The 57,511-nt window shown below is 74.3% G+C and carries 48 protein-coding genes, 1 pseudogene and 1 riboswitch (2 of these 50 only partly in view); of the genes and pseudogenes, 22 read left to right on the forward strand and 27 right to left on the reverse strand.

Annotation, left to right across the window (positions count from 1 at the left end):
* A protein-coding gene (locus ABZU91_RS14000; protein ID WP_355239008.1) for a low temperature requirement protein A crosses the window boundary here: on the forward strand, positions 1-979 show its 3' portion. Its footprint begins 227 nt before the window's first position; only the last 979 of its 1,206 coding nucleotides appear in the window; the start codon falls outside the window, past its left edge; it ends in the stop codon at positions 977-979.
* Positions 980-1,003: 24 nt separating this feature from the next.
* On the opposite strand, the gene ABZU91_RS14005 is transcribed toward ABZU91_RS14000, so the two are convergent.
* Entirely contained in the window at positions 1,004-1,831 is an 828-nt protein-coding gene (locus ABZU91_RS14005; protein WP_355239011.1) for a hypothetical protein, read from the reverse strand.
* A 231-nt stretch (positions 1,832-2,062) separates the two neighbouring features.
* Here ABZU91_RS14005 and ABZU91_RS14010 point away from each other — a divergent pair, with 231 nt between their 5' ends.
* Positions 2,063-2,269, forward strand: a complete 207-nt coding sequence (locus tag ABZU91_RS14010) for a hypothetical protein (protein WP_355239014.1) — start codon at positions 2,063-2,065, stop codon at positions 2,267-2,269.
* Positions 2,270-2,499: 230 nt separating this feature from the next.
* Here ABZU91_RS14010 and ABZU91_RS14015 read toward each other — a convergent pair whose 3' ends face one another.
* The 5 genes from ABZU91_RS14015 to ABZU91_RS14035 all read right to left on the reverse strand — a co-directional run bounded on the left by ABZU91_RS14015 (position 2,500) and on the right by ABZU91_RS14035 (position 10,726).
* The gene (locus ABZU91_RS14015) at positions 2,500-4,017 is read right to left on the reverse strand and encodes a hypothetical protein (protein WP_355239017.1); all 1,518 of its coding nucleotides are present in this window, start codon (positions 4,015-4,017) and stop codon (positions 2,500-2,502) included.
* Between the two features lie 176 nt (positions 4,018-4,193).
* The gene (locus ABZU91_RS14020; RefSeq protein WP_355239347.1) at positions 4,194-6,158 is read right to left on the reverse strand and encodes an amino acid transporter; all 1,965 of its coding nucleotides are present in this window, start codon (positions 6,156-6,158) and stop codon (positions 4,194-4,196) included.
* 219 nt (positions 6,159-6,377) lie between these two features.
* A complete protein-coding gene (locus ABZU91_RS14025) occupies positions 6,378-6,518 on the reverse strand; it encodes a hypothetical protein (protein WP_355239019.1) in 141 nt (46 codons plus the stop codon).
* A gap of 402 nt (positions 6,519-6,920) precedes the next feature.
* Positions 6,921-7,691, reverse strand: a complete 771-nt coding sequence (locus tag ABZU91_RS14030) for a DUF5995 family protein (RefSeq protein ID WP_355032607.1) — start codon at positions 7,689-7,691, stop codon at positions 6,921-6,923.
* 134 nt (positions 7,692-7,825) lie between these two features.
* Positions 7,826-10,726 (reverse strand): AAA family ATPase, encoded by a 2,901-nt coding sequence (locus ABZU91_RS14035; RefSeq protein WP_355239023.1) that lies wholly within the window; start codon positions 10,724-10,726, stop codon positions 7,826-7,828.
* 194 nt (positions 10,727-10,920) lie between these two features.
* Here ABZU91_RS14035 and ABZU91_RS14040 point away from each other — a divergent pair, with 194 nt between their 5' ends.
* From ABZU91_RS14040 to ABZU91_RS14050, 3 genes are all read left to right on the forward strand, one after another.
* On the forward strand, positions 10,921-13,026 hold the full coding sequence (locus ABZU91_RS14040) for an adenylate/guanylate cyclase domain-containing protein (RefSeq protein ID WP_355239026.1): 2,106 nt from the start codon (positions 10,921-10,923) through the stop codon (positions 13,024-13,026).
* Between the two features lie 78 nt (positions 13,027-13,104).
* Positions 13,105-16,386 (forward strand): BTAD domain-containing putative transcriptional regulator, encoded by a 3,282-nt coding sequence (locus ABZU91_RS14045; protein WP_355239029.1) that lies wholly within the window; start codon positions 13,105-13,107, stop codon positions 16,384-16,386.
* Positions 16,387-16,494: 108 nt separating this feature from the next.
* On the forward strand, positions 16,495-17,187 hold the full coding sequence (locus ABZU91_RS14050) for a hemerythrin domain-containing protein (RefSeq protein WP_355239032.1): 693 nt from the start codon (positions 16,495-16,497) through the stop codon (positions 17,185-17,187).
* A 319-nt stretch (positions 17,188-17,506) separates the two neighbouring features.
* Here ABZU91_RS14050 and ABZU91_RS14055 read toward each other — a convergent pair whose 3' ends face one another.
* From ABZU91_RS14055 to paaK, 4 genes and pseudogenes are all read right to left on the reverse strand, one after another.
* A complete protein-coding gene (locus tag ABZU91_RS14055; protein WP_355239035.1) occupies positions 17,507-18,073 on the reverse strand; it encodes a dienelactone hydrolase family protein in 567 nt (188 codons plus the stop codon).
* A gap of 56 nt (positions 18,074-18,129) precedes the next feature.
* On the reverse strand, positions 18,130-18,678 hold the full coding sequence (locus ABZU91_RS14060; protein WP_355239038.1) for a nucleotide disphospho-sugar-binding domain-containing protein: 549 nt from the start codon (positions 18,676-18,678) through the stop codon (positions 18,130-18,132).
* Between the two features lie 197 nt (positions 18,679-18,875).
* Positions 18,876-19,238 (reverse strand): annotated as a pseudogene (locus ABZU91_RS14065) (glycosyltransferase); the annotation flags it as partial.
* A 55-nt stretch (positions 19,239-19,293) separates the two neighbouring features.
* Positions 19,294-20,601 carry a phenylacetate--CoA ligase PaaK gene (gene paaK / locus ABZU91_RS14070; protein ID WP_355239041.1) on the reverse strand — a complete coding sequence of 436 codons (1,308 nt, stop codon included), beginning with the start codon at positions 20,599-20,601 and terminating at the stop codon, positions 19,294-19,296.
* A 290-nt stretch (positions 20,602-20,891) separates the two neighbouring features.
* Between paaK and ABZU91_RS14075 the strand changes: the two genes are divergently transcribed.
* The 6 genes from ABZU91_RS14075 (at position 20,892) to ABZU91_RS14100 (ending at position 26,057) form a co-directional block, all read left to right on the forward strand.
* Positions 20,892-21,650 carry a class I SAM-dependent methyltransferase gene (locus ABZU91_RS14075; protein WP_355239044.1) on the forward strand — a complete coding sequence of 253 codons (759 nt, stop codon included), beginning with the start codon at positions 20,892-20,894 and terminating at the stop codon, positions 21,648-21,650.
* Positions 21,651-21,774: 124 nt separating this feature from the next.
* Positions 21,775-22,251, forward strand: a complete 477-nt coding sequence (locus tag ABZU91_RS14080) for a CrcB family protein (protein ID WP_355239047.1) — start codon at positions 21,775-21,777, stop codon at positions 22,249-22,251.
* On the forward strand, positions 22,248-22,610 hold the full coding sequence (gene crcB, locus ABZU91_RS14085) for a fluoride efflux transporter CrcB (RefSeq protein ID WP_355239050.1): 363 nt from the start codon (positions 22,248-22,250) through the stop codon (positions 22,608-22,610). The genes ABZU91_RS14080 and crcB overlap by 4 nt, the downstream gene beginning before the upstream one ends.
* A 92-nt stretch (positions 22,611-22,702) precedes the next feature.
* Complete coding sequence (locus ABZU91_RS14090; RefSeq protein ID WP_355239052.1) at positions 22,703-23,227, forward strand: PadR family transcriptional regulator; 525 nt, start codon at positions 22,703-22,705, stop codon at positions 23,225-23,227.
* A complete protein-coding gene (locus ABZU91_RS14095; protein WP_355239055.1) occupies positions 23,224-23,904 on the forward strand; it encodes an ABC transporter ATP-binding protein in 681 nt (226 codons plus the stop codon). The genes ABZU91_RS14090 and ABZU91_RS14095 overlap by 4 nt, the downstream gene beginning before the upstream one ends.
* The gene (locus ABZU91_RS14100) at positions 23,901-26,057 is read left to right on the forward strand and encodes an FtsX-like permease family protein (protein ID WP_355239057.1); all 2,157 of its coding nucleotides are present in this window, start codon (positions 23,901-23,903) and stop codon (positions 26,055-26,057) included. The genes ABZU91_RS14095 and ABZU91_RS14100 overlap by 4 nt, the downstream gene beginning before the upstream one ends.
* Before the next feature lie 3 nt (positions 26,058-26,060).
* Here ABZU91_RS14100 and cobA read toward each other — a convergent pair whose 3' ends face one another.
* The 13 genes from cobA to ABZU91_RS14165 form a co-directional block, all read right to left on the reverse strand.
* Positions 26,061-27,689 (reverse strand): uroporphyrinogen-III C-methyltransferase, encoded by a 1,629-nt coding sequence (cobA, locus tag ABZU91_RS14105; protein ID WP_355239060.1) that lies wholly within the window; start codon positions 27,687-27,689, stop codon positions 26,061-26,063.
* The gene (locus ABZU91_RS14110) at positions 27,686-28,282 is read right to left on the reverse strand and encodes a precorrin-8X methylmutase (RefSeq protein ID WP_355239062.1); all 597 of its coding nucleotides are present in this window, start codon (positions 28,280-28,282) and stop codon (positions 27,686-27,688) included. The genes cobA and ABZU91_RS14110 overlap by 4 nt, the downstream gene beginning before the upstream one ends.
* Entirely contained in the window at positions 28,279-28,476 is a 198-nt protein-coding gene (locus ABZU91_RS14115) for a 4Fe-4S binding protein (RefSeq protein ID WP_355239065.1), read from the reverse strand. Before ABZU91_RS14115 ends, ABZU91_RS14110 begins: the two co-directional genes overlap by 4 nt.
* Positions 28,464-30,257: a precorrin-3B C(17)-methyltransferase gene (gene cobJ, locus ABZU91_RS14120; RefSeq protein ID WP_355239068.1), complete on the reverse strand. Its 1,794-nt coding sequence runs from the start codon at positions 30,255-30,257 to the stop codon at positions 28,464-28,466. The genes ABZU91_RS14115 and cobJ overlap by 13 nt, the downstream gene beginning before the upstream one ends.
* Positions 30,254-31,510, reverse strand: coding sequence for a precorrin-6y C5,15-methyltransferase (decarboxylating) subunit CbiE (gene cbiE / locus ABZU91_RS14125; protein WP_355239071.1), 1,257 nt, complete (start codon positions 31,508-31,510; stop codon positions 30,254-30,256). The genes cobJ and cbiE overlap by 4 nt, the downstream gene beginning before the upstream one ends.
* Positions 31,507-32,658: a cobalt-precorrin-5B (C(1))-methyltransferase gene (locus ABZU91_RS14130; RefSeq protein WP_355239074.1), complete on the reverse strand. Its 1,152-nt coding sequence runs from the start codon at positions 32,656-32,658 to the stop codon at positions 31,507-31,509. The genes cbiE and ABZU91_RS14130 overlap by 4 nt, the downstream gene beginning before the upstream one ends.
* Positions 32,655-33,479 carry a precorrin-4 C(11)-methyltransferase gene (gene cobM, locus ABZU91_RS14135; RefSeq protein WP_355239076.1) on the reverse strand — a complete coding sequence of 275 codons (825 nt, stop codon included), beginning with the start codon at positions 33,477-33,479 and terminating at the stop codon, positions 32,655-32,657. Before cobM ends, ABZU91_RS14130 begins: the two co-directional genes overlap by 4 nt.
* Complete coding sequence (gene cobI, locus ABZU91_RS14140; RefSeq protein WP_355239079.1) at positions 33,476-34,216, reverse strand: precorrin-2 C(20)-methyltransferase; 741 nt, start codon at positions 34,214-34,216, stop codon at positions 33,476-33,478. Before cobI ends, cobM begins: the two co-directional genes overlap by 4 nt.
* A complete protein-coding gene (locus tag ABZU91_RS14145) occupies positions 34,213-35,571 on the reverse strand; it encodes a cobyrinate a,c-diamide synthase (RefSeq protein ID WP_355239082.1) in 1,359 nt (452 codons plus the stop codon). Before ABZU91_RS14145 ends, cobI begins: the two co-directional genes overlap by 4 nt.
* Positions 35,565-36,176, reverse strand: a complete 612-nt coding sequence (gene cobO / locus ABZU91_RS14150; RefSeq protein ID WP_355239085.1) for a cob(I)yrinic acid a,c-diamide adenosyltransferase — start codon at positions 36,174-36,176, stop codon at positions 35,565-35,567. Before cobO ends, ABZU91_RS14145 begins: the two co-directional genes overlap by 7 nt.
* Before the next feature lie 82 nt (positions 36,177-36,258).
* Positions 36,259-38,493: a VWA domain-containing protein gene (locus ABZU91_RS14155; protein WP_355239087.1), complete on the reverse strand. Its 2,235-nt coding sequence runs from the start codon at positions 38,491-38,493 to the stop codon at positions 36,259-36,261.
* Entirely contained in the window at positions 38,490-42,158 is a 3,669-nt protein-coding gene (gene cobN, locus ABZU91_RS14160; protein WP_355239089.1) for a cobaltochelatase subunit CobN, read from the reverse strand. The genes ABZU91_RS14155 and cobN overlap by 4 nt, the downstream gene beginning before the upstream one ends.
* Positions 42,159-42,440: 282 nt before the next feature.
* Positions 42,441-42,570: riboswitch (cobalamin riboswitch) on the reverse strand.
* Positions 42,571-42,910: 340 nt separating this feature from the next.
* Positions 42,911-43,246 (reverse strand): hypothetical protein, encoded by a 336-nt coding sequence (locus tag ABZU91_RS14165; RefSeq protein WP_355239092.1) that lies wholly within the window; start codon positions 43,244-43,246, stop codon positions 42,911-42,913.
* Between the two features lie 130 nt (positions 43,247-43,376).
* Here ABZU91_RS14165 and ABZU91_RS14170 point away from each other — a divergent pair, with 130 nt between their 5' ends.
* From ABZU91_RS14170 to ABZU91_RS14190, 5 genes are all read left to right on the forward strand, one after another.
* Positions 43,377-43,952, forward strand: a complete 576-nt coding sequence (locus ABZU91_RS14170) for an RNA polymerase sigma factor (RefSeq protein ID WP_355239095.1) — start codon at positions 43,377-43,379, stop codon at positions 43,950-43,952.
* On the forward strand, positions 43,945-44,706 hold the full coding sequence (locus ABZU91_RS14175; protein WP_355239097.1) for a hypothetical protein: 762 nt from the start codon (positions 43,945-43,947) through the stop codon (positions 44,704-44,706). Before ABZU91_RS14170 ends, ABZU91_RS14175 begins: the two co-directional genes overlap by 8 nt.
* Positions 44,707-44,779: 73 nt before the next feature.
* Positions 44,780-45,313 carry a hypothetical protein gene (locus ABZU91_RS14180; RefSeq protein WP_355239100.1) on the forward strand — a complete coding sequence of 178 codons (534 nt, stop codon included), beginning with the start codon at positions 44,780-44,782 and terminating at the stop codon, positions 45,311-45,313.
* A gap of 124 nt (positions 45,314-45,437) precedes the next feature.
* Positions 45,438-47,597 (forward strand): RNA polymerase recycling motor ATPase HelR, encoded by a 2,160-nt coding sequence (gene helR / locus ABZU91_RS14185; RefSeq protein ID WP_355239103.1) that lies wholly within the window; start codon positions 45,438-45,440, stop codon positions 47,595-47,597.
* Positions 47,598-47,607: 10 nt separating this feature from the next.
* Positions 47,608-48,270 carry a hypothetical protein gene (locus tag ABZU91_RS14190; protein ID WP_355239106.1) on the forward strand — a complete coding sequence of 221 codons (663 nt, stop codon included), beginning with the start codon at positions 47,608-47,610 and terminating at the stop codon, positions 48,268-48,270.
* 129 nt (positions 48,271-48,399) lie between these two features.
* Here ABZU91_RS14190 and ABZU91_RS14195 read toward each other — a convergent pair whose 3' ends face one another.
* Both ABZU91_RS14195 and ABZU91_RS14200 read right to left on the reverse strand, forming a co-directional pair.
* Entirely contained in the window at positions 48,400-49,296 is an 897-nt protein-coding gene (locus ABZU91_RS14195; RefSeq protein WP_355239108.1) for an aldo/keto reductase, read from the reverse strand.
* A gap of 73 nt (positions 49,297-49,369) precedes the next feature.
* Positions 49,370-50,659, reverse strand: a complete 1,290-nt coding sequence (locus tag ABZU91_RS14200; RefSeq protein ID WP_355239111.1) for an MFS transporter — start codon at positions 50,657-50,659, stop codon at positions 49,370-49,372.
* Positions 50,660-50,819: 160 nt separating this feature from the next.
* Here ABZU91_RS14200 and ABZU91_RS14205 point away from each other — a divergent pair, with 160 nt between their 5' ends.
* The gene (locus ABZU91_RS14205) at positions 50,820-51,809 is read left to right on the forward strand and encodes a LacI family DNA-binding transcriptional regulator (protein ID WP_355239114.1); all 990 of its coding nucleotides are present in this window, start codon (positions 50,820-50,822) and stop codon (positions 51,807-51,809) included.
* Between the two features lie 76 nt (positions 51,810-51,885).
* Positions 51,886-52,587 (forward strand): phospholipase, encoded by a 702-nt coding sequence (locus tag ABZU91_RS14210; RefSeq protein WP_355239117.1) that lies wholly within the window; start codon positions 51,886-51,888, stop codon positions 52,585-52,587.
* Between the two features lie 18 nt (positions 52,588-52,605).
* On the opposite strand, the gene ABZU91_RS14215 is transcribed toward ABZU91_RS14210, so the two are convergent.
* On the reverse strand, positions 52,606-53,727 hold the full coding sequence (locus ABZU91_RS14215) for an FUSC family protein (protein WP_355239120.1): 1,122 nt from the start codon (positions 53,725-53,727) through the stop codon (positions 52,606-52,608).
* A 162-nt stretch (positions 53,728-53,889) separates the two neighbouring features.
* On the reverse strand, positions 53,890-54,519 hold the full coding sequence (locus ABZU91_RS14220; protein WP_355239123.1) for a TetR/AcrR family transcriptional regulator: 630 nt from the start codon (positions 54,517-54,519) through the stop codon (positions 53,890-53,892).
* Positions 54,520-54,586: 67 nt separating this feature from the next.
* On the opposite strand from ABZU91_RS14220, the gene ABZU91_RS14225 reads away from it, so the two are divergent.
* From ABZU91_RS14225 to ABZU91_RS14240, 4 genes are all read left to right on the forward strand, one after another.
* Entirely contained in the window at positions 54,587-55,750 is a 1,164-nt protein-coding gene (locus tag ABZU91_RS14225; protein WP_355239126.1) for an FAD-dependent oxidoreductase, read from the forward strand.
* A gap of 158 nt (positions 55,751-55,908) precedes the next feature.
* Complete coding sequence (locus ABZU91_RS14230) at positions 55,909-56,715, forward strand: DUF3153 domain-containing protein (protein ID WP_355239129.1); 807 nt, start codon at positions 55,909-55,911, stop codon at positions 56,713-56,715.
* 147 nt (positions 56,716-56,862) lie between these two features.
* On the forward strand, positions 56,863-57,198 hold the full coding sequence (locus ABZU91_RS14235) for a hypothetical protein (RefSeq protein ID WP_355239132.1): 336 nt from the start codon (positions 56,863-56,865) through the stop codon (positions 57,196-57,198).
* Positions 57,199-57,210: 12 nt separating this feature from the next.
* A protein-coding gene (locus ABZU91_RS14240) for a glycine zipper family protein (RefSeq protein ID WP_355239135.1) crosses the window boundary here: on the forward strand, positions 57,211-57,511 show its 5' portion. It continues 308 nt past the right edge of the window; only the first 301 of its 609 coding nucleotides appear in the window; it begins with the start codon at positions 57,211-57,213; the stop codon falls past the right edge of the window.

A 57,511-nucleotide genomic window follows, 5' to 3' on the forward strand; every position in this document is an offset into this window, starting at 1 on the left:
CGTCACCGACCTGTACGACCCGGAACGAACCGAGATCAAGCTGCTGATCTCCGCCGTCATGTTCGGCGCCCTGCTGATGACCACCGCGATCCCGGAGGCGTTCGGCGCGCGCGGCCTCGTCTTCGCCGGCACGTACGTGGTCATCCACCTCGGCCGCGGGCTGTTCCTGATGCCGGCCGTGCGCCGCCAACCGCAGACCCAGCGCAGGGCGTTACGCATCTTCGCCTGGTTCGCCGTGTCGGCGATCCCCTGGATCATCGGCGGGTTCGTCGCCGGCGACGCCCGGATGGCGTGCTGGGCCATCGCGCTGGCCATCGACTACACGGGCTTCCGGCTCGCGTACCCGGTGCCCGGGCTCGGGGTGGTGCCGGAGCCGCAGCGCAACGTCACGGCCGAGCACCTCTCCGAGCGGTACCAGCAGTTCTTCATCATCGCCCTCGGCGACGCCATCCTGACCATCGGCACGATGTTCAACCTGAACCACACCGAGGCGCAGAACATCGTGTCGTTCGCCGTGGCGTTCGCGACCACCCTGTTGCTGTGGCGGATCTACGTCCACAAGTCCGGCCAACTGCTGCCGTCGGCGATCAAGATGTCCGGCGCGCCGGGGAAGTTCCTGTTCACCGCGCCGTACACCCACCTGCTGATGATCGCCGGAGTGGTGACCACCGCCTCCGGGTTCGACCTGGTGCTGCACGACCACCCCGGCCGTACGCCGCCGGCCTGGGTGGCGGTGATCCTCGGCGGCCCGGCACTGTTCCTGGTGGGTCGGTCCTCGTTCGAGTACGAGGTGTTCAGCAGGGTGTCGCCGTCCCGGGCCGGCGGCCTCCTGGCCCTGTTGACGATCGCGCCCGCGGCGATGTACCTGCCACCGTTGGCCGCCTCGTTCGGCGCGCTGGTGGTGCTGGCCGGGGTCGCGTACGCGGACCACCGCCGCAGTCGAGGCAAGCCGCCGGAGTCCCCCGCACCGCCGCACTGAACCGGCCGCCGGCCGGCGGCCGGTTCACACCAACGCGCCCGCGTACGCCCGGGCCTGTAGCCGCTGCCCGGCGTTGTCGCCGAGGCGGACCTGGAGGCCCAGTGGCACGGCCGCGCGGCGTACGTCGTCGACGTGCAGCGAGCCGTGCCGGTCCACGGTCAGCACCGGCGGCTCCTCCAGCTCGCCGACGGGCGCGTGGAACGAGAGCAGGGTCACCGAGGTGGTGAGGTAACCCGGGTAGGCGGCACGGGCCACCGCCTCGTCCGGGTGGGCGAGCACCACCAGGTCGTCGAGGTGGGCGAAGTCGGCGGTGAGCGCGCCGGCCTTCCAGTGCGCCGGCTCGTCGGCGGCCCCGGTGTGGTGCCGGGACCGGTTCGCCGACGTGATGTAGAGGTGGTCGGTGCCGGTCTCGGCGAGCGCCCGCTCGAAGAACGTGTTGGACGGGCAGGTGAGACCGGGAGCGATGACCTGGGCGGTACGCAGACCGCTGTCGACCTGTGTCAGGTGCTCGGGCAACCGGTCGGCGGCCGGCCCGCGAAAGCCGAACGGGCCGCCCCCGTAGAGGGCGTCCATCAGGGCCCGCACCCGGCCGACCGGCAATCGCGGCGAGATGCGGGACCAGTCGAACATCCCCGGGATCCGCCCGATCGCGGTGGTGATGCTGCCGACCTGGTGAGCCGCGCGGCCCTTGGCCAGGTTGACCCGGCGCACGGTGGCCGGGTCGGGGCGGGTCACGAGGGCGTAGACGTTGGCGAACGCCACCGCGACGATCGCGCCGCCGGCGAGCGCGCGGGCGGCGACCGCGACGTCCTCGGGGCGGTCGATGTGCAGCGACGGTGTCGGGACGTCCATGGGTCCTCCTCGGCGGGCCGTGAGGCAGTTCTACGTCCGCTGCCCGCTGCGACGGCCGGGTGGGTCGGCGATCCGATAGCAGCCGGCCGATACGTGGTGCGGGCGGCTGATGCCGACATCAGCCGGACGGACGATGCCGCCGGGCACGCCTTCCGATCACCGTTAGCCGCGCGACCCGATTGGGTACAACGCCTGCACCTCAGATACACCACATTCCTTCAGGAGGCAGCGATGCGCGGCACCTCGATACTCGGAGTCATCGTCGTGATCTGGCTGGTGATCGGCGCGATCGCCGGCGGTCAGCGCGGGTACTACAGCGGCGACGACACCAACTGCGCCGAGGCGGGGACGATCCTGGTCACGGTCGTGGCCGGACCGCTGAACTACATCGGGGCCAACCCGAAGGTGAAGTGCAAGCTGCCCGAGCCGTCCAAGTAGGACCGACGCCGTCGAACGGCCCGCGCCCGTGCAGGGCGCGGGCCGTTCCGCGTCCGGGGTCGCCGGCTCGATCCCCCGCAGAGCGGGCGCGGGCGGTCGGATTTGCCACACCGCCTGGGCCGTCCTAGGAGGCTGGTTCGGAGGCGTGGCTGCGGCGACGGGACGAGCACGCCCGCCCGGACGCTGTCCGGGCGGGCGGATGTGCTCAGGATGGATGACGCTGTCAGGCCTCAGCGGAAGCAGTGGGCGATCGGTACGGCGCTGCCCTCGCAGTTGGTCGGCTCGTTCTCGACGACGACGCTCTCGTCGTCGATCTTGATCTGGGCGTGCTCGGCGAAGATGCCGCCCGGCTTCACCGTGGCCGCGTTGTGGGTGACCTTGGTCGTGTAGAGCGCCACCGAACCCGCGGAGGCGTAGATGCCACCGCCCTTGGACGTCGCGCCGACCGCCTCGTTACCGGTCACGTCGCTGCCACGGACGAGCAGGTTGGACTTCTCGGCGTAGATGCCGGCGCCGATGCCGTGCGTGGTGTTGCCGGCGACCACGCTGTCGTCGAGGGGCAGCAGACCCTTGACGGTCGAGATACCGCCGCCGTTGACGGTCGAGGTGTTGCCGCGAATGGTCATCTTGCGCATCACGAGCACCGCGTCGGAGTTGGCGGCGCCGCCGCCGACCTGTGCGGTGTTGTTCAGCAACTCGGTGTCGTACACCTTGGTCCGGGCCGAGAAGCTGGCCAGGCCGCCGCCCTGCCCGGCGCTGTTCTCGGCGAGCGTGCTGGTGTCCACGTCCGCCGCGCCCCGGTAGTTGCCGAGCCCGCCGCCGTACCCGTTGGCGCTGTTGTGGCGGAACTCCGAACGCTTGACCGTCAGCACACCGCCGTTGAGCAGGCCCCCGCCCTTGCCCGCGGCGCCCGAGGCGCTGTTGCCGACGAACGTGGAGTCGGTGACCACCATGTTGCCGTCGTTGAAGATCCCACCGCCACCGCCCTCGGGCGACAGCGACGTGCTCTGGGTGACGGTGACCCGTTCCACCACCGCCGTCGCGCCGTGCACGACGTGCACGCTGCCGCCCTCGATGGCCGAGCGGCCGTTGTGCAGCTCGACGTCGCGCAGGGTCAGCTCGCCCCCGTCGCGGACGGTGAAGAAGCGGAACGGCGCGGCCTGGGCGTCGCGGGCGATCGTCGCGCCGGCGCCGTCGATGGTGATGGCCTGGTAGATCACCGGCAGGCCTGACGTGTCGTCGGCCGGGTCGTGCGGCGGGGCGTCGGCGTCACCGGGGGTTTCCGCCGCGTCGGCCTGCTCCCGGGCGTCGCGGATCCCACCGTCGTACTGGTCGGTCTCGTGGAACGCCTCGGTCAGCGTGTACCGGCACCGGGGAGCGAGCCGCAGCTCCCCGCCGCCCTCCGCGTTGGCCGTCACCAGCGCGGCCACCAGCTTCGCCGCGTCGCAGGGCACCTCGACCACGCCCCGCTTGCCGGTCCCCGGAGTGTGCGGCCGGGCCCGCTCGGCGTCGTCCCCGCCGCGCTCCGGGGTGGACCCGTCTCCGGACCGCCGGTCGTCGTCGCGATCGGCCGCGGAGGTCAACCTCCCCAGGACTCCGAGGGAGAGGTCACGGTCGGCGGCGGCGGCGACGCCGGCCACGCCGGCCGCCCCCACCACCAGGCTCCCGGCCAGCAGCCCGCCGGCTAGGAACCATCGGGACCGCCGTCGGGGTCGGGCTGGGCGGTCTCCTGGTCGGTACGTGGACATCCGGTGCCTGCCTTCCTGCGTACGTGCCATGACCACGCCGCATCCGGGCGCGGGGGGCCGGACGTGCCGCCGACCACCAGAGGTCACGATATGACCGCAATACGGACAGGAGGGTGTGAACGTGAATAGTGCTGCCATTCATCTTTTTCGGCACCTTCGGCACCAGAGGGCTCGGTTCACCCGCCGACGTGGATGCCGGGACGACGCAGGGGGTCCCGCTCGGTACGGCGGATGATCTCCCGCACCACCGGCGGGGTGTCCCCCCGACCGAGGATCAGATAGCGCAGCAGGTGCGCGATCGGGCTGCCCTCGGACCACTCGAAGTGCGCGTGCGGACGTACCCCGGTCGCGTCCCGCAGCGCGAGCAGGATCGCGGCGATCGCGTTCGGCGCGGCCGGGCTGCTGGCCCGCAGCACCCGGAAGCCGGCCACCTCGACGCCGTGCACCTGCAGCACCTGGCTGAACCCCGACGGGTCCACCACGTCGATCTCCAGGAACAGCACGTCCGCCGCCCCGGGCACCGGATTCATCCCCCGCTGCGCCCGCTCCTTGATCGTGTACTCCTTCACCGAACCGCTCTGCCGCTTGTTCGCGATCAGGTGCAACTGCCCGTCGTGGGCCAGCGACTCGGCGACGAACCGGCGGGCCGGTTCGTCGAACTCGATCCGCTCGGCGCGCAGCTCGGTGGTCCGGGTGATCCGGGAGATCAACGACACCGCGACGATGCCGAGGATGAACAGCGCCGAGATGGTGATCCCGTCCGGCTGCTCGATGACGTTCTCCAGCAACGCGTACAGCAGCACCAACGTCAGCACGGTGAAGCCGACGGCCCCGGCACGGTGGCGACGCCGGATCGCCGAGATGGTCACCGCCACCGCGCCGGAGACCATCATCGCCAGGATCCCCGTGGCGTACGCGCCGGCCTGGGCGTTGACGTCGGCGCGGAAGGCGATGGTGATGGCGACGCTGACCACGGTGTAGACGATCACCACGGGGCGGACGGCGCGTGCCCACTCCGGTGCCATGCCGTACGAGGGCAGGTAGCGGGGCACGATGTTGATCAGCCCGGCCATCGCCGACGCCCCGGCGAACCAGAGGATGAGCACGCTGCTCACGTCGTAGACGGTGCCGAACACCTCGCCGAGATGGGTGTGCGCCAGGAAGGCCAGCGCCCGTCCGTTCGCCGCGCCGCCCGGCCGGAACTCGGCGGCCGGGACGAGCGCCGTGGTCACGAACGTCGTCGAGATGAGGTACACCGACATGATCAAGGCGGCGGTGGTGAGCAGCCGCCGGGTGTTGCGAATGCGGGCGGCCAGCCGTGCTGCCCGGTCCGGTCCGTCGGCCGCCACCAGGGGCATCATGCTGACTCCGGTCTCGAAACCGGACAGCCCCAGCACCAGCAGCGGGAAGGCCAGCACGGCGGTGAGCAGCACGTGGCCCGGTCCCCCGCCGCTCGCCGTCAGGGCCGCCGTCCAGTCCGACACGATGGCGGGATCGTCGGCGATCCGGGCCACCGCGACCACCACGATCACCGCGTTGAGCACGAGGAAGACCGCCACCAGCGGGATGGCGACCACCACGGCCTCGCGGAAGCCGAGCAGGAACACCCCGCCGAGGACGAGCAGCAGCGCGACCGTGACCAGCACCGGCACCGCCCGGCCGTGCAGGGCGTCCGGCAGGTACGGGTTCTCCAGCAGGTGCACGGTGGCGTCGGCCGAGGACAGGGTGATCGTGATGATCCACGAGGTGGCCACGAACCCGAGCAGCACGAGCACGAAGATCTTGCCCCGCCAGAACGGCAGCAGTCGCTCCAGCATCGCCACCGAGCCCTGCCCGTGCGGGCTTTCCTGGGCCACCCGGCGGTACATCGGCAGCATGCCGAACAGGGTCAGCGCGACGATCAACAGGGTCGCCAGCGGCGAGAGCGCGCCGGCGGCCACCGCCGCGATGCCCGGCAGGTACGACAGGGTGGAGAAGTAGTCCACGCCGGTCAGGCACATCACCTGCCACCAGGCGTGCCGGCGGTTCTGCCCCTCGGCCGTCTCCGGGCCGGGTGGCTGCACCTGGTGCTCGAAGAGCCACCGCCGCAGCGGGCTGGCCGGCGGCGCCGAGCGGGCCGGACTGTCCACCCGCTCGGGCATCACGACACCCTGCCGACCACCCCGGTGCGGGCGGGCCGGATCGCGGGCGGCGCGCAGCGCCGGGTCCGGCCCGGTCGGCGTGTGGCGTCGTCCGTCCCAGCGTCGCGGTTTCGCCCGGTGCTCGTCAGCCATCGCCCGTCCCACCCTCGCAGGTCCTGATCCGACCGTAGGTGCCAGCCGACGGCCCGAGCGGCGGAACCGGGTAGCTGGATGCCCTGGTCAGGACAGGTCCGCGCCGGTGGACGGCCGAGGCGGGGTCGCCGGCTCGACGACGCCTACCGCCGGGCGACGGTGTCCCCCACCGGTCACCCGGGCCGGCGGACGACGCGCGGCGACGATGCGGATCGGGGCTGCTCTCATCGCGCACCCGGCCGGGCGGCGGGCCGCGAAACCGGGCCGCCCGGTCGCAGGGGGCCGGGCCGCGCGGGACGGGGTCGGGCGGCGGGACGGCGCCGGGCCAGGACGGTCATGGCGCGGGCGTACCCGGAACGGGCCCGCCGACACCCCCGGATGCTCCCGCTTCCACGCCCCTGCCGACGACCGACGCCGTTCCCCGCCCGCCACTCCCCCGTCGCCGGCCGGCACCCCCCCGGGCCGGCCGACGACGGCAGACGGTCGACACCCCCCGGGCCGACCGGCTGACTCCCCGGCTGCCGCCGGTCAGAGCCGGCCGGCTGCGCGGGTAGGTGGAGCGGGCGGGGCGGTTTGCGTCCCCGCGCTCCGCCGCCCCCACGGGCGGAGCGCGGGGACCCCCCGTCCCGGCTACTGCAGGAACGCCCCGAGGGGCGAGAGCAGCAACCGTCCGAGCGCCGCGGCGTTGTCGTCCAGCCGCGTACGCTCACACTCGCGGGCGTCCGGATCGTGCCGGCACCGCCAGATCTTCTGCGCGTTCCGCCAGGCGACATCGCGGGTGTACTCGACCAGTTCCCCCTGGTACCAGTCGTCGATGTCGCCGTTGAGCATGTCGATGAGCAGCTGCCACCGCTCCAGGTAACCCCGCCGCAGACCGGGGATCTTGTCCGCGAAGATCTTGTTGATCTCGAGGTAGTCGTGGTGCTGGTCGCTTCCGTCGACCGGCTCCGACTCCAGGTGGTCGAACGTCGTCACCAACGCGAACGGCAGGTCGAAGTTGATGTGCGCGTTCACACCGGCCGCCGCCGACGGCAACGGCCGGGCGTCGGGCCCGCGCATCCGCTCGAACAGACACGACCAGGCCTTGGGCGTGCCCGGGCTGGAGTCGGTCCAGAGCCGCATGGCGTCGAAGTAGCGGGCCGCGAACTCGACGTCCAGGCGGGAGAGGAACGCCGGGTCGACGAACCTGTCGTCGTACAGGCCGTCCAGCACACTGCTGGTGATCGTCAGGTAGAGCCTGTTGAAGTCGGCGAGCGGGCAGCTCGCCTCCAGCGGAGGCAACCGCACCAGCATGTCCTGGAGCTTCGTGAGATGGTCGACCACCGCCGGCACGTCCGCCGGGTGATCGGCGAGCAGGTCGACGATGTCCCGGTGCACGGGCCCCCAGACGGGTTCGGTCATCTCTCCTCCATGATGGTCGTGGCACCCCCGGCGCCGTCGACGGGGCACAGCCTCTCAGCCGACAGCCGCCGCCGGGATCAGTAGAACGACGTATCCCCGGCGCACAACGGCGCCGGGGATACGTAGGGGTGTCGTCAGCCGCGCGCGTTGCGCAGGTGGATCGCGCTGGCCTGCACGCGGGTGCGGACCTGCAGTTTGTCGAAGATGTGCGACACGTGCACGCCGATGGTCCGCTCGCTGATAAACAGCCGCTGCCCGATCTCCCGGTTGGTCAACCCCTCGGCGACGAGCGCGAGCACCTCCCGCTCCCGCGCGGTGAGGGCAGCCAACTCGTCGTCGGCCGGCTCGACCGACGCGGCGGCGCGGGTGCCGTCGGCGCCGTCCCGCTCGTCGAGGGACACCCGGGCCCGCCCCGCCAGCTCCCGGATCTCCGAGGTCAACGGCACGGCACCCAGCCCCTGCACCACCCGGTACGCCTCCCGGAGCAGCTTGCCCGCGGTGGCCACCCTGCTGCGCCGGGCGAGCAGCGCCTCGGCCTGTCGCAGCCGCGAGTACGCCGCCGGGTAGGGGTGGTTACGGCGGTCCCACTCGGCGACCGAGGCGGCCCACAACTCCGGGTCACTACTGTCGAGGCGGCTCACCTCGGCGGCGCACAACGCCAGGAAACCGTCCACCACCGAGCGCACCGGTCGGGCCGCGGACGCGCTCTTGCGCGCGACCCGATCGGCGACGTCGCGCAACCGACGTACCGCCGTCGGGTCCACCGCGACGGTACGACTGGCGTGCGCCTCCGCCTCGGCACGCAGCCCGTGCCACACCAGAGCCGACAGGATCGTCACGTCGTCCGAGCGGCTCTCGGTCAGGCCACGCTGGACGGCCTGCCGCGCGACGTCGTGCCGACCCTCCCACATGGACAGTCCGGCGCGCAGCGTGAGCAGCGGGATGACGTGCCGCGCCCCGCCACCGGCCAGCACGGTCGCCACCGCTTCGAGATCCCGGTCGGCGGCGGCGATGTCGCCGTAGCCCACCGACAGCCGGCAACGGGCCAACAGCAGCTCGACGGCGTCCGCGCCGGACGGCCGGTGCCGCAGCGCGGCGGCGACCACCTTCTCCGCCTCGGCCCACTGCCCCACCCGGAACAGCCCGTTCGTGGCGATGGCCAGCAGACGGGTCTCCCAGGTACGCCCCAGACCCAGCTCGGCCACCCGCTCGGCACCCCGACGGGCCACCACCACGCCCTCTTCGAGGATGTTGAGCGGCCCGGTCAACAACTCCGCCAGGTGCAGGTACGCGCAGGCCACGTCCTCCGGCTGGCCGGAGCGCTCGGCGGTCTCGAGAGCCTGGCGCATCACCGCCAGGCCGGCGTCCGGGTCCTCCAGGTACGCGTCGCTGAAACCGAGCGCCGAACTGGCCAGCACCACCTCGGTGGTGGAACCCTCCACCTCGGCGGCCAACGCCAGCGCCTCCCGGGCGCGCCGGCCCGCGTCGGCATACCGACCCAGGTGCAGCAGCAGCTCGGCGAGTCGCGCGGCGGCGGTGGCCCGGTCCCGTGGCGAGCAGTCCGCCGCGTCGAGGGCCCGCTCGTACTCCTTTTCCGCGAGGGCGGAGCGGCCAGCGGCGGCCAGGTACCGCGCCCGGCGGATGTGCAGCGAGCACCTTGGCCCACCACCCCGGATCGCTGCCAACTCCTCCAGCAGCGCCAACGCGCGGGCGTGCTCCCCGCAGTGGTGGGCGGCCTCGGCCGCGTTGCCGAGCAGCTCCACCCGGTCCACCTGCGACGAGCCGGAGTCACCGGCCAGCTGCAACGCGGCCGTCCAGTGGCGGTGCGCCTCGGCGTACCCGTGCAGTCGCTCGGCCTCCTGCGCGGCGCCCACCGCCGCCGGCAGGGCTCGGGCCGGCTCGCCGGCCAGCCGCCAGTGATGCGCCAGCCGGGCCTGGCGCAGCTCTCCCGGCGCCGCGGTCAGCGCCTCGGCGTAGCGGCGGTGCAGCCCGGAGCGCTCGGCCGGCAACAGCTCGTGCGCCAGCACCTCGGCGACGAGCCGGTGCCGCAGCCGGTAGCCGTCGTCGGCACCGACCAGCAGTCGGTGCGCCACGGCCGCACGGGCGGCGTCGATCAGCTCGTCCTCGGGCAGGCGCAGCACCTCGGCCAGCAGCCAGTGCTGCACGGGCTCGACACCGGCGGCCACGGCGTGCACCACGGCGTGCGCGTGTTGCGGCAGCGCGTCGACCCGGTCGAGGAAGATCTCGCGCAGCGTCTCGGACAGACCGTCCCGCCCGTCGCGCAGGTCGCGGGCCAACTCCTCGATGACGAACGGGTTGCCGCCACTGCGCTGCCAGACCTGCTCGGCCGCCTCGGCCGGCAACGCCCGGCCCACCACCGCGGCGGCGAGCTGCTCGGTGTCGGCACGGTCCAGCGGGGACAGGTCGAGCACCCGCACCGTCCGCAGCCGACGCAGCTCGGTGAGCACCCGGCGCAGCGGGTGCGCGCCCTGCAACGACTCGGCGCGTACCGCGGCCAGCACCGAGAGTTGCAGGTCGCCGAGGCCGGCCAGCAGGTAGAGCAGCAGTTGCCGGGTGCTGCGGTCGACCCACTGGAGGTCGTCCAGGATCAGCACCAGCGGTCGGCCCTCGGCGATCAGGTGCAGACCCCGGGAGACGCGTTCCAGCAGGGTGCCCGCGCCGTCCGGGCCGCCGGTCTCGTCGGCGAACACCTGCAACAGCCCGCGTACGGCCGAGGAGGTACGCGCCTGCGCGGCGGTCAGGTCGGCGTCGAAGCGTCGCAGCGCCTGGAGCAACGGGTGCAGCGGCGAGGCGTCGCCGATGTCCAGACAGCTGCCGGTCAGGACCAGCGCGCCCGTCTCGCGCAGTCGGACGCCGATCTCGCCGAGGAGACGGGTCTTGCCCACACCGCTCTCGCCGGTCAGGAAGACGGCGGCCGTCTGTCCCTGTGCCACGTCACCGAGCAGCGCCGACCGAACCGTCTGCACCAGCTCGGCCCGGCCCACGAGCGGTGCGGTGTCCACATCGCTGGCCATGGAACGCAGCCTAATCACACGCCCCCCGACCGTTCTACGGCCATCTGCCGCTTGTGGTACTCCTCGCGTCGACATTGCGACTAAAAGGTTGCGGGTGGCCGACATACGTCGTTCTGCCGATCCCCCGTCAGCCCAGGAATGCCAATCTCCGAGGGTCGTCAGCCCATCACCTGGGAAGGACGGGTGTGCCACCCATGATCACTATCGTCGCGGACACGACGCGGACCGACCGCCCACACTGGCCGGTGCCCGAGGAACGACGGACAGTCACCGTGCTCTTCGTCGACATCGTCGGCTCCACCGCGCTTGTCGACCAGCTCGACCCGGAGGACGTCCGCGCTCTGCAGAGGGCCTACTTCGAACGGGTCGCCGGCGTGCTGCACCGCTGGCACGGCGTGGTCGAGAAGTACGTCGGCGACGCGGTGATGGCGCTCTTCGGTGCACGGCACTCCGACGGGTTCGACGCGTACCGGGCGGTGCGGGCGGGGCTGGAGATCCAGGCCGCCCTGGACCGTCAGCCGATCCTCGGTGACATCACCCTGCGGGTGCGCGTCGGCATCGCCACCGGTGAGGTGGTGGTCGACCTGGGCGCCGCGGTCAGCGGCGGCCACGGCGTGGCCAGCGGCGCGGTGATCACCACCGCGGCCCGCCTGCAGGGGCACGCCGTACCGGGTGGCGTCGCGCTGTGCGCGGCCACCGCGCGGGCCACCGCCGGCCTCATCGTCCAGCGTCAACTCGCGCCGATGCCGGTGGCCGGCCGGCTGGCGCCGATGCCCGTGTGGCACGCCAGCGGCCTGGCGCGCCCCAGCGCCGACCGGCACGACGGCCCGTTGATCGGGCGTCGCCGCGAACTGGCCGGCATCGCCGACCAGGTGTCCCGGGCCCTGCACGAGCGCGAACCGCGCTGGATCTCCCTCGTCGGCCCGGGCGGCAGCGGCCGCAGCCGACTGCTGCACGAGCTGAGCCGGACGCCGGGCACGGTGGACGGCGTACCCGTGCGCTGGTGCGTGGTGGGCTGCCCGCCGTACCCCGATCAGGTGCTGGCGCCGGTCGCCGAGCTGGTCCGCGTCATGGCGGGCATCCGGCCCGGCGACGGCCCGGCGGCGACCCGCGACCGGCTGACCGACGCCCTGACGCCGTTGTACGCGCCCGGCCGCCTCGCCGAGGTGGTGCCGGCGCTGCGGGGGCTGCTGGCGGCCCCGGACGCCTCGACCGAGGCGCTGGCCGCGGCGGCGGTCTGCCGGGAGACCCTGCTGCTCCTGGCCGCCCACCGACCACTCGTGGTCGCCGTGGACGATGTGGACCGCGCCGCACCGGCCGTGCACCGCTTCCTGCACGACCTGTTCGCCGCGGCCACGGTGCGCGGCGTGCCGATGGCCGTGCTCACCGCGCACCAGCCGCAGTGGACCGACACCCGTCCCGGGCCCGCCCGGCGGGTGCCGATCCGGCCGCTGGCCACGGTGCAGTCCGGGCGGCTGCTGCGCCACCTGCTGACCCGCGCCGGGCAGCCGGTGGCCCTGGTCGACCGGCTGCTGCCGCCGGTGGGTGGCCGACCCGGGCACGCCGCCGCGTACGTGGCGTCGATGGTGGCGGGCGCGGACCCGGCGACGCTGCCCGAGCCGGTACGTCGCAGCACCGGCGCCGAGCTGGACCGGTTCGACGGCGAGCGCCGGGCGGTGCTGATGGCCGCCGCCACCCTCACGGGCGTGCTCTCCGGCCCGGCCGTCGACCGGGCGCTCGGTTGGCTGCCGGGGCGGTCCGCTCCCCTGCTGCGCGCCCTCGTCGCGGGCGGGCTGCTGCGTGCCGACCGCGCCAGCGGGTACGCGTTCGTCGCGCCGGCGTTGCGTCAGGTCGCGGCCGAGCGCCTCCCCCACGCGCTGCGCGCCGTGCTCACCCGGCGGGCCGCCGCGACGTCGGTCTCCGACGCCACCAGCGGCCGCCGCGTCCGCCCCGCGGCGTCACCACCCGCCGATCGGCCCGCGCCGCGGCCGCGCGTCCGCACCCTCGCGGCGACGACCACGTCCCCCGCACGGTCATCCGAGCGCGCGCCGATCCCCCGCCGGCTGCTCCGCACACCCTCGACGGCGCCCACGCCCGCCGCGCCGACGCGTCCGGTCGACCACACGTCGCTCCCCCGTCGACTGCGAGCGGTGACGACGGCCGGCGACGTGCCGCCGAACAGGACGAGCGCGCCCCTGCCCCTCGGCCGCGCCCGGACGTCGATCCGCACCGGCGGCCCGGACACCGGGATCCGATTACCGGTGACGCTCCCGGCGGGCGACCTGGCCGTCCCGGCCTGAGGGCGGCGGGTGGCGGACGGCAGGGGTTCGGTGGGGACGGCGAATCGCCCGACCCCGACGGCTAGGATTGGCGCAGTCATGCTGCTACGGGTGCTCGGGCCGCTCGAGGTCGAGGTCGACACAGGCGGACCGGCCGACCTGGGCGGCCCCCGTCAACGCGCCGTGCTCGCGCTGCTGCTGGCGGCCCGCGGCGAGGTCGTCTCCGTCGGCCGGATGATCGAGGAGCTGTGGCGGGGGGACGCGCCACCACGGGCGATCGTCTCCCTCCAGGCGTACGTCTCACACCTGCGCCGCGTGGTGGAGCCGACCCGCGAACGCCGCGCGCCGGCGCGGGTCCTGGTCACCGTGCCACCCGGGTACGCCCTACGGTTGCCCGCCGACGCCGTCGACGCCAACCGCTTCGAGTCGCTGTTGGCCGAGGCCCGCGCGGTCGGTTGCGCCGACCCGGAGCACGCCCGCCGGCTGCTGCGCACCGGCCTCGGCCTGTGGCGCGGTCCCGCGTACGCCGAATTCGTCGGTGAGCCGTGGGCGCAGCCGGAGGTGATGCGGCTGGAGGAGCTGCGTCTCGCCGCCCGGGAGTTGCTGGTCGACGTGACCATGCGCGGCGGTGACCCCGCCGAGGCGGTGCCGGAGGCGGAACTGCTGACCCGGCAGGCGCCGCTCCGGGAGGAGACCTGGCGGCTGCTGGCCCTGGCGTTGTGGCGTACCGGTCGGCAGGGGGACGCGCTCGCCGCGCTGCGGCGGGCACGGGCGACCCTCGCGGACCAGCTCGGTCTGGACCCCGGCCCGGCGCTGGCCGAGGTCGAGTCCGCGATCCTGGGCCAGCGCCTGGACCTCCTCCCCCCGGTGGCCGCGACGACGCCCGTCGACGGAGGGCAGCCGGAGGAGGTGTTCGTCGGGCGGGAGGCCGAGCTGGCGGCGCTCGGGCAGGCAGCCGCCGAGGCGCGGGTACGTGGCCCGCGAGTCGCGCTGGTCACCGGCGAGGCCGGCGCCGGCAAGACGCGTCTGCTCGGCAGGTTCGTCGAGGACCTGACCGCCAACGGCTGGCTGGTCGCCCTCGGGCGCTGCCCCGAGGTCGAGGGCGCGCCACCGGCCTGGGCGTGGGTCGAGGCGCTGCGGCAGCTCGCGCTCCAGGCACCGCCGGGTGACCTCGCGCCGGCGCTCGCGCCGCTGCTGGCCGAGGACGACGGTGAGGTGGGTGGGGACGTCACCGCCGGTCGGTTCCGGCTGCACCGCGCCGTCGCCGCCTGGTTGGACGCCGCGGCCGTCGGCAGACCGGTCGCCGTCGTACTCGACGACCTGCACGCCGCGGACGCCGAGACCCTGCTGCTGCTCACCAGCGTGACCGAGACCACCGCCGGCGCACTGCTGTTCGTCGCGGCGCTACGGCCCGCCGACAACGCCGAGCGGCTCGCCGACACCATGGCCGCACTGGCCCGCCGGTCACCGCACCGGATCGCGCTGGGCGGCCTGACGACGCCCGAGGTCGAACGGCTGCTCGGCGCGCTGGCCCGGACCACAGTCGATCCGGACACCGTCAGCGCGCTGGCGGAACGCACCGGCGGCAACCCCTTCTACGTCCGGGAGTCGGCCCAGCTGCTCGCCGCCGAGGGCACCCTCGTCGCCACCTCCGACGTGCCCGAGGGCGTCCGCGACGTGCTGCGCCGACGGCTGTCCCACCTGCCGTCCGCTGCGGTGTCGGTGCTGCGCCTCACCGCGACCGTCGGGCGGGAGGCGGACGTACGGACACTCGTCGACGCGTCCGGCACCGACGAGGGCACGGTCCTGCACGCGCTGGAAGCCGGGCTGAGCGCCGGCCTGCTCACCGAGCCGACGCCGGGCCGGGTGCGCTTCGTCCACGGCCTGGTCTGCGACACCATCTACACCGACCTGCCGCAGCTGCGCCGCACCCGCCTGCACGCCCGTATCGCGGCCGTCACCCGCCGGCTGCACCCGGACGACTACCCGGCCCTGGCGCGCCACTACTCGCGGGCCGCGTCGGCCGAGACCGCGCCGCTCGCCGTCGAGTACGCCATCCGCGCCGCCGAGCTGGCCGAACGGCGCTACGCGTACGACACGGCGATCGAACTGCTCGCCAACGCCGTCGACGCCGCCGCGTCGGTGCCCGGGGACCGGGACGCGCTCCGGGTCGACCTGCTGGGCCGACTGCTGCGCGCGCAGGCCCGGGCCGGCGCGGTGGCCGCCGCCCAGCAGAGCCGGAAACGGGCCGTCGACATCGCCATCGCGGCCGGCCGCGACGAGCTGCTCGTCGCGGCGTTCACCGCCTGGACCGTGCCGAGCCCGTGGCTACGACACGAGTACGGCGCGGTGGACCACACCGCCGTCGAGCTGCTCACCCGCCTGCTGCGCGCCGACGGCCTGGACCCGGTCACCCGGTGCCGGCTGCTCGACGCGCTCGCCACCGAGCTGGACGGCGAGTCGGACCCACGCGGTGTGGCGGCCGGACAGGAGGCCCTGGCGATCTCCCGGCGATCGGGCGATCCCGAGCTGCACGCCCTCGGGCTGGCTGCCCGGGCCCGCACGATGAGCTACGAGTTGGAGGCGGCACAGCGCCGGGAGTTGGCGCTGGAGCTGCGTGACCTCGCCGACGAGCACGGCCTCGTGACCTGGCGTTGGGTCGCCGAGCAGGTGGTCGGCCACTGCGCCGCCGCGCTCAACGACCCGGAGCAGCTGCGTGCCAGCGTCGCCCGGCAGGGGCAGCTGGCCGAGACGTACCAGCTCAAGGAGGCGCAGGTCCTCCACCTGTGCTCACTGGCCGTGCTCGCGCACGTCGCCGGCGACTTCGTGACCGCGCGGCGGCACTACGACGAGGTGGCCGAACAGATGCGGGGGCAGGGATCGCTGCACGGCGCGGCCTTCCACTACCTCGCGGTGGCGACCCTGCTGATCAGCCAGGGCCGCTTCGGCGAGCACGTGGAGGCGACCCGCCGGATGCGGCCGTTGCTGGGGCCGATCGTGGACGACCTGCTGGCGTTGGCACTGATCGAGAACGGTCAGGTGGACGAGGCCAGCGCCATGCCGATCGGCCGGCACACCTACCGTCCCGACTACTTCCAGTCCTCCCTGCTGAGCGTACGCGCGATGGTCATCGTGGCCCTGGGCCGAGCGGACCTGGCACAGCCGGTGATCGACGCGCTGCTCCCGTTCCGTGATCAACTGGCCGGCCTCTCCACCACGGCTGCCGTGGTACGGCCGGTCGCGCTGACCCTCGGAGAGCTCCTTCGTTTGACGGGGCGCACCGAGGAGGCCGCCCGGCACTTCCAGCTGGCGGCCAGCCTGGCGCGCCGGTGGGAGTCGCCGCACTGGCTGGCCCAGGCGACGGCGGCGCTGGCCGACTGAGGCCTGTTGCCGGGCGGCGGGCTGGCGGCTTGCTCCTTCCAAGTGGGTTCCAAGTGGCGGCGAGAAAGATCGTCGTGTTCGACCCACTAAATCCTTGGAAAGGGCACCGTGAATCAGAACCACCAGGAAGCGATGGCCGACGTCCGCGACATGTACATGGTGCACACCATGTTCCGTCGTGAGTTCGGCCTGCTCCCGCAGCTCGTCCGCGGCGTACGGTCGGGTGACGTGAAGCGCGCGGACGTGGTCGGCGCGCACGCCGCGCTCATGTGCCAGCAGTTGCACCTGCACCACGAGGGCGAGGACATCTTCCTGTGGCCGCTGCTCGCCGAGCGCGGTGGCGCGGAGGCCGCTGCCGTCGTACCCGCGATGCAGGCCCAGCACCACGCCATCGAGCAGGCCTACGAGGCGGTCGTCGCCCTGCTCCCCGAGTGGCGGCGGACCGGACGCGACGGCGAGGCGGTGGCCGAGGCCCTGGATCGTCTGCGCGTGGCGACGACCGAGCACATGGCCCTGGAGGAGTCCGAGATCCTGCCGCTGGCGCAGCGGTACGTCACCGCGGCCGAATGGGCGAAGCTCGGTGAGCACGGATTGAGCGACACCCCCAAGAAGGACCTGCCGCTGATCTTCGGCATGGCGATGTACGAGGGTGACCCCGCAGTGATCAAGGCGGTGCTCGCCCACGCCCCGCTGCCGGCACGGCTGATGATGCCGGTCGTCGGGCCCCGGCTCTACCGCACGCACGCCAAGCGCGTCCACGGCACGGCCACGCCCCCGCGCATCGGCGCGAACGCCCGCTGAGAGAACGGCAGCTCGCCAGCGAGTCTGGCTGGTGAGCTGCCACCCGGCTCGCTCGCCAGCTCTGCCACCGGCTTGCTGCCGCGAAATCGACCACGCCGGCGAGGGGGCGGCGTGGTCGATGGCACCAACCGCCACCGGCGAGCTGGGGGCAGCCGGCGGCGGGTGGCCGTGGAGGGGGCAGACGCCACCGAGCCGGTGCCACCGCGCGGCAGACACCAGGCCCACGCCAACACGGCGCGAACACCGAGCCCACGGGCCGGACACCGAGCCCAGGCCAATACGGCGCGGGCACGCCACGGAGTCCGGGCCCAGCGCGGGGTCAGATGTCGGTCAGGAAGGCCAGCACGCGGGGCCAGGCGGCTGCGGCGGCGTCCGGGGCGTACCCGGTGAGGGCCGGGTCGGTGAACAGGTGGCCGACGCCGGGGTAGCGGAACACCGTCAGGTCGACGCCGGCGGCGGTCATCGCCTGCTGCCACTCGTCGACCTCGTCGGGGGCGTCGTACGGGTCCGGGTCGGCGATGTGCAACTGCACCGGCAGACCGCGCCGGACCGTGTCGGGTGAGCCACCGGTGCCGTGCAGCAGGAGCAGGCCGGCGGCGTCGGGGCGCTCGCCGAGCAGCGCTCCCGCGACGCCGGCGCCCATCGAGAAACCGGCGAGGACCGTCTGCGGCGGCAGGTCGCGCAGCGCCCCGCGGGCCCGGTCGAGCACCACCTCGTGGCCGATCTTGTCGAGCAGCGCGAAGCCCTCCTCGACGGTGTCGACGGCGGGGACGCCGTACAGGTCGGGGGTGGTGACCTGGTGCCCGGCGGCGCGCAACCGGTCGGCGGCGGCACGGACGGCGGGCCGGAGCCCGTACACGGAGTGGAACAGCACGACGTGTCGCATCCGGTCATCGTGCCGCAGTCGGACCGCCGATCGGTGCGGCCACGCGGGGGGCGGGATCAGACCAGCGCCGCGAGCCGGGCCACCAGGGCCTCCGGCGGGGGCGTCGCGGCGATCTCCTGACTGACCTGTACGGCGGCGGTGCGCAGGGTCTCGTCGGTGAGCAGCCGGGTCAGTGTGTGCGCGGTGATGTCGGCGGGGCGCGACGCGAGGCCCGCCCCTCGGCGGGCCACCAGCTCGGCGTTGTGCCGCCGGTCCCCCGGGCCGACGGTGGCCAGTTGCGGCAGGCCGGCGGCGAGGGCGCCGAGCGCGCTGCCCGCACCGCCGTGGTGGACCAGCGCCGCGCTCGCCGGCAACGCCTCGTCGAGCGGAATCCAGTCGACCACCCGGACGTTGTCGGGCAGCGGCCGTGCGGTCGTACGCCGATCGGGTCGGACCAGCACGATCTCGGCGTCCACCCCGGGCGCGGCGGTGACCACGGCGGGCATCGGGCCCCGGTCGCCGGGGCCGGTGAGGGTGCTGCGGGTGACCAGGATCCGGGGTCGCCGGCCCGGTTCGCGCAGCCAGGCCGGCAGCTCACCGCCGCCCCCGTAGGAGGTGTGGCGCATCGGCCAGCCGTCCTGGCGGGCGACGCTGGCCGGCGCGACGGCGAGGGCGGCGGCCGGCGGGGCAGCTCGGTCAGGCCGTGCCGGCGCAGTGCGGCGCCGAGTCGGGCGACCGTGGCGCGGACCAGCTCGCGGCCGTCGAAGAGGTTGTTTTCCTGGCGTACGGCCGGCACGCCCAGCCGGGCGGCGGCCACCGCGCCAGCGACCGCGAACGGTTCGTGGAGCACCAGGTCCGGTCGCCATTCGTCGGCCAGCCTGACGACCGGATCGGTGAGTTGGTCGTTGAGCGCGCCGAAGAGCAGCCCGGCGCCCCGGGTGCCCGCGGTGCCGGCCAGTTCGGCGCGGGCCACCAGCGGATGGCGCAGGAGAACCCGCCGCGCGATCCGGCCGAAGGCGAAGCCCGGTGCGATGTCGTGTACGGCCAGGCCTGCGTCGGCGGCGGCCAGGCCACCGCCGCCCGTGGCGAGCAGCACGTCGTGGCCGGCGTCGCGCAGTGCGACGGCCAGCGGCACCAGCGGGAATGCGTGCCCGACCAGCGGGGCGGAGACCACCAGCACACGCATAGCCCCGATCCTATGTCGACACGCGCGGCTCCGATGTCCCGCCGACCGGGCGGTGTCAGCCGGACTGCCGCTGGTCGACGATGCGGCGCATCTTGCCCATCGACCGCTCCACCGCGTCCGGGGCGAGCACGTCCACTGCCACGCTCACCCCGATCGTGTTCTTCACCAGCTCGACCAGGGTCACGCCGGCCCGCTCGGCGGCGTCCACGGACGCGTCGGCGCGCCGCTCGACCCGCACGGTGAGGGTGTCCAGCCGGCCGCGCCGGTCCAGGACGCACTGGAAGTGCGGCGAGAGCTGCGGCGTACGTAGGATCAGCTCCTCGATCTGGGTGGGGAAGACGTTCACTCCCCGCACGATCATCATGTCGTCCGTCCGGCCGGTGATCTTCTCGATCCGCCGCATGGGACGGGCGGTGCCGGGCAGCAGCCGGGTGAGGTCGCGCGTGCGGTAGCGCACCACCGGCATCGCCTGTTTGGTCAGCGAGGTGAGCACCAGTTCGCCCTGCTCGCCGTCGGGCAGCACCGCGCCGGTGACCGGGTCGATGATCTCCGGGTAGAAGTGGTCCTCCCAGAGGTGCAGCCCGTCCTTGGTCTCGACGCACTCGGTGGCCACACCGGGGCCCATCACCTCGGAGAGCCCGTAGATGTCCAGCGCGTGGATGTCCAGGCGCTGTTCCATCTCCCGGCGCATGTCCTCGGTCCACGGCTCCGCGCCGAAGATGCCGACCCGCAGCGAGGTGCCGCGCGGGTCGATGCCCTGACGTCGCATCTCGTCGATGATGGCGAGCATGTAGCTGGGCGTGACCATGATGATCTCGGGTTCGAAGTCGCGGATCAGCAGCACCTGCCGCTCGGTCATGCCGCCCGAGACGGGGATGACCGTGCAACCCAGCTCCTCGGCGCCGTAGTGGGCGCCGAGGCCGCCGGTGAAGAGCCCGTAGCCGTACGCGACGTGCACGCGGTCACCGGGCCGCCCGCCGGAGGCGCGGATCGACCGGGCCATCAACCGGGCCCAGGTCCGCAGGTCGTCGCGGGTGTAACCGACCACCGTGGGTCGGCCGGTGGTGCCGGAGGAGGCGTGCAGTCGGGCGATCTGCTCCCGGGGTACGGCGAACATGCCGAACGGGTAGTTGTCGCGCAGCTCCGCCTTGCCGGTGAACGGGAAGCGGGCCAGGTCGGCGAGGTCGCGGCAGTCGTCGGGGTGCGCCCCGACGGCGTCGAAGGCCCGGCGGTAGTGCGGGACGTTGTCGTACGCGTGCCGCAACGACCAGCGCAGTCGCTCGCGTTGCAGGGCGCGCAGCTCGTCGACGTCGGCGCGCTCGATCGGCTCCAGCTCCTCCGCTGAAGGGGTGCGGTCCTGCATCGCGTGCCTCCTTGGTGCGGCGGTCCCGGTGGGGCTGCCGGTACCGTACGCCCGCGTTCGTGCGGCTGAGGCGGCGGTCAGCGTACGGCCGGCAGCCGGCGCAGGGCGTCGACCAGCGGGGGGCGGTGGGCCGGCGCGGAGGTGGCGAGGACGGCGGGACGACGACGCCGGGTCAGGCGGATGCCTGGCCCGGCGTCGCTTCGATCATCGCCCTGCCATCTTCTCGCAATTGCAAAATATGTGCAACAAGGTCTGGACAACGCTCCCGAGCCGTAACTAGCCTTCCCCACATGAGTCCTTACATCACCGATGCGTGGGCGTGGCAGGAGAGCTGGGACCGCCAGCAGGAGGCGTACCTGCCGGACCGGGAACACCGGTTCACGGCCATGCTCGACACCGTCGACGCCGTCCTCGACGGCCGACCGCCGCGCGTGCTCGACTTGGCCGGCGGCACCGGGACCATCTCACTGCGGACGCTGGCACGATTCCCCGAGGCCGAGATGACCCTGGTGGACCTCGACCCGGCGCTGCTCGCCATCGCGCACGCCTCGCTGGGCGATCGGGCCACCATCGTCACGGCCGACCTCGGCGTCCCCGACTGGCACGCCACGCTCCCCCACCGGGAGTACGACGCCGTCCTCACCGCCACCGCCCTGCACTGGCTGCCGGCCGACCGGCTCGGGCAGCTCTACGCCGAACTGCGGGACGTGCTGCGGCCGGGCGGCGTCTTCGTCAACGCCGACCACATGCCCGACGACACGCTGCCGGAGCTGACCAAACGACTTCTGACCCGAGCGCGCGACCGGCGCGACGCCCGCTACGCCGCCGGCGCGACGCTGTCGTGGTCGGACTGGTGGGCCCGGGCCGGTGCCGACCCCGCGCTCGCGCCGCTCGTCGCCCAGCGGCAGGCGATCTACCCGAGCGGGCACAGCCCCGAGTGGAACCCGCCGGTCTCCTGGCACCTGGCCGCCCTCACCGCGGCCGGCTTCGCCGAGGTCGGCACGGTCTGGCGGGGCGGCGTGGACGCGGCCGTCGCAGCCACACGTTGACGCGGTGGCGTCCGGACCCACGGTCGGTGGCGTCCGGACGCCGCCGTCGACGGGCCGCGTCCGGACTCCAACGACCGTGAGCCACGCGCGGACGTCGCCCCGGGCGGCAGTACGCTGACAAGCCGTGGCAGAGCCGCTGGATCCGCGCACCAACCCGGACGTCGACCTCCGGGTTCCCGCCGACCGGGGCGAGCTGGCCGCGCATCCCGCGACGATCCTCGCCGCCATCGCGGCCGGTGGCGTACTCGGCGCGCTGGGCCGCGCCGGCCTGCAACAGCTCGCGCCGCACGGTCCGACCGGCTTCCCGTGGGCGACCTTCGGCGTCAACACGTCCGGCTGCCTGTTGATCGGCGCGCTGATGGCGGTGCTCGGGCACCTCGGCGGCGGCCACCCCCTGGCCCGCCCGTTCCTCGGCGTCGGGATCCTGGGCGGCTTCACCACGTTCTCCACCTACGTGGTCGACATCCAGCAGGCGCTGGTCGCGGGCGCGGCGGGCACCGCGCTGGCCTACCTGGCCGCGACACTGCTCGGGGCGCTCGTCGCGGTGGGGCTGGGCGACGCCGTCACCACCCGTCTGCTGCGCCGCGAGGCGGCCCGATGACCGTCCTGCTCATCGCCCTCGGCGCGGCCGTGGGCGCTCCCCTGCGGTACCTCACCGACCGGGCCGTGCAGTCCCGGCACACCTCGGCGTTCCCCTGGGGCACGTTGACCGTCAACGTGGTCGGCTCCCTGCTGCTCGGCGTCCTCGTCGGCGTACCGGTGGGCACGGCGGTGAGCGCGCTGCTCGGGACCGGGTTCTGTGGGGCGCTGACCACCTACTCGACGTTCAGCTACGAGACGCTGCGGCTGACCAGGGACGGCGACCGGCTGCTCGCGCTGACCAACGTGGCGGGAAGCGTCGCCGCCGGGCTCGCCGCGGCCAGTGCCGGCTACGCCCTGGCCCGCGCCCTGACGGGCTGACCCGACCTCACCAGAACGCCCCTGACCAGGGGATGCACCCGAATACCCTCGGGGTATATACGCGAGGTATACCCCCGGTGTAGTCTCCTGGCATGAGCGTGCCACTGACCCTGCTCGGCCTCCTCGAACGAGAGCCCAGCCACGGATACGACCTCAAGCGCGACTACGACGCCTTCTTCGGCCGGGGCAGGCCGCTGCCGTTCGGCCAGGTCTACTCCACCCTCAGCCGCCTGGCCCGCGACGGCAAGGTGGTGATCAGCGACGTCGCGCCCGGCTCCGGCCCCGACCGCAAGCGCTACATCATCACCGATGTCGGCGCGACCGAGGTCGAGCAGTGGCTGACCCAGCCCGTCGACCCGGAGCCGCACCTGCAGACGGTGCTCTTCGCCAAGGTCGTCCTCGCGCTCATGCTGGACCGTCCGGCCGCCGAATACCTCGACACGCAGCGCAGCGCGCACCTGCACCGCATGCGCGAGCTGACCGAGATCAAACGCGCCGGCAACCTGGTCGACGCGCTGCTCGCCGACCACGGCCTGTACCACCTGGAGGCGGACCTCCGGTGGATCGAGATGACCGGCGCCCGGCTGGACGCCCTGCGCAAGGAGGTGCGGCCGTGAGCGTCGTCATCGAGGCCCGCGACGTGACCTTCGCCTTCGGTCAGACGCCCGCCCTGCGCGGCGCGAGCGTCTCCGTCCAGGACGGGGAGATCCTCGCCGTCATGGGCCCCAGCGGCTCGGGCAAGTCCACTCTGCTGCACTGCCTGGCCGGCATCCTCGTGCCCGACTCCGGCGAGATCCTCTTCGGCGGTGGGCGGATCGACACCATGTCCGAGAGCGGGCGCAGTGGTCTGCGCCGGGACCGCTTCGGCTTCGTGTTCCAGTTCGGCCAGCTCGTCCCCGAGCTCACCGCGGAGGAGAACGTCGCCCTGCCGCTGCTGCTCGGCGGTGTCCACCGCAAGCAGGCGCTGCCGAAGGCGCGGGCCTGGTTCGCGCGCCTCGGCCTGGACGGCCTGGAACAGCGCCGATCCGGCGAGCTCTCCGGCGGGCAGGCGCAACGTGTCGCCCTGGCCCGCGGCCTGGTCAACGAGCCACAGGTGCTCTTCGCCGACGAGCCGACCGGCGCGCTCGACTCGCTCACCGGCGAGCAGGTGATGGACCTGCTGGTCGGCGCGGCCCGCGAGCAGGGCACCACCGTCATCCTGGTGACCCACGAGGCCCGGATCGCCGCGTACGCCGACCGCGAGGTCATGGTCCGCGACGGGCGCGTCAACGCGCCGGACCGGATCGCCTCATGATCCGCTTCGGGCTCCGCCTCGCCGTGGCCGGCGGTCGGGAGGCGCTCACCCGCCTACTCGTCATCGCCGCCGCCGTCGCGATCGGCAGCGGACTGCTGCTGACCACCCTCGCCGGGGTCAACGCGGTCGACGCGCAACTCAGCCGGTACGCCTCGATCTATCCCCACGCCTCGACGGACGGTGGCGCCGACCCGCTGTGGTGGTCGACCCGGGACGACTACTTCCACGGTGCGCAGATCATCCGGATCGACGTCGCCGCCACCGGGCCGACGGCGCCCACCCCGGCCGGCATCCCGAGCACTCCGGGCCCGGGCGAGTTCTACGCCTCGCCGGCATTGCGGGACCTGTTCACCGCGCACCCGGCCGCCGAGCTGGCCGACCGCTACCCGGGGCGTGACCTCGGCACCGTCGGACCATCCGGGCTGACGTCACCGGACACCCTGCTCGCCATCGTCGGCGGCACCCCGGACAGCGTCGGCAAGCTGCCCAACGCCAGGCAGGTGGACAACCTCGGCAATACGCCCACCCTGCCCGAGACCACTGTGGACCTCATCCTGGGCGTGGTCGCCGGCGGTCTGCTCTTCCCGGTGCTGATCTTCATCGGCACCGCCACCCGGCTCAGCGCGGCCCGCCGGGAGCAGCGCTTCGCCGCGATGCGTCTGGTCGGCGCGACACCCCGGCAGATCGCGATGGTCGCCGCGGTGGAGGCGGCCGCCGCCGCCGTCGCCGGCACCGCCGTCGGCTTCGCCCTGTTCTACGCGTTCCGGGGCCCACTCGCGGGCATCCCGTTCACCGGCATGCCGTTCTTCCCCGGCGACATGTCCCTGGGCCTGCTGGACACCCTGCTGGTGGCGCTCGGCGTCCCGGCCGGCGCGGCGCTGGCGGCCCAGGTCTCGCTGCGCCGGGTCCGGATCTCGCCGCTGGGCGTCACTCGACGGGTCACCCCTCGCGCCCCACAGCCGTACCGGCTGATCCCGATGGTGCTCGGCGTCGCCGTGCTCGTCTCCGCGATCGGCTTCCGGCCCCAGACGTCCGACGGCCAGGCGGCGGTGTTCCTGCCCGGTCTGCTGCTCATCATGTTCGGCCTGGTCCTCGCCGGCCCCTGGCTGACGATGGTCGGCGCCCGGGTGATGGCCCGGTACGCCAACCGGCCGGCCACGCTCATCGCGGCGCGACGCCTCGCCGACAACCCGAAGGCCGGGTTCCGGGCGATCAGCGGCATCATGCTCGCGCTCTTCGTCACGAGCGTCGCCGTCGGTGTGATCACCACGATCATCGACGAGCGTGGCCCGGCCCCGGTCGGCTCGACCGACGCGGGCACCGTCACCACCGTCTTCGACGAGAAGGCGGCGTCGGTGCCCGACGCGCTCCTCGCCGAGCTGCGGGCGATCCGCGGCGTGCGGTCCGCGACCGCCATCCGGGAGGACCCGGACCTGATGGACGGCGGTGAGGGCGGGATGATCGCGTGCGCCGACCTCCCGAGCGCGTACGGCCGGTGCGCCGACGGCGCGAGCGTCATCGGGGTGCCGTTGGGTCTCAGCCGCTGGGAGGAATCGGCGTCACCCGCGACGATCTGGCCCTCCGCGGCGATCACGCTCGACGAGTTGCAGCGACTGCCGGTGACCTCGGTGGTGGTCGGCACGGACGGGTCGGCCACCGCCGTCGAGCGTGTCCGCACCGTGCTGGAGATCGCCTTCCCGACCTTCTGGGTCGGGCCGAACGTGCCCGGCGACTTCGAGTCGGACTTCGCCGACACGCTGCGCGGCTGGGAGCAACTGGCCAACGTCATCATCATCGCCAGTCTGGCGCTCGGGGGGTGCAGCCTCGCGGTCAGCGTCATCGGCGGTCTCACCGAACGCCGCCGTCCGTTCAGCCTGCTGCGGCTCAGCGGCGCTCCGGTGCGCGTCCTGCGTCGGGTGGTGGCGCTGGAGAGCGCTGTGCCGATGCTCGCCGTCGCCGCCCTCGCCATCGGCATGGGCCTGCTCGCCGCGCACCTGTTCCTGCGGGCGCAGATGCACTACACGCTCGTCGCGCCCGAGCCGCGCTTCTACGTGATCGTCGTGGTCGGACTGGTCGCCTGCCTCGGTGTCATCGCCTCCACGATGCCGCTGCTGGAACGTGTCACCGGCCCGGAGACCGCCCGCAGCGAGTGACCGTCAGGGCCCGGTGGCCGCGACGGCGACCACCGGGCCGACGACGAAGACGGCCGGCGGGCCCACGGACTCGCGGGCGGCGGCCGCGCCGATCTCGTCCAGCCGGGCCGACACCGACCGCTGGCCGGGCTGCCCGGCGTCCTGCACCGCCAGCACCGGCGTCTCCGGGGCACGACCGTGCTCGACCAGCACCGTCGCGATCTTGGCGATGGTGTCGACGGCCATCAGCAACACGATGGTCCCCCGTACACGGGCCAGCGCCGCCCAGTCGACGAGCGAGTCGGGGTGCCCGGGCGGCAGGTGTCCGGACACGATGGTCAGGTCGTGCGCCACGCCCCGGTGCGTCACCGGAACTCCGGCGAGGGCCGGCGCGGCGAGGGCGCTGCTCACCCCCGGCACGACCGTCACCGGCACCCCGGCCGCCACGCACGCCTGCACCTCCTCGTGGCCGCGTCCGAAGACGTACGGGTCGCCGCCCTTGAGCCGGACCACCCGGCGACCGGCCCTGGCGTGGGACACCAGAGCCGCGTTGATCGTCTCCTGCGCCATCGACGGGCCGCGGGGCACCTTCGCGGCGTCGACGACCAGCACCTCGGGGCGCAGCCCGGCGAGCAGCCCCTGCGGGGCGAGCCGGTCGACCACGACGACGTCCGCGGCGTCCAGGAGCGCCTTCCCGCGTACCGTGATCAGGTCGTCGGGCCCCGGCCCGCCGCCGACCACGGCGACCGACCCGTGCCCGTGGTCGTGGTGGTAATCGTGCCCGTGGTGATGGTGGTGGTGGCCGACCGGGTCGTCGGGGTGGTCGTGCGGGCGTTGCGGGCGACCGACCTTGTCGGCGAAGCCGGGCATCAGCACCCGGTACGCGCAGGTGTCGCAGTTCATCCGGATGTCCCCGCCCAGCGCCTCGGCGTGCCGCTCGCGGACCAGGTCGGCGAGGGCGTCGCAGTCGCCGATCACGTCGGCCACCCGCACGTCCAGGTCGGGGTGCGCGGCGGCGAACTCGGCCGACTGGGCGACGATCCGGTCCGGCAGCACCCCGGCGAACAGGAAGTACGGCGCGACGACGATCCGCTGCGCGCCGAGGCGACGGAGCCGGTCCAGCACCGCCGGCACGGACGGCTCGGCGAGGGAGATGAACCCCGGTTCGACGCCCGCGTATCCGCGCCCCTCCCAGAGCAGGCGGGCGACCTTGGCGACCTCGGCGTTGGCGTCCGGGTCGGAGGATCCCCGCCCGATGAGCGCCACCCAGGTGCCGGTCCGGTCGGCACCCGCCAGCGCGGCGTCGACGCGCTCTTCGAGGGCTGTGTGCAGCAGCGGGTGCGGGCCGAGCGGACGCCCGTAGCGGTACGTCAGCCCGGGGTGCCGCTGCTGCTCACGGGCCATCGCGGCCGGGATGTCGCCCTTGCCGTGCCCGGCGCCGGTGAGCACCAGCGGCAACGCGACCAGGTTCCGGTGACCGCGCCCGACGAGCGCGCCGACCGCGTCGGTCAGCGGCGGGCGGGACAGCTCGATGAAGCCGCCCTCCACGTCGCCGATGTCACCCCGACGGCGGACCCGCTCGACGAGCGCGGCGAACTGGCCGACCCCGGCCGCGCTGCGCGTGCCGTGCCCGACGATGACCAACCCGGTCATGGCTTCTCCTCGCTGTAGAGCAGGGCGTTGAGGGCGGCGGCGGCGACCGCCGAACCGCCCTTCTCGCCCACGTTGGACACCCCGGGCAGGCCGCTGGCCCGCAGCGCCGCCTTCGACTCGGCCGCGCCCACGAAGCCGACCGGCAGGCCGACGACGAGCGCCGGCGCGGCGTCCAGGGTGAGTAGTTCGACGAGGGCGGTCGGCGCGCAGCCGACCACCCAGACCGCGCCCGGGCCGACCCGGTCCAGGGCGATCCGCACGGCCGCCGCCGAACGGGTGATGCCGGCCGAGCGGCCCAGCTCGGCGGCGGCCGGCTCGGCGACCGGGCAGACCAGTTCCAGGCCGGCCCGGGTGATGCCGGCGGCGACCATCGCCACGTCGGTGACCACGGGCGCCCCGCCGCGCAACGCGGCCAGCCCCGATTCGAGGGCCCCCTCGTCGCAGACCAGCTCGTCGACGTACGCGAGGTCGGCGCTGGCGTGCACCACCCGCTCGGTCACCGCGCGGGTCAGCGGCGGCAGGTGCGACAGGTCGACCCGCTCGCGCAGGATGCGGTACGACTCGACCTCGATGGGATGCACCATCCGGCTCATCGGGCTCCTTCCCAGGACTCGGGCTCGACGACGCGGATCGCGTCGACCGGGCAGATCTCCAGGCACTCCAGGCAGCCGGTGCAGCGGTCGGCGCGTACCGTGAGGCCGCCGGCGACCGGCCGGATCGCGTGCGTGGGGCAGGTCAGCAGGCACGCGCCGCAGCCCTGACAGGCGTCGATGATCACGAACGCCACCGGTACCCCCGGGGTGTGACCATCCGCCCGGCGACCAGCCGGGTGTCGCTGTTGCCGACCACCACGACGCTGTACATGTCGACGATGGCCGCGTCGAGCGTGGCCAGCGTCGCCAGGTGCACCCGTTCGCCGGGGCGGCTGGCGTTGCGCACCACACCGACCGGGGTGTCCGGCGGCCGGTGCGCGGCGAGGATGCCGAGCGCCTTGCCGAGCTGCCAGTCGCGCGCGCGGCTGCGCGGGTTGTAGAACACCGTCACGAAGTCGCCCTCGGCGGCGGCGGTCACCCGCCGCTCGATGACCTCCCAGGGAGTGTGCAGGTCGGACAGGCTCACGTAGGCGTGGTCGTGCCCGAGCGGCGCGCCCAGCAGCGCCCCGGCAGCGAGGGCGGCGGTCACCCCGGGCACGCCCACCACGTCGATCCGCTCGTCGGCGTACTCCAGCGCGGGGCTGGCCATCGCGTACACCCCGGCGTCACCGGACCCGATGAGCGCGACCGCGTGGCCGGCGACGGCCTCGGCCACGGCGGCGCGGGCCCGTGCCTCCTCCGCGCCGAGCCCGCTGGCGAGCACCCGGGTGCCCGGCCGCAGCACGTCCCGGACCTGGTCGAGGTACTGGTCGAGGCCGACGACGACCCCGGCACGACGCAGTTCCGCCACCGCGCGGGGGGTGCGCAGGTCGGCCGCGCCCGGTCCGAGGCCGACGACGGCGAGCCGGCCGCGCGGCGGGTGCCGGGCCACCGCCACGGTCGCCATCGCCGACGCGGTCTTGCCCACCAGCAGCGTCGCGTCGTCGTCCCGGCCGTCCGCGCCGAGCAGCGCCGCGGCCTCCGCCACGCTCGGCGTGCCGACAGCGGCCCGGACCACCTCGCTGGGGTGCGGCACGTCGACCGCCGCGAGGCGCGTCGCCGGCCAGGTCACCAGGGGTACGCCGAGCGCGTCGGCGGTACTGCGGATGCCCGCCTCGTCGGCCTTGATGTCGGCGCTGGCCAGGCAGCGCAGGCTCGCCGGGTCGAGGCCGGCCTCGGCCAGCACCCGGTGCAGCAGTTCGGCCACCTCGGCGGCCGGTACGCCCCGGCTCGCTCCCACCCCGGCGACCAGCGACGGCGGTCGCAGCACGGCGGTCCGCCCGTCGGTCGGCACCACCCGGTCGGTGACCAGCAGCCGGTACCCACCGCCGGTCACGTCGTCGTCGGCCGTGCTGCCGGCCGCGCTCTCGTCGGCCGAGCCTCCCGGGTGGGCGGCGGGGGCATCGCGGTGGTCGGGGGCACGCACGTTCGGGGGCAGGGCGGGCAGCGGCCAGGTGGCATCGGCGATCAGCTCGACCGGCTCGCCGTCGAGGATGGCCCGGGACACCGCGGCGACCGCGCCCTGCACGGGCCAGCCGAGAGTGTCCAGTCCGGGCAGCCCGACCGCGTCGGTGGCGGTGGTGACCACCGGTCGGGCGTCCAGCAGCACGCCGACCCGCTCGGCGAGGTCGTTGCCGCCGCCCGCGTGGCCGCCCAGCAGCGCCACCGCGTGCCGGGCCGCCTCGTCGACGACCACCACGGCCGGGTCGGTGCGCTTGTCGCCGAGCAGCGGCGCGAGGATGCGGACGACCGCGCCGGTGGCCAGGAACGCGACCACCGCGTCGCACCCGGTCCAGGCGGCGCGCAGCGCGTCGGCGACGGTCTCCCCCTCGATCAGCCGGGCGTGCGGCCACGCGGCGGTCAGGGTGTCGGCGTGCCGGCGGCCGGCGGCGGTCGCCGCCACCAGGCCGATCCGGCCGGGTGTGGTGTCGTTCACGGGCGCTCCCCGGTGAGGACGACCACCGGGTTGGTGGCCGCGAGACGGATCGACCCGCCGGGCAGGTCGGCGAGGCGGGCGGCGGAGAGCTGGCTGCCCTCGACCGTGTATCCGGCGGCACGCAGCAGGCCCACCGCCGGCGCGACGCGGTCCAGCGCGGCCAGGGTGAGCACGATCCGTCCGGGTCGGCGGGCCAGCACGGCGGTGAGGACGTCCACGCCGCCACCACCGACGAAGACGGCGTCCGGCTCGGGCAGCCCGTCCAGCACCGCCGGGGCGCGCCCGACGACGATCCGGACGTCGACGGCGTGCGCGGCGGCGTTGTGCCGGATCGTCGCGGCGGACCCGGGGTCCCGCTCGACGGCGAGCACGGCCGCGCCGAGCGACGCGCACTCGATGCCGACCGAGCCGCTGCCCGCGCCGATGTCCCAGACGAGACGACCAAGCCGGGGACGCAGCCGCGCGACGACGAGGGCGCGCACCTCCGACTTGGTGATCATCGAGTCGCGGTGGGCATACCGGTCCTCGGGCAGCGCCCAGCCGCCAGCCGGCGCGGCGGCCGGCTGGTTGTCCACCCGCAGCGCACCCGCTCCGACCGGGTCGGACGTGGGCATGTCGAGCACGGGATCGGCGGGCACGGCGATGCTGAGCAGGACGTGCGGGTCGGACCAGGCGGCCTCGGCGGCCTGCTCGGGGGTCACCTCACGGACCCGTTCGGTGTCCGTGCCCAGGTGCTCGGCGACCAGCAGACGACGGGGCCAGCCGACCAGCGCGGCGCCCACCTCGGCCGCGCCCGCGCCCGGCGCGGTGAGGACCGCGACCAGCGGCAGCGCCCGGCAGGCGTTCAGCGCCGGTCGAAGATCGCGCCCGTGCGCGGTGACCACGGCGGCGCCGTCCCAGGACAGTCCGGCGCGGGCGAAGGCGGCGGCCACACTGGACACCGCCGGCACCACCCGCAGCGGCAACCCGACGACGCGCAGCCGCCGGACGATCCCGAACAGGCCGGGATCGCCGCTGGCCAGCACGACGGCCGGCACCCCGGCGGCGACGGCGTCGACCAGTCGGCGCAGGGCCGGGGCGAGCGGTCCGAGGACGACGGTCTCCGCGTCGGCCGGTACGGGCACCGCCGCCAGGTGCCGGGCCGCCCCGACGAGCAACCCCGCGCCGGCCAGCGCGGACGCGAGGGCGGGGTGCGGCGGGGCCCCGGCGGCGTCCAGACCGACGACTGTCACCAGCGCGTCCGGGGCGCTCATCGCGGCCACCGGCCGGAGGAGGCGACGACGTGTGCTCCGGCGAAGTCGACCATCGCCACGTCCACGGTGACCGTCGGCCCGGCGAAGCGTCGCAGCACCGCCTGGACCCGCTCGCAGAGCAGGTCGCCGGCCGGGCCGAGCAGCCCGGCGGCCTCCCACAGCTCGTACGCGTGCCGCCCGGTGTTCGCCTCGGTCACGGCGGCGGCGAGCGCGGGATCGCCACCGGCGTCGGCGGTCACCGCGCCGAGCAGGGACAGGTCGACCTTCGAGCGGGTGTAGTGGGTCATCAGGATCCCGGCGGCGAGTTTGGCGAGCTTGCCGGCCATCCCGACGAAGACCACGCCGGTCATCGTGTCCTGGACGGCCGCGGTGACCGCCGCGCCGGTGAAGTCGCCCACCTCGACGAAGCACACCTCGGGCAGGTCGGGCAGCAGCGCGCGGGCGGCCCGCTCGGTACGCCCACCGGTGCACAGCACCACGGTCCGCTCCCCCTGGGCGGCCATGACGTGCACGGCCTGTACGACGCTGGCCCGCCAGGACGCGGTGGAGAAGGGCCGGACGATGCCGGTGGTGCCGAGGATCGAGATGCCGCCGAGGATGCCGAGCCGCCGGTTGGTGGTCTTGCGGGCCATGATCTCGCCCCGGGGGACGCTGATGACCACGCGTACGCCGACCTCGGTGAGGTCGACGACCTCGGCCACCGCCTCACCGATCATCCGGCGGGGCGTGTCGTTGATGGCCGGTCCGCCGACGGCGAGCCCGAGGCCGGGCTTGGTGACGGTGCCGACGCCGGAGCCGCCGGCCAGGCGCAGCCCGGGAGTGTCGGTGAAGTCCACGGTCGCGGTCAGCTCGGCGCCGTGGGTGACGTCCGGGTCGTCACCGGCGTCCTTCACGACCACCGCCTCGGCCCGCACCGGTGGGGTGCCGGTGACCTCGCAGCGTTCCACCGGGAAGCGCACCCGTCGCCCGGCGGGGAGGCCGATCTCGACGTCCGGTTGGATCTCGCCGGTGACCAGGGCGGTCACCGCCGCCTTGGCCGCCGCCGTCGCGCACGCGCCGGTGGTCCAGCCGGTCCGCAGCGCGGTGGGCCGGACCTTCGCCGTACGCGGCAGGTCCGGTTCGCGCAACGGCGGCTCGGCGTACGTCATGGGGTGTCTGTTCCTCCGGCGCGGGCGCGGCGCAGCTCGGCCCGGGCGGCCGGCTCGGCGCGACGGAAGGTGTGGAAGTGCCCGGGGTGGTAGAGGTGCGAGCGGGTCCCCTCGGCGGCGAGGGCCGGCCCGACCAGGAACAGGGTGTGCTTCCACAGCTTGTGCTGCTTGACCGCGGCCTCCAGGGTGCCGACCGTGCAGCGCACGACCAGCTCGTCGGGCCAGGTCGCCTGGTACGCCACCACGGCCGGAGTGTCGTCGGCGTAACCGCCGGCCAGCAGCTCGGCCTGCACCTGCCCGGAGCGGGCGGCGGACAGGAACAGCGCCATGGTGGTGCCGTGCCGGGCGAAGTCGCGGACCCGCTCGCCGGCCGGCATCGGGGTCTTGCCGCCTTCGAGCCGGGTGAGGATCACCGACTGGGCGACCTCGGGGATGGTCAGCTCGCGCCCGACGAGCGCCGCGACGGCGGTGAACGACGACACCCCGGGGACGATCTCGACGGCCAGGCCGAGCGCCCGGCACAGGTCCAGTTGCTCCTGCACCGCGCCCCACAGCGCCGGGTCACCGGAGTGGATGCGAGCCACGGTGAGTCCACGCTCGGCGGCCCGCTCGTAGAGCGGCAGCACACCCTCGATGGGCAGCTGCGACGAGTCGACGATCTCGGCGTCGGGACGGGCGTGGTCGAGTACGTCGGCGTGCACGAGGCTGGCCGCCCAGATCACGACGTCCGCCGCGGCGATGACCCGGGCGGCCCGCAGGGTCAGCAGGTCCGCCGCCCCCGGGCCGGCGCCGACGAACCACACCTTGCCGTCGCTGGTCACAGCTTTCCTCCTCGGTACGTGCGGCGGGCGGGGACCAGCAGCGTGGACAGGTACGGCAGGTCGGGTGCGGTGTCGTCGACAGCGCCGACGCTCTCTGCGGGCAGGCCGAGGCTGCGTCCGAGCACCGCGTCGGCCAGGCGGCCCTGTCGGCGCAGCTCGGCCAGCAGCTCCGGGTGCCGTCGCCAGCCCTTGTAGACGACGACGGTGCCCGGCCCGGCGAGGGCGTCGGCGAACAGCGCGAGGCCGGCGGTGGCCGGCAGCAGGGTGAGCGGCTCGCGTCCCTCGACCAGCGGGATGCCGCTGCGCGCGGCCAGCTCCTGCATGGCGGTCACGCCGGGCACTGTCGCCACCCGCACTGCCGGGCGCAGGGCTCGGACGCTCTGCGCCAGGTAGCCGAAGGTGGAGTACACGTTGGGGTCGCCGATGGTGGCGAAGGCGAGGGACCGCGCGCCCGCGTCGATCGCCTCGACGACCGTCCGGGCCGCGTCGTCCCAGGCCGCCGCGCGGCGAGCGGTCACCCCACCCCGGTCGTCGAGGGCGAACGGCAGCCGCCGCAGACGGTCCGCCGGAACGTGGTCCCGCACGGTCGTCTCGGCCCGTCCGGCGTCCGACTCGGGCCGGTCCGCCATCACGGGTACGAGGACCACGTCGGCCTCGCGCAGGACACGCACCGCCTTGACGGTGAGCAGTTCCGGGTCACCCGGGCCGACGCCGACGCCGGTCAACGTGGCGGTCACCGGCACGCCTGGACGAGGCGGCGGGCGGCCTCGGGGTGGCCGGCCCAGTGGGTGTGCAGGTAGGAGGCGTGTACGCGGCCGGCGACGAACCCGTGGTCGATGTCGTTCCAGCGCCACGCCGGCGTGTCGCCGTGCCCGGGGTCGGTGGTGGTGCGGTGGAACTCGTGTCCGCGTACCGGCTCGCCGGCCCGGGCCACCGGTGAGTCGGTGACGGCCACCGCCTCGCGGTAGCCGAGGGTGAGCCGGCCGGTCATCCGGGCGGTCAGGTCCAGCCGGCCACACATGGGTACGCCGTCCAGGGACCGCCCGAGGTAGAGCAGCCCGGCGCACTCGGCCACGACCGGCCCGTCGAAGTCGGCCAGCTCGCCGCGGAGCGTCACGTTGCCGGCCAGCGCCTCCGCGTACGCCTCGGGGAAGCCGCCGCCGATGACCACCGCCCGGGTGCCGCTGGGCAGCGCCGGGTCGCGCAGCGGGTCGACGGTGACGACGTCCGCGCCGGCAGCCGTGAGGAGTTCGGCGGTCTCGGCGTACGAGAAGGTGAAGGCCGGACCACCGGCGAGCGCGACGCGTGGTCGCCCGACGCCGGCCGGCCCGCCGACGGCCTCGACCGGGTCCCACGCCGGGGCGGTCAGCGGCCCGGCGCCGCGGGCCAGGTCGAGGACGGCGTCGAGGTCCACAGTGGCCTCGACCAGTTCGGCGAGCGCGGTGACGATGGCGAGCGATTCGGGGGCCCGTTCGGCGACCGGCACCAGCCCGAGGTGCCGAGCGGGCGCGGCGACCTCGGCGGCGCGGGTGACCGCCCCGAGCACCGGTACGCCCACCTCGGCGAGGGCGTCGCGCAGCAGCGTGTCGTGCCGTGGCGAGCCGACCCGGTTGAGGATCACACCGCCGATCCGCACGGCGGGGTCGAACGCGGCCATGCCGAGGGTCAGCGCGGCGGCCGAGCGGCCCTGCGCGGTGGTGTCGAGGACCAGCAGCACGGGCGCGTCGATCAGCCGGGCGACGTGCGCGGTGGAGGCGAAGTCGCGGCGGCCCACCGCGCCGTCGTGCAGGCCCATGACGCCCTCCACCACGGCGATGTCGGCGGGCGTAGGGAGGCTCGCGCCGTGCCGCAGCAGGCCGGCGATCCGCTCGGCACCGACCAGGAACGGGTCGAGGTTGCGGCCGGGCCGGCCGGCGGCGAGGGCGTGGTAACCGGGGTCGATGTAGTCCGGGCCGACCTTGTGCGGGCTGACCGTCAGGCCGCGTCGGCGCAGCGCGGCGAGCAGCCCGGTGGCGACCGTCGTCTTGCCGTGGCCGCTGGCCGGGGCGGCGACCACCACCCGGGGCAGCGCCCAGGGCTCGACGCTCACCACTCGATGCCCTTCTGGCCCTTCTGGCCGGCGTCCATCGGGTGCTTGACCTTGGTCAGCTCGGCGACCAGGTCGGCGGCGGCGACCAGGCGCGAATCGGCGTCCCGGCCGGTGATCACGACGTGCTGGAAGCCGGGCCGCTCGGCCAGGGTGGCGACCACCTCGTCGACGTCCACCCAGCCCCACTTCATCGGGTAGGTGAACTCGTCCAGCACGTACAGCCCGTAGCGCTCGGCGGCCAGGTCACGCTGGATCTGCCGCCAGCCCTCCAGGGCGTCGGCGGCGTGGTCGGCCTCGCCGCCGCGCTGGATCCAGGACCAGCCCTCGCCCATCTTGTGCCAGGCCACCGGCGCGCCCTGGCCGGTACGCTCGTGCACCTCGCCGAGCGCCCGGAAGGCGTTCTCCTCCCCCACCCGCCACTTGGCGCTCTTGACGAACTGGAACACGCCGACCGGCAGGCCGGCGGTCCACGCCCGCAGTGCCAACCCGAAGGCCGCCGTCGACTTCCCCTTCATCTGTCCGGTATGGACGACGAGCAGCGGTCGATTCCGCCGCTGCCGGGTGGTCAACCCGTCAGCGGGCACCTGACTCGGCTGTCCCTGCGGCATCAGAGGTCCCCCCTCGTCGTCACGCCCCGCGCGTCCTCCGCGATCTTGCAGTTTCTGTTGCTCATATGCGCATCTCGTCCTTTTATGTCGCGACAGAAACTGCAAGATCGCGGGGGTCGGGGTGGGTGAGGGCGTGCAGGGGGTGCAGGGGGGCGTGCAGTTGGGTGGCCAGGCGGCGCGCCAGGTTGAGGCGTACCGGGCCGGACTCGCAGTCGACGACCACGCAGGGGGCACCCGCCGCCGCGAGGATTGCCGCCGCTCCCGCCGCCCGGTCGAGCGGGCGGGTTCCGGCGGTGGCACGGCCGTCGGTGACCACCAGGACCAGGGGGCGGCGCTTCGGATCGCGCAGGCGCTCCACCCGCAGCAGGTCCGCGGCGGCCAGCAGGCCCTCGGCCAGTGGTGTCCGCCCACCGGTGGGCAACTCGGCCAGACGGGTTGAGGCGGCCAGCACCGACGAGGTCGCCGGCAGCACCGTGCGCGCGCCGGCACCCCGGAAGGCGATCACCGCGACCTTGTCCCGCCGCTGGTACGCGTCGGTGAGCAGAGCGAGCACCGCGTCCTTCACGGTGACCATCCGCTGCCGGGCGCCCATCGAACCGCTGGCGTCCACCACGAACAGCACCAGGTTGCCCTCGCGCCCCTCCCGGACCGCCTCGCGGACGTCGTCCGGACGCAGTCGCAGCGGACCCGCCAGCCGGCCCCGAGCCGCCTGGTGGGGTGCGGCGGCGCGGATGGTCGCCGGCAGGTGCAGCGCGCCGACCCGACCGTTCGGCACCCGGGCCCCGGTGGTGCGGCCCCGCCCGGTCCGGGCCCGCGACCGCCGGCCCGGCACCCCGTCACCGACGCCGGGCGCGGTGAGCAGCCGGGCCCGCAGACCACCTCGGGGTACGGCCACCCGTCCACCCTCGCGCTCCCGGTCGTTCCCGGTGCCGCTGGGCTGACCCGCCTCGGCCCGCCGGCGGCGACCGCCTCGACCGTCCACCCCCGAGAAGTCCCCGTCCGCGTCGACGTCGGCGGCGTGCGGCTCCGGGCCGTCGGCGCCCCCGGACTCGCCGGCGCCGGGATCGTGCCCGCCGCTGCCCGACCCGTTCCGATCCCCACCGTCCACGTCGGCGGGATCGAGGGAGTCGCCGTCGGGGCCGTTCCCATCGCGACGATGTTCTCCGGTCTCGCCGCCCGCGCCGGAGGAGCCGCCCGGGTTGCCGGCACTGCCGCCACCGTCCGGGTCCGGGCCGTCGGGGCGGGGGCCGGCGGGGCCGCCGTCGTACGGGCCGCCGTCGTCGTCCGGATCGTCGGGGTGGGCGTCCTGCGCCCGTTGCAGCGCCTCGTCGAGGCGCTTCTCGTCCAGCCCCGGCGTGTCGAACGGGTCGCGGCGACGGCGGTGCGGCAGGGCGAGCCGGGCGGCCACCCGGACGTCGTCGCCGGTGACCCGGTCCCGGCCCTCCCAGGCGGCGTGCGCGAGGGCGGTACGGGCGGTGACGATGTCGGCGCGCATCCCGTCCACGTCGAACGCCGCGCAGACCTCGGCGATCTGGCGCAGCGCGGCGTCGGGGAGGCGTACCCCGGAAAGCCGGCGACGGGCGGCGGCCACCTGGGCGGCGATCTGGGCGTCGGCGTCGGCCCAGCGGGCGGCGAAGCCGGCCGGGTCGGCGTCGGCGGCGAGCCGGCGGCGGACCACCTCCACCCGGATCTCCGGATCGCGGCTGGCGTTCACCTCGACGGTCAGTCCGAACCGGTCGAGAAGCTGCGGGCGCAGCTCCCCCTCCTCCGGGTTCATCGTGCCGACGAGCAGGAACCGGGCGGCGTGGCTGACCGAGACGCCCTCGCGCTCGACGTGGCTGCGGCCCATCGCCGCCGCGTCGAGCAGCAGGTCGACGAGGTGGTCGTGCAGCAGGTTGACCTCGTCGACGTAGAGCACGCCCCGATGGGCGGCGGCGAGCAGACCCGGCTCGAAGGCGCGTACGCCCTCGCCGAGGGCCTTCTCCAGGTCCAGCGACCCGACCACCCGGTCCTCCGCCGCGCCGACGGGCAACTCGACGAGGCGCGCGGGCCCGGTCTCGGCGGCCGCCCCGACCGGATGCGGCCCGTCCGGGCAGCCCGGGTCGGGTTGGGCCGGGTCGCAGCCGAAACGGCAGCCGGCGACCCGGCGCACCGGAGGCAGCAGCGCGGCGAGGGCGCGGACGGCGGTGGACTTCGCGGTGCCCTTCTCGCCGCGCACGAGGACGCCCCCGATCGCCGGGGAGACCGCGTTGAGCAGCAGCGCCAGCCGCATGTCGGCCATGCCGAGCACGGCGCTGAACGGGTACGTGGTGGTCATGCGCGGTCCTCCAGGTCACCCTCGCTGGCCAGGTACTGATCGCGGAGCCGGTCCAGGGTGGCCGGCTCGGGCTTGGCCCACAGGCCCCGGTCGGCGGCCTCCAGCAACCGCTCGGTGATGCCGCGCAGCGCCCACGGATTGGACCGCTCCAGGAACTCGCGGGTGGTGTCGTCGAACAGGTAGGCGGCGGCCAGGTGCTCGTACATCCAGTCGTCCACCACGCCGGCGGTGGCGTCGTAGCCGAACAGGTAGTCCACGGTGGCCGCCAGCTCGAACGCGCCCTTGTAGCCGTGCCGGCGCATCGCGGCGATCCACTTCGGGTTGACCACCCGGGCCCGGAACACCCGCCGGGTCTCCTCGCCCAGGGTGCGGGTACGCACGTCGTGCGGCATCGCCGAGTCGCCCACGTACGCCGCCGGTGACGTGCCGGTCAGGTGGCGGACCATCGCCACCATCCCGCCGTGGTACTGGAAGTAGTCGTCGGAGTCGACGATGTCGTGCTCACGGGTGTCCTGGTTCTTCACGGCGACCGCGATCCGGGCGAAGGAGCGTTCCATGTCGGCGCGCGCCTCCCGCCCGTCCAGGCCCCGGCCGTACGCGTAGCCACCCCACACCGCGTACACCTCGGCCAGGTCGGCGTCGCTGCGCCACGTCCGGGCGTCGATCAGCGGCAGCAGTCCCGCGCCGTACGCCCCGGGCTTGGAGCCGAAGATCCGGGCGGTGGCCCGCCGCTCGTCGCCGTGCTCGGCGAGGTCGGCGGCCACGTGGGCGCGCAGGTAGTTCTCCTCGTCCGGCTCGTCCAGCGCGGCGACCCGCCGCACGGCGTCGTCGAGCAGCGCCACCACGTGCGGGAACGCGTCGCGGAAGAAGCCGGAGATGCGCACGGTGACGTCGACCCGGGGTCGACCCAGCTCGACGGTCGGCACCACCTCGACGCCGGTGACCCGCCGGGACCGCTCGTCCCACACCGGCCGGCAGCCCAGCAGCGCGAGGACCTCGGCGATGTCGTCGCCCTGCGTCCGCATCGCGCTGGTGCCCCACACGGTCAACCCCACCGAGCGGGGGTACGCGCCGGTGTCGGCGAGGTGCCGGGCCAGCAGCGAGTCGGCGAGGGCCACCCCGACGTCCCAGGCGTTGCGGCTCGGGATGGCCTTCGGGTCGACGGAGTAGAAGTTCCGGCCGGTGGGCAGCACGTTGACCAGGCCCCGGGTGGGTGAACCGGACGGGCCGGGCGGCACGAACCGGCCGTCCAGCGCGCCGAGGGTGTTGCGCAGCTCGTCGGTGGTGCGATCCAGTCGGGGCACCAGTTCCGTGCCGGCGAAGCGCAGCACGGCTGCGACCTGCGGGATCGACTGGCCGGTCACCTCGGCGACGACGGCGTCGGCCGCGTCCACCGCCCAGTCCAGGGTCTCCATGCCGACGACCAGCCGGCGCGCGAGCCCTTCGATGAGGTCGATCGCGTCGGCGGCGGTGCCGGCCGGCCCGTCCACCGCGTCGGTCAGCGCCGTGGGCAGCGCGATCCGCTGGCCCGGCGTGGCGAGCAGGTCCTGTTCGTCGAGGCCGTACGCGGTGGCGAGAGCCTGCCGCAGGCCGGGCAGGGCGTGGGCGCCGCCCCAGATCTGCGGGGCGCGCAGCACGGCGAGCACCAGGTTGACCCGCGGCTCACCGGTGGGCGCGTCGGCGAGGATGTGCAGCCCGTCGCGGATCTGCACGTCCTTGACCTCGCACAGGTAGCCGTCGAGGTGCAGCACGAAGTCGTCGAAGTCGTCCGCGTCGGGCATCGCCTCGGTGTGCAGGTCGTGGTGCAGCTCAGCGGCGCGTACCAGGTCCCAGATCTGCGCCCGCACGGTCGGCACCTTGGCCGGGTCGAGCGCCTGCACGGTGGCGTACTCGTCGAGCAGTTGCTCCAGTTTGGCCAGGTCGCCGTAGGTCTCGGCGCGGGCCATCGGCGGCACCAGGTGGTCGATGACGACGGCGTGTGCCCGTCGCTTGGCCTGGGTGCCCTCGCCGGGGTCGTTGACGATGAACGGGTAGACCAGCGGCAGGTCCGCGAGGACGGCGTCGGGCGCGCAGTCGGCGGCCAGGCCGAGGCCCTTGCCGGGCAGCCATTCCAGGGTGCCGTGCTTGCCCAGGTGCACCACGGCGTCCGCGCCGAAGCCGCCGTCCGCGACCGGGGCGGCGAGCCAGCGGTACGCGGCCAGGTAGTGATGGCTCGGCGGCAGGTCCGGGTCGTGGTAGATGGCGATCGGGTTCTCCCCGAACCCGCGTGGCGGCTGGATGAGCAGCGCCACGTTGCCGAACCGCAGCCCGGCCAGCACGATGTCGCCGCCCTCGGTGTACAGCTCGCCGGGCGGCTCCCCCCAGTGCTCCCGCATCCGCTCGCGCAGCTCGGCCGGGACCGCCTCGAACCACCGCCGGTACGTCTGCCCCGGTATCCGGGCCTCGGCGGCGGCCAACTGCTCCGGCGTCAGCCACTCGACGTCGTGACCACCGGCGGCGATCAGCGCGTGGATCAGCGCGTCACCGTCGTCGGGCGGCGGCGCGTCGCCCAGGTCGTAGCCCGCCTCGGCGAGCGCGGCGAACAGCCGGACCGCCGAGGCCGGGGTGTCCAGCCCGACCGCGTTGCCGACCCGGGAGTGCTTGGTGGGGTACGAGCTGAGCACCACGGCGATCCGCTTGTCGGCGGTGGGCACGTACCGCAGGCGGGCGTGCCGCACCGCGATCCCGGCCACGCGGGCGGCCCGCTCGGGGTCGGCCGCGTACACCGAGAGCCCGTCGGCGTCGATCTGCTTGAACGAGAACGGCACGGTGACGATCCGGCCGTCGAACTCGGGGATGGCCACCTGCATCGCCGCGTCCAAGGGGGACAGCCCCGCGTCGCTGGCGGCCCACTGCTCGCGGGTGCTGGTCAGGCAGAGCGCCTGGATGACCGGCACGTCCAGGGCGGCGAGCGCGCCGACGTCCCAGGCGTCCTCGTCACCGCCGCTGGAGGCATCGGCGGCGACCGCGCCACCGGCGGCGAGCACGGTGACCAGCAGCGCGTCGCAGCGGGCGAACAGCCCGAGCGGACCGGCGCCGGTGGTCAGCCCGCGCAGCGAGCCGCAGAAGATCGGCAGGGGGTTGCCGCCGGCAGCGCGGACCGCGTCGGCGAGCACGTCGACGAACGCGGTGTTGCCGGCGAGGGCGTGTGCCCGGTAGAAGACGATCCCGATGGTGGGCCGCTGCGGGTCGCTCGGATGGTCGCCGTGCACGCCGTACGCCGGGGTGGGCGCGGGCGGGGCGAACCCCTCGCCGGTGAGCAGGACGGTGTCGGAGAGAAACCGGGCCAGCTGCCCGAGGTTGTCCGGTCCGCCCTCGACCAGGTACGACAGCGCCTGGGCGACGACCCCGGCCGGGACCGTGGAGACCGCCATCAGCTCCGCGTCCGGCAGCGCCTCGCCGCCGAGCACGACGGTGGGTACGCCCCCGGCGAGCACCGCGTCGAGGCCGCCCGGCCACGCCTGCCGACCCCCGAGCAGGCGTACGACGACGAGGTCGACCCCGTCGAGCAGGGCGGGCACCTCGTCGGCCGCCACGCGGGCGGGGTTGGCGAGCCGGTACTCGGCGTTGCTGGCGCGGGCGGCCAGCAGGTCGGTGTCGGCGGTGGAGAGCAGCAGAATGCGCACGGCACGCTCCGGACGGTGACGTCGACGCGCTCGCGGCAGCGAGCGGGCGACGTGGGATGGGCGCGGGGTTCAGCGGGCACCGCGACCCGGACCGCTCACCGGCGCGAGGCCGGCGGCGACGGGTGGCGTGGCGCGGAACTCAGCGGTGAATGGAGTCGATGCCGATCGCGGCGGCGGCACAGCCGCGGTGCGGGGAACGGCAGCAGCCGTCGATGATGGAGACGCCAAGCGTCATCGGGTCCTCCTCGGGTGTCCACGCCCTGGGGTACGTCCCGACGGCCGAAGTATCCTGGCTTCCGGATCGATGCTCTCCCCCGGCCTTCCAACCGCAGACACACGGCCGTGACTCACGAGGGGGGATCGCTCCCCGGTGACAGTGGCGGGACCGCGTCGGATTCGCACCGACTTCCTTCACTGCCGTCAGGCCGCGAATGCTGCCACACCCCCACGCTGCGGGTCAACGCCGCTCCGGCCCGCCCAGCAGGCGCGCGTCGCCGAGCTGCGGCGGTGGACACCGCCGCCGATGCCCCCGCCTCGATGCCCGCCCTGCTGTTCGCCACCTCGCTACCCGCACCCGGATGCCTCGCACCTCGCTGCCCGCGGCCCCTGCCCGACATCCTTTGCTCTGCTTCCCTACCGGCAACGCGGACGGGGTCGCACTGGCGCCTCTGGTGAAGCAGAGCAAAGGATGCGCAGAGCCCCCTGGCCCGCGTCGGCGGCAGGACGGGGGTGGGCTTGCGGCCGGATGTGTCTCAGCGGGCGTGGCGCTCCGGGTGTGCCCGATTCCACACCCGCATCCGCTCCGGATAGCCGGTGCGGGCCGCCTCGTACAGCGGCACCGCGTGCTTGCGGGCGATGTCGCCGGCCGCCCGGGGTGTGCCGGTGCGGCGGCGGATCCACTCACCGTCGTAGGCGATCGCGACCACTGTGGTGTCGGTGGCGGTGGTCTCCGGCTCCAGGTAGAACTCCACCCCGCGCCGGCTGGCGACGAACGCCTCCAACGCGGCGAGGTCGTCCCGGGTGGCCTCGCGGTCCAGCTTCGTCGGGGTCGCCTCGGCGCCTCGTGACCGCCGGTTGAACCAGCCCATGCCCAGCCCCTCTCCTTCGACGCCACCTCCAGTTCAGCACCGATTCCTGGCAATACGCTGCACGGCGGGTGGGAAAAATCTGACTCACCGGGTCCCGGGCGGAACCCGACACGCGCGAGCGGTGTCAGCAGTGCGAGCCAAACCGGAGGTTCCCCTGGACGACGACGTGCTCGTCACCCGCGCCCGAGCCGGTGACCTGGAGGCGTACGACCTCCTGGTCGCCCGGCACACCGCGTCCGCGTACCGGACGGCGGTGCTGCTCGGCGCGGGACCGGACTCCGAGGACGTCGTCCAGGAGGCGTTCGTGAAGGGGTACCGCAAGCTGTCCCGGTACCGGGGGGAGGCGTCCTTCCGCTCCTGGCTGCTCGCGATCGTCGCCAACGAGACCCGCAACCTGCACCGGTCCCGCTCGCGCCGGGACGGCCTGGTCCTGCGGGCGGCGGCGACCCACTCGCCCGCGATCGCCGGGGACGACGCGGTCGGCGCGGTCCTCGCCGGTGAGCGCCGCGCCCAGCTGGTGGCGGCCCTGCGCCAACTGCCGGAACGGGACCGCGAGGTGATCGTCTGTCGGTTCCTCCTCGACCTCGGCGAGCAGGAGACGGGCGTCATGCTGGGCTGGCCCCGGGGAACGGTGAAGTCGCGGACCTCGCGGGCGCTGGCGAAACTGCGCGCCCTGCTCGTCGACGAGGAGGCGCACCATGGATGACCTCGGCCGAAACGCCGGCGACCTCGACGCGGAGCTGCGCGGCCTCGAAGCGGAGCTGCACGACCTCGGCGCCTGGCTGGCGACGCCGGACGCGCCGGACGTGACCGCACGCGTACACGACCGTCTCGTGCGCGACGTACGCGGACGGCGTCGATGGCGGTCCCTCGCCGCGGCGACGCTCGTGGCCCTGCTGGTCGCGGCGCTGCCGCCGACGCGCGCCGCCGTCGCCGACGCCGTCGGGGAGGTGCTGCGCTTCGCGGGCGTCGAGATCGCCACGTCGCCGACGCCGTCGTCGCCCGGCGGCGAGCCGTCACCCCTGCCGTCGCTGCGGACGGTGGGCCTCGACGAGGCGCGACGGGCGGTGCGCTTCCCGATCCGTGTGCCGCCCGCGCTCGGTCCGCCGGAGCGGGTGTCGATCGCCGATCCCGACGGCACTGGCGCGTACCGGGTGGCGACGTTGCTCTACGACGGTGGCTCGCTGCGCCTCGACGCGTTCGACGGTCGCCTCGACCTCGCGTTCCACAAACGGACCAGCCGTGCGGGAACGGAGTGGACGCAGGTCGACGGCGACTTCGCCATCTGGGTCGACGGTCCCCACGTGCTGTCCTACGTCGACCGGTCGGGCCAGATCCGTCAGGAGACCGCCCGGCTCGCGGCGCCGACCCTGATCTGGGAGCAGGGCGGGGTGACCTACCGCCTGGAGGGCGCGCGCACGCGAGCCGCGGCGGTGGCGATCGCCGAGTCGCTGCTCTAACTTTCCCGGAACCTGCGCGGCCCAAGCGGTGTCCCCCTGGTACGGGGCACACGTCTCTTCGAGAGGGAGCGCAATGGTCACCTGGGGCAGGTTCCTACTGGGTACGGTCCTCCTGCTGACGGCCTGCACGGCCGCCGGCCGGCCGGAGACGTCGACCGACGGCTCGGTCACGGCGACGCCCGCCGACGGCCCGGCCACAACGTCGGCGACCGGCTGCACGGCGCGGGTCGAGACGGGGACGCTGCCCGACTGGGCGGACGCGGGGTTCACCGGTGACGCCCGCGCCCCGCACACCATCGGCGCGCGGGGCGAGATCGCGGCGGTGCTGTTCGGCGATCCGCTGGCCCAGGTCCGACCGGACGGGTCGAGCAACAAGATCCTGTGGGTGGCGCGGCCCACCACGACGTCGCCGGCCACGACCGCGTCGGCCACGCTGGAGATCACCGCCAGGCTGGACGGCACCGACACGGTAGTGACCCGCGAGGTCGCCGGGGGGCCGGGCCCGTCGATCATCGACCTGCCCCGTGCGGGGTGCTGGCATCTCGACCTGCGCTGGGCCGGGCGCACCGACACGATGGATCTCGTCTACGCCGAACGGAAGCCCTGAGGACGGGGAAGACCCTCCCGCCATATCCAACATATACCGCATGGGGGGACTTGCGGCAAGGCCCCCGGTGTCCCGCAGAATGGCCCGTCCAAGGCCATGACCTGCGGAAACGGGAGCCATGCGGATGAACGAGTCGTCGGCGGCGATCAGTGTGTTCGACCTGCCCGGGAACCGTGCCGCCAAGGCCGACCCGGCTCTCATCGCCCGCGACGAGCAACACTTCGCCGCGATCGCGGCGAGCCTCGCACGGTCGATCGCCGACCTGTCCGACCGCCTCGACGCCGAGCGTCGGGCGCCCGCCGGCAAGGGTCGCCAGGCGGTGGTCCGGGACGAGGAGGTCCGCCGCCTGAGCGGCCGCCTGCGCGCCCTGCGCCGGTTCGGTCTGGACCTGTGCCTCGGCCGCATCGTCCAGGCGGACGATCCCGCGCCGGTCTACATCGGACGCTTCGGTCTCACCGCCGCCGACGGTCGAAGGCTGCTGCTCGACTGGCGCTCCCCCGCGGCCGAGCCGTTCTTCGGCGCGACGCACGCCAACCCGATGGGCCTGGCGAGCCGACGTCGGTACCGCTGGACGCTCGGCCGCATCAGCGACTACTGGGACGAGGTGTTCACCCCGGACGGGTTCGCGGGACACGCCGCGCTCGACGACCAGTCGGCGTTCATCGCCAGCCTCGGCGGCAACCGGTCGGCCCGGATGCGCGACGTGCTCGGCACCATCCAGGCCGACCAGGACGCCATCATCCGGGCCGGGTCGGACGGCGCGCTCGTCGTCGACGGTGGCCCGGGTACGGGCAAGACGGTCGTCGCCCTGCACCGCACCGCGTACCTGCTCTACTCCGACCCGCGCCTGCGACAGCGCCGCGGCGGGGTGCTGTTCGTCGGACCGCACCAGCCCTATCTGGCGTACGTCGCCGACGTCCTGCCCAGCCTCGGCGAGGACGACGTGCAGACCTGCACCCTGCGGGACCTCGTGCCCCAGGGCGCCTCGGCGGCGGTCGAGACCGACCCCGAGGTGGAGCGGCTCAAGGCCTCGGCGGACCTGGTACGGGCGATCGACGCGGCCGTCCGGTTCTACGAGGAGCCGCCGACGACGGCGCTGACGGTCGCGGCCGGCGACACCGACGTCCGGCCGAGCGCGGACGACTGGGCCCAGGCGTTCGAGGCGCCCGGACCGGGCACCCCGCACAACGAGGCCCGCGACGAGATCTGGGACGAGCTGCTGAACATCCTGCTCGGCAGGTACGACGGCGACGAGCCGGAGGACGCCGTGCGCGCCACGCTGCGGCGCGACGCGACACTCCGTACGACGATCAACCGTGCCTGGCCGCTGCTCGACGCGACCGACATCGTCGCGGACCTGTGGTCCGTGCCCGCGTACCTGCGCAGGTGCGCCCCGTGGCTCGCCCCCGACGACGTCCGCCGGCTCCAGCGCGCCGACGCCCGCGCGTGGACGGTGGCCGACCTGCCGCTGCTGGACGCGGCGCGGCAGCGGCTCGGCGACCCGGAGGCGTCGCGGCGCAACCGCCGACGCGAGGCGACGATCGCCACCGAGCGGGTCCGCATGGCGGCGGTCGTCGACGAGCTGATCGAGGCGCACACCTACGACGACGGCGAGGGCGTGCTGTCCAGCCTGCGCCAACTGGACCTGCAGGACGCGCTGGTCGACGAGGCCGTCCTGCCCAGCGCCGACGCGGATCTGCTGGCCGGCCCGTTCGCGCACATCGTCGTGGACGAGGCGCAGGAGCTGACCGACGCGCAGTGGCAGATGCTCCTGCTGCGCTGCCCGTCGCGCAGCTTCACCATCGTCGGGGACCGCGCCCAGGCCCGGAACGGGTTCACCGGGTCGTGGCGGGAACGACTCGCCCGCGTCGGACTCGACCGGGTGACGCTGACCTCGCTGACCATCAACTACCGGACGCCCCGGGAGGTCATGGCGCAGGCCGAGCCGGTCATCCGGGCCGTGCTTCCGGACGCGAACGTGCCGACCTCGATCCGCGGCAACGGCATCCCGGTCACCCACGGGTCGGTGCGCGACCTGGACGCGATCGTCGACGGCTGGCTCGCGGAGCACGCCGAGGGGATCGCCTGCGTCATCGGCGAGCCCACGTTCCGGCCGACGACGGATCGCGTCCGGTCGCTGAGCCCGGAACTGTCCAAGGGGTTGGAGTTCGACCTGGTCGTCCTCGTCGACCCGGAGGCGTTCGGCGAGGGCATCCAGGGGGCGGTCGACAGGTACGTGGCGATGACGCGCGCGACCCAGCGGCTCGTCGTCCTCACCGATTAGGCTGCCGGGCGTGTCGGACGACGTGCGGGAGGCGGCGGCGCACAACAACGCGCAATGGTGCGATGCCGTGTGCGCCAGTCACGGGCTGGTCGGGCGGATCGACGCCGAGGCGTGGTCGGTGCCCCGCCGCTCCCCACCCTGGTATCCGGACGCGGTCACCCTGCGCCCCGGCGTCGACCCCGACGCGCTGCTGGCGCGGATCGACGCCGGGGCCGGCGCGTCGGTGAAGGACAGCTTCGCCGACGTGGACCTCTCGGCGTACGGGTTCCGGGTGCTCTTCGAGGCGCAGTGGATCCATCGCCCGCCCACCGAGCCGCCGGCCGGCGCGCCGCTCACCCCGGTCACTACTGCGCGAGGGCTGGCGGCCTGGGCGAGCGCGCACGGCGGTGGGGAGCTGTTCCGCCCGGCGCTGCTGGCCGACCCGCGAATCCGGGTGCTGGCCCGCTTCGACGATCGGGGCGCTGTCGTCGGCGGGGCGGTGCTCAGTGGCGACGACCCGGTGGGCGTCTCCAACCTGTTCAGCAGCACGGACGACCCGGACGAGATCTGGCGTGCGGTCGTCGTCACCCGACCCGACGTACCCCTGGTCGGCTACGAGTCCGCGCCCGACCTGCCCCCGGCCCGCCGAGCCGGCTTCCTCCCCGCGGGTCCCCTGCGCGTCTGGCTCCGATGATCATGGAGTTATGAGCGCGACACGCCGGCATCCTTGGCAATAACTTCATGATCACCGGCAGCGGCAGCGGCAGCGGCGGCGGCAGCGGGCCCGGCCGGGGCGGGGCGGGCCGGGGGGCCGGGGCGGGGTTCAGGTCAGGCGGGTCAGGTCCTCGGGGGTTAGGCGTAGGGACGCGGCGGCGATGTTCTCGACCAGGTGTGCGGGGTCGCCGGTGCCGGGGATGGCGAGGACGTGCTCGCCCTGGTGCAGGGTCCAGGCCAGGCGTACCTGCGACGGGGTGACGCCGTGGTCGCGGGCTACCGCCTCGACGGCCGCCCCCGGCGCGGCGGTCGCGCCCGCCTCCCGGGACGTTCCGGCCAGCGCGAAGAACGGCACGTAGGCGATCCCCCGCGCACCGCAGGCCCGGACGAAGGCGTCCTGCTCCCGGTACGCGTCCACCCCGTAGTTGTTCTGCACGCAGACCACCGGTGCGATGGCGGCCGCCTCGTCCAGCTGCTCGGGCCGGGCGTTGGACAGTCCGAGGTGCCGGATCAGCCCGGCGTCGCGCAGCTCTGCCAGGACGCCGAACCGCTCGGCCAGCGGCCACGTGCCCGGCCCCCGGCCGAGCCGCAGGTTCACCACGTCGAGCTGGTCGCGGCCGAGACGACGCAGGTTCTCCTCGACCTGCGCGCGCAGCTGCGCGGGGGTGACCGCCTCGGTGAACCCGGCCTCCGGGTCGTAGCCGAAGCCGACCTTGGTGGCGATCACCAGATCCTCGGGGTACGGGGCGAGGGCCGCCCGGATCAGCTCGGTGGCGTACCGGGCGGGACCGGTGCCCACCCGCAGGGTTCCGCCGGGCGAGACGTAGAACGCGGCCGTGTCGATGTGGTTGACACCCAGCTCCACCGCGCGGCGCAGCAGCGCTATCGCACGCTCGCGGTCCGGGTTCGCGGTGATCCGCATCGAGCCGAAGCCCATCCGGCGCACCGTGCGGTCGCCCAGGGTCCAGGTGCCCGCCGCGGCGGCGGTGATCTCGTCAGTTGGCATCGGGCGACCGTAGCCACGGCGGGCGCGCGGCGCACTCGGCCGCACGCCCGATACCGGTACGCCCCGATCCGGGTTAGTTTGGTGGTGTTGCCGACGTCTGCCCGGCGGCGGCCTCCTTCGACATGTCCCGGGCAGCGACCGGCGGGCGCAGCGTCGGCACCAGCGCCAGGGTCGGCAGGAGCAGCAGCGGCACCACCAGCAGCGCCCGCAGGATGCCGACGTGGTCGCCGAGCAGCCCCAGCAGCGGCGGGCCACCCAGGAAGGCCGTGTAGCCGATCACCGCGACCACGCTGACCCGTACCGCCGCGTGCGCCTCCTCGTCGGCCGCCGCGCTCATGCCGACCGGGAAGCCCAGCGACGCGCCGATCCCCCACAGCGCCACGCCGACGATGGCCACCGGACCCGAGCCGGCCAGCACGGCCAGCGCCGCGCCGGCGGCGGCGAGCAGGACGGTGCCGCAGAGCACCGGCACCCGGCCCCAGCGGTCCAAGGCGACAGTGCCGGCGGTACGCCCGAGGGTCATGCCGACGACGAACACGCCGAACACCGCCGCGCCGGCCGCCTCGCTGAGGTCGAGGCCGTCCACGAACGCGACCGCCAGCCAGTCGTTGGCGCTGCCCTCGGTGAACGCCGCCACCAGCACGAACAGCCCGATCAGCAGGGTGCGCGGCTCGCGCCACGCGGCGAGCTGGGCCCGACGGCGGCCGGCCGGGCTGGTGTCGGTCGAGGTGTCGGTGGCGTCGACGACAGGTTGCGGCAGGAACGCCCGGGACGCGAACGCGGTGCCGACCAGCACCACCACCGCGATTACTGCGACGTGCGCGCCGACCGGCACGTCCAGCCGGGCCGCGCCCGCGCCGAAGCCCGCGCCGGCCACCGAGCCGAGACTCCAGGCAGCGTGGAAGCGAGGCATGACGGTACGCCCCAACCGGCGCTCCACCGCCGCGCCCTCGACGTTCATCGCCACGTCGCAGGCGCCGGAGCCGTAACCGAAGGCGACCATCCCCAACGCGACGACGACGGCCGACCCGGCGACCGTAGCGCCCAGCCCGGCCACGATCAGGCCGATCGCGACGAGCACGGTGGCGAGGGTCACGGTGCGGGCCGAGCCGAGGCGCTGGGCGAGCAGGCCGGACGTCGGCATGGCGAGCAACGCGCCGACGCTCAGCGCCAGCAACAGCAGCCCGAGGCGGCCGGCGGACAGGTCCAGCGCCTCCCGGACGGCCGGCACCCGGGAGAACCAGCTGCCGACGGCCAGGCCGTTCAGGGTGAAGGTCAGGGCGACGCCGTTGCGGGCGAGCCGGACGGCCCGCGCCGGGACGGTGGCGTCCGGGGCGACGGCGGGACTGGTGGGGGCACTCACGGGGTGGTCCTCTTCCTAGGGGTGATCTCCTCGCACGATCGCACACCTGAGAGCGCTACCACCACAAGCGGGCCACCACCCCTTACCGGGAGCCCGCAGGTCGGGGGATGATTCCTGGCAGGCGTACGCCCGCACCGGCGGGCGCCGGGGGGAGGGCACGATGACGGCAGCGGCGCACCGGCCGGCCACGCTGGAGGACGTCGCCCGGGCCGCCGGCGTGTCCCGGTCCACCGCGTCGCGGGTGATCGCCGGCACGGGGTTCGCCTCGCCGGCCGCCCGGGCGCGGGTGGCGACGGCCGCCGACCAGCTCGGCTACGTGCCCAACCCGGCCGCCCGGGCACTGGTACGCGGCGGCGGCGTGCGGCTGGTGGTGGCCGCCCTGGGGACCAGCGCCGCGGTGCTGGACGACCCGTACGTCCACAAGGTGGTCGGCTCGGCCGCCCGGGTGTGCGCGCCGGCCGGCGTCGGAGTGGCGCTGCACTGGCTGCCGCTGGGCGAGCCGCACGGGCTCGACCAGCTCGCCGCCGACCGGAGCGTGTGCGGCGTCGTGCTGGTCAACACCACCGAGGAGTTGCTGGAGGCGGTACCCCGCGCACTGTATGGCCGGATCGCTTCGATCGGCATCGGCTCGGCCACGGTGCCGTCGTTCGACGTCGACAACACCGCCGGCACCGACGCGGTGCTGCGCCACCTGTACGCCACGGGCCGTCGCCGCATCGCCATGGTGACCGGTCCGCGTTGGCTGCCGTGCGCGCAGCGGCCGGTCCGGGCGTACCGCGACCTGATGCGCCAGGCTGGCCTGCCCGAGCGGGTCGTGCAGGGAGACTTCACGGCGGCGCGGGGCCGGGAGGCGGCCGGCGAGGCGCTGCGCCGCTGGCCGGACGTCGACGCGATCTACGCGATCAGCGACGAGACGGCCCTCGGCGTGATCGTGGCGCTGCGCGAGGACGGTGTGCGCGTACCCGGGGATGTCGCGGTGGCCGGTTTCGACGACATCCCGCTGGCCGGCATGACCGCGCCGGCGCTGACCACCGCGAGCCACCCCGTGGGCCGGATCGCCGCCGCGGCGGCCGCCGCCGTGCTGGCCGGTCGTCCGGGAGCGCCGGTGACGCTCTTCCCGTCCGCGCTGGTGGCCCGCGACAGTGCCTGAGCGCCCCGCCGGTTAACGGGCGGCCGGCCGGGTAACCGCCTCGCACCTCTCGTCGACCGCGAGGAGCTGGTGGCCCGTGTCCGACCCCGCGCCGCCGACCCGAGCGCCCGCGCAGGGCTCCCGGGACGGCCGGTTGACCACTCGCCCGCACCCGCCGGTGGTGACCGGGCCCACCGGTGTCGTGCCGCTGCCCGGCGGCGACGGCGGTAGGCCGGCGATGGCGTACGTGCCGGAGCCGGCGGCCGACCGCGCTCCCTACCGGCTGGTGGTGCTGCTGCACGGGGCGGGGGGTTCCGCCCGGCACGGACTGGACCTGCTGCTGCCGGTCGCGGACGCGTACCGCCTGCTGCTGATCGCCCCCCAGTCGTCGGCGACCAGTTGGGACCTGATCGCCGGTGACTTCGGGGTGGACGTCGGGCACATCGACGCGTTGCTGGCCAGCGCGTTCGACGGCTACCCGGTCGCCGGTGTGACGCTTGGCGGTTTCTCCGACGGGGCCTCGTACGCGCTCTCGCTGGGCCTGGCCAACGGCGACCTGGTCGACGCGGTGCTGGCCTTCTCCCCCGGCTTCGCCGCGCCGCCGGTCGTCCGCGGGCGACCACGGATCTTCGTCTCGCACGGGGTGGACGACCGAGTTCTGCCGATCGACGTGTGCAGCCGCCGCTTCGTGCCGCACCTGCGCGGTATCGGCTACGACGTCACCTACGAGGAGTTCGCCGGCGGCCACGACCTGCCCGCCCGGGTCCGCGAGACCGCCACCGACTGGCTCACCGCATGACCGGATCGCCGGGCCGGGTCAGACGGCGGGGAGGCCGAGGGCCTCGTCCACGCGCGCCAGGACGGCGGCGTCGTCGGGGTGCACGCCCCGCAGCAGGTCGATGGCCGTTGCCCGGACCTGACCGATGATCATGGCGAGGGGAAGGGTCTGGGTCGAGCCGAAGAGCTGCCCGGCGGTACGGACGGCGGCCAGCGCGGCGTCGTCCGCCCGCAGGGCGTGCTGGTCGGCGACGTCCTCCTGCCCGTCCAGGTCGGCGGCGAGGGCCCCGCCGGCCTCCCGGACCGCTTCCACCAGGCAGCGCAACGCGTCGCCCAGCTCGGGCGGCGTGGGAGTCCGCAGTCGACTGAGCGTCACACCGGCGCGGGCCAGCACCCGGACGTTGCGCACGACGTAGTCGATCTGCCGGACCGACTCGTCCACCGACCGCAGCCGGCCGATGTGCCGACGTCGGCGCACGTTGAGCCGCAGCGCCTCGCCGGCGGCGAGCACACCGTCGCGCAGTCCGTCGACCCGGGCGTCCATGCCCCGGGCGCGCGTGAGTGCCGCCACCGCCGCCGCCTCGTCGCGTTCGTCCAGCGCGTCGGCGATCTCGCCCAGCAGACCGGCCAGCTCGTCGAACGTCCGCCGCACCTCGGCGACGAGCGGCGCGAGCGGGTGCCGGGCGTCGACGAGCAGGCTGACGGCGAGCGCCACCGTGCCGCCGATCAGCGCGTCGACGAAGCGGAACGGCACCAGCGACGCGTCCGCCGGCGCGACCACCACCAGGTAGAGCGCGGAGACCGCGGCCTGCACCAGGGTCACGCCGGTGGCGCCGAAGGCGACCGCGAGCAGGACGGTGAGCAGGATGACGGCGCAGACCGTCCACGTGCTGCCGGGTCCCAGCGCCTGCACGACCAGGTCCGCGACGAGCACCCCGGCGGCGACCCCGAGCACCACCTCGACCGCCCGCCGGATGCGCTGCCCACGCGCCTGACCGAGGACGATCAGCGCGGCGGCCGGCGCGAAGAACGGCTGCGGGTGCCGGAGCAGGCGGGTAGCGAGCAGCCAGGCCACGGTCGCCGCGACGGTCGCCTCCAGCACCGGACGCCAACCCTGCCGCAACCGGCGGCCGGCGACACGCAGGCCCTCGAACCACGCCATCGCCACCTCCCACCGGTCGACCGACGCCGTGCACGGCCGGGAACGATCACCGGTCCACGGCCGGAACGCTTCTCGCGTGATCGTCCACCATCGCGCGGCGGCGCCGCCTAACGGGCTGCTCGCTGCCGTCCCGCTTTCGTCCTGCGCACAGTCCGGGCCCGCTCAACGTCCGGTCAGAGCGCGCAGCAGCGTACGGACGGCGTCGGCGAGGTCGGCGCGGCTGGCCGCGCTGCCGGAGGGCGGGGCGGTGAGCGCGCCCGCGCCGACCAGACGGTCGAAGAGCAGTCCGTCGACGTACGCGACGAACTGGTCACCCTGACGGTCGGGGTCGGTGGCGCCGGCCCGGCTCAGCAGGTCGCGTGCCTGTGCGCGAATGCCGGTGCCGTGTTGCAGGATGCCGCGCAGCTCCGGGCGGTGCACCGCCTCCAGGAGGCAGGCGTAGCGGGTCAGCGTGCGGCTGCGCCCCACGCTCAGCCACCGGTCGAGCACCTCGGCGACCCCGGCGGCGAGCTGGTCGAGGTCGCCGCTGTCCAGCCGGGGACCCGGCGCCGGGGCGGGCGGCTCGGTGGGCAAATCGTTCGCGGCCAGGTCCAGCCGGTCCCGCTCGACGAGGCGTTGCACGACCGCCTCGATCAGCGCCTGCCGGGTGCGCAGATACGCCGAGGTGGTGCCGGGTGGCAGCTCGGCGCGCGCGTCGACGGCCCGATGGGTGAGCGCCCGCATGCCGCCGTCGGCGATCAGTTCGATGGCCGCGTCGGTCAGCAGCGCGATCCGGTGGGCGCGGGCGTTCAACGGGGTTCCTCCTCTGCGCGGTGCGCAGGTAGTATCCCTCTTCTACAGGTGTAGAAGGGTGGACGACATGGACGAGCCACACGCGGTGGTGGTCGGCGGCGGCATCGGGGGGCTGAGCGCGGCGCTCGCCCTGCACCGGCGTGGTTGGCGGGTCACCGTGCTGGAACGCGCCCCCGAACTGCGCGAGGTGGGCGCCGGGCTGAGCCTGATGGCCAACGCGCTACGCGCCCTGGACGCCCTCGGCCTGAGCTCGGCCCTGCGGTCCAACGCGCACGCCGAGGCCCCCGGCGGGGTCCGCGACCGGCGGGGCCGGTGGCTGTCCCGCATGGACGCGGCAGAGATGGTCCGACAGCTCGGCACCAGCGCGCTCGGCGTCCACCGGGCCACGCTGCACCGCATCCTGCGCGAGGCGCTGCCCGCGTCGTCGCTGCACACCGGTGCCGAGGTCGAGCACGTCGACTCCGACTCCGACCACGCGACGGTGCGCTACCGCGGGCCCGACGGCCCGCGAACCCTCCACGCCGACCTGGTGGTCGGCGCCGACGGCCTGCGCAGCCGGCTGCGCGCCCAGCTCTGGCCGGAGATCCCCGCCCCGGTGTACGCGGGCTCGACGGCCTGGCGGGCCGCCATCGCGTTCCCGGAACCGATCCCGACGGCGATCACCTGGGGCCCGGCCGCCGAGTTCGGCATGGTGCCGATCGGCGACGGCTGGCTCTACTGGTACGCGGCCCGCAACGCCCCGCCCGGCGGCCACGCCCCGGACGAGCTGGCGGCGGTGCGGGAGCACTTCGGCACGTGGCACGACCCCATCCCCGCGCTGCTGGCGGCCACCCCACCCGGAGTGGTCCTGCGCAACGACATCCACCACCTGGCCACGGCGCTGCCGTCGTACGTGCGGGGACGGGTGGCGCTGCTCGGCGACGCGGCCCACGCGATGACGCCGAACCTCGGGCAGGGCGCCGGCCAGGCCATCGAGGACGCGGTGGTGCTCGGCGCGGCCTGCGCCGGGGGCGCGCAGGGGTTGCCCGCCGCCCTGGCGGCGTACGACGAGCAGCGTCGCCCCCGCACCCAGGCCGTCGCCCGCGCGTCCCTGCGCGCCGGGCGGTACGGCCAGCAACTGCGCAACCCTCTCGCCCTCGCGGCCCGCACCGCCGCGCTGCGCCTCGTCCCGGCCAGCGTCACGCTGCGGAGCATGACCTGGTGCGTCGACTGGCGGCCGCCGCAGGGCTGAGTCACCGCTCATTCCGGCCGGCGGCGCAAAGCTTCAGTCTATTCTTCGGGACCGCTCTCGGCCTCGGCCAAATACGACAGCGCGCCGGTACAATCGGCGACTACCTAGTGACCGATCGCTGACTGCCGATGGTGAAAGCGATCACACACACTGAGCGCATGAACAGGAGAGTCAACCGCGGTAGGGCATTCCGCGTCGCGGTGTGTCTCCTTCTGCTCGCCGCGTTGAGCGGCTGCATGCAACTCAACATGGGGCTCACCGTCAACGCCGACGACACGGTCGACGGCCAGTTGCTGCTGACCGCCCAGAAGTCCGTGCTGAGCTCCCAGAACAAGAACATCCCGGCCGCGTTCGCCGAGCTGCGGCAGAACATTCCGGCGCTGCCTCCCGGCGAGGAGACAGGCTACGAGGACAGCAAACTCTTCGGCACCCAGATCAATTACCGCAGGGCACCGCTGGCGGGCTTCGACAGCGCGAGCGTCAAACTGGTCCGGGACGGCGACTTCTACCGTTTCACGTTACCGCTGGACCCGAAGAAATACGGCGGGAAAGCTACCCAGCAGAATCCTCAACAGCAGCAGGCATTCCTCAAGCTGATGTCGTTCGAGATCTCGGTGACCTTTCCCGGACGGGTGATCGACACCAATGGCACCGTCAACGGTCGATCGGTCACCTGGAAGGTCGACTCCAACCAGGACAAGCCGACGGAGCTGCGCGCCGTCGCCGAGGCGCCGCCCCGCCCCTCGGCCTCGCCGGCGGCCGCCGACACCGACTCGGGTGGTTTCCCGTGGCTGCTGGTCGTCGGGGGCGTACTCCTGTTGCTCGTCCTCACCGCTGTGGTCGTACTCCTGCTGCGTCGGCGTCGCTCGGCGGCGCCGGCGGCACCCGGTGCGGCCGCGTCCGACCCGACCGTTCCCGGCCCGACCCCGCCGGGGCCGCCCGCCGGCGCGCCCGGGCCCGGCTGATCCATCCGGTGGCCGGCCCCGCCGGCCACGTCCCGGCTCCGGCCGCCCCGCGACGACGGCGACCGGCGTCGGTGCTCCTCAAGCGGAGCACCGGCCTCACCACCACCACATCCCCGGTCGCACCATCGCAGAAAAGGGGGGATCGCCGTGAACGATCTCTTCACCTGGGCAGCCCTGGGCAGCCTCGCCGGCGCGAGCGCCGCCACCCTGCTGGCCACCAACGTCATCGGCGGGCTGATCGGCCCGAGCGGCGACAAGCTCCGCAAGTGGATCGCCATCGCGATCGCGCTGCTGCTGTCCTACGTGTCGGCGGCGTTCGCCGACGACGCCGGCGGCGAAAAGTGGATCATCGCGTTCTTCAACGCGCTGGTGATCTTCTCGGCCGCGCTCGGCGTCAACCAGTTCCCACCCGGCAACCGGCAGGCGACGCCCACGCAGGTCGCCAGCGGCCGTGAGCCCCGCGTCTTCCGCTCCTGGGTCTGAGGGGGTGACGTCATGATCTTCGGCATTCTCAGCGCGGTGATCCAGATGGCCGCCGGCGCCGTCCTCGGCCTCCTGGCCGGCGGCCCGATCGGCCTGCTCATCGGCGCCGTCGTGGGCCTGCTGGTCGGGGCGGCGTTCGGCTGGGCGGTCACCTCCGCAGGGGTGTACGCCCCGGACGCCCGCGGCATCTTCCTCTTCGTCGTCGACCACACGTGGAGCCTGCTCAACACCGTGGTCGGAGCCATCTACCTGGTCGCGCACCTCGTCTTCGGGCACTCACTCGACCGGCCCACCTCGTCTGCCAGTGGCCGGG

The organism is Micromonospora sp. NPDC005174 (genome assembly GCF_040608495.1).
GTDB lineage: Bacteria > Actinomycetota > Actinomycetes > Mycobacteriales > Micromonosporaceae > Micromonospora.

Excerpts from the sequence above, each read along its gene's own strand:
- ABZU91_RS14005 (WP_355239011.1), bottom strand. The coding sequence starts at position 1,831 with ATGGACGTCCCGACACCGTCGCTGCACATCGACCGCCCCGAGGACGTC.
- ABZU91_RS14010 (WP_355239014.1), top strand. The coding sequence starts at position 2,063 with ATGCGCGGCACCTCGATACTCGGAGTCATCGTCGTGATCTGGCTGGTG.
- ABZU91_RS14015 (WP_355239017.1), bottom strand. The coding sequence starts at position 4,017 with ATGTCCACGTACCGACCAGGAGACCGCCCAGCCCGACCCCGACGGCGG.
- ABZU91_RS14020 (WP_355239347.1), bottom strand. The coding sequence starts at position 6,158 with ATGCCCGAGCGGGTGGACAGTCCGGCCCGCTCGGCGCCGCCGGCCAGC.
- ABZU91_RS14025 (WP_355239019.1), bottom strand. The coding sequence starts at position 6,518 with ATGAGAGCAGCCCCGATCCGCATCGTCGCCGCGCGTCGTCCGCCGGCC.
- ABZU91_RS14030 (WP_355032607.1), bottom strand. The coding sequence starts at position 7,691 with ATGACCGAACCCGTCTGGGGGCCCGTGCACCGGGACATCGTCGACCTG.
- ABZU91_RS14035 (WP_355239023.1), bottom strand. The coding sequence starts at position 10,726 with ATGGCCAGCGATGTGGACACCGCACCGCTCGTGGGCCGGGCCGAGCTG.
- ABZU91_RS14040 (WP_355239026.1), top strand. The coding sequence starts at position 10,921 with ATGATCACTATCGTCGCGGACACGACGCGGACCGACCGCCCACACTGG.
- ABZU91_RS14045 (WP_355239029.1), top strand. The coding sequence starts at position 13,105 with ATGCTGCTACGGGTGCTCGGGCCGCTCGAGGTCGAGGTCGACACAGGC.
- ABZU91_RS14055 (WP_355239035.1), bottom strand. The coding sequence starts at position 18,073 with ATGCGACACGTCGTGCTGTTCCACTCCGTGTACGGGCTCCGGCCCGCC.
- ABZU91_RS14060 (WP_355239038.1), bottom strand. The coding sequence starts at position 18,678 with ATGCGCCACACCTCCTACGGGGGCGGCGGTGAGCTGCCGGCCTGGCTG.
- paaK (WP_355239041.1), bottom strand. The coding sequence starts at position 20,601 with ATGCAGGACCGCACCCCTTCAGCGGAGGAGCTGGAGCCGATCGAGCGC.
- ABZU91_RS14075 (WP_355239044.1), top strand. The coding sequence starts at position 20,892 with ATGAGTCCTTACATCACCGATGCGTGGGCGTGGCAGGAGAGCTGGGAC.
- crcB (WP_355239050.1), top strand. The coding sequence starts at position 22,248 with ATGACCGTCCTGCTCATCGCCCTCGGCGCGGCCGTGGGCGCTCCCCTG.
- ABZU91_RS14090 (WP_355239052.1), top strand. The coding sequence starts at position 22,703 with ATGAGCGTGCCACTGACCCTGCTCGGCCTCCTCGAACGAGAGCCCAGC.
- ABZU91_RS14100 (WP_355239057.1), top strand. The coding sequence starts at position 23,901 with ATGATCCGCTTCGGGCTCCGCCTCGCCGTGGCCGGCGGTCGGGAGGCG.
- cobA (WP_355239060.1), bottom strand. The coding sequence starts at position 27,689 with ATGACCGGGTTGGTCATCGTCGGGCACGGCACGCGCAGCGCGGCCGGG.
- ABZU91_RS14110 (WP_355239062.1), bottom strand. The coding sequence starts at position 28,282 with ATGAGCCGGATGGTGCATCCCATCGAGGTCGAGTCGTACCGCATCCTG.
- cbiE (WP_355239071.1), bottom strand. The coding sequence starts at position 31,510 with ATGAGCGCCCCGGACGCGCTGGTGACAGTCGTCGGTCTGGACGCCGCC.
- ABZU91_RS14130 (WP_355239074.1), bottom strand. The coding sequence starts at position 32,658 with ATGACGTACGCCGAGCCGCCGTTGCGCGAACCGGACCTGCCGCGTACG.
- cobO (WP_355239085.1), bottom strand. The coding sequence starts at position 36,176 with ATGCCGCAGGGACAGCCGAGTCAGGTGCCCGCTGACGGGTTGACCACC.
- ABZU91_RS14155 (WP_355239087.1), bottom strand. The coding sequence starts at position 38,493 with ATGACCACCACGTACCCGTTCAGCGCCGTGCTCGGCATGGCCGACATG.
- ABZU91_RS14165 (WP_355239092.1), bottom strand. The coding sequence starts at position 43,246 with ATGGGCTGGTTCAACCGGCGGTCACGAGGCGCCGAGGCGACCCCGACG.
- ABZU91_RS14175 (WP_355239097.1), top strand. The coding sequence starts at position 43,945 with ATGGATGACCTCGGCCGAAACGCCGGCGACCTCGACGCGGAGCTGCGC.
- ABZU91_RS14180 (WP_355239100.1), top strand. The coding sequence starts at position 44,780 with ATGGTCACCTGGGGCAGGTTCCTACTGGGTACGGTCCTCCTGCTGACG.
- helR (WP_355239103.1), top strand. The coding sequence starts at position 45,438 with ATGAACGAGTCGTCGGCGGCGATCAGTGTGTTCGACCTGCCCGGGAAC.
- ABZU91_RS14195 (WP_355239108.1), bottom strand. The coding sequence starts at position 49,296 with ATGCCAACTGACGAGATCACCGCCGCCGCGGCGGGCACCTGGACCCTG.
- ABZU91_RS14205 (WP_355239114.1), top strand. The coding sequence starts at position 50,820 with ATGACGGCAGCGGCGCACCGGCCGGCCACGCTGGAGGACGTCGCCCGG.
- ABZU91_RS14215 (WP_355239120.1), bottom strand. The coding sequence starts at position 53,727 with ATGGCGTGGTTCGAGGGCCTGCGTGTCGCCGGCCGCCGGTTGCGGCAG.
- ABZU91_RS14225 (WP_355239126.1), top strand. The coding sequence starts at position 54,587 with ATGGACGAGCCACACGCGGTGGTGGTCGGCGGCGGCATCGGGGGGCTG.
- ABZU91_RS14230 (WP_355239129.1), top strand. The coding sequence starts at position 55,909 with ATGAACAGGAGAGTCAACCGCGGTAGGGCATTCCGCGTCGCGGTGTGT.